The sequence below is a fragment of the Acidovorax sp. GW835-FHT14B10 genome, from assembly GCF_058793725.1.
In genome coordinates, this window is the sequence record NZ_JBXAGC010000028.1 from 1 (window position 1) to 56,379 (window position 56,379).

Annotated in this window: 53 protein-coding genes and 3 tRNA genes (1 of these 56 only partly in view); 30 read left to right on the forward strand and 26 right to left on the reverse strand. The window is 60.7% G+C overall.

Annotation, left to right across the window (positions count from 1 at the left end; all coding sequences use genetic code 11):
• The first annotated feature begins 241 nt into the window (after positions 1 to 241).
• The 3 genes from pssA (at position 242) to AC1Q5S_RS18005 (ending at position 4,006) form a co-directional block, all read left to right on the forward strand.
• On the forward strand, positions 242 to 1,075 hold the full coding sequence (pssA, locus tag AC1Q5S_RS17995) for a CDP-diacylglycerol--serine O-phosphatidyltransferase (RefSeq protein WP_303836365.1): 834 nt from the start codon (positions 242 to 244) through the stop codon (positions 1,073 to 1,075).
• A 207-nt stretch (positions 1,076 to 1,282) separates the two neighbouring features.
• Positions 1,283 to 2,821 (forward strand): 2-isopropylmalate synthase, encoded by a 1,539-nt coding sequence (locus AC1Q5S_RS18000; RefSeq protein ID WP_303836363.1) that lies wholly within the window; start codon positions 1,283 to 1,285, stop codon positions 2,819 to 2,821.
• Positions 2,822 to 2,935: 114 nt separating this feature from the next.
• Positions 2,936 to 4,006 (forward strand): serine hydrolase, encoded by a 1,071-nt coding sequence (locus AC1Q5S_RS18005; RefSeq protein ID WP_492239143.1) that lies wholly within the window; start codon positions 2,936 to 2,938, stop codon positions 4,004 to 4,006.
• A gap of 36 nt (positions 4,007 to 4,042) precedes the next feature.
• On the opposite strand, the gene AC1Q5S_RS18010 is transcribed toward AC1Q5S_RS18005, so the two are convergent.
• The 11 genes from AC1Q5S_RS18010 to AC1Q5S_RS18060 all read right to left on the reverse strand — a co-directional run bounded on the left by AC1Q5S_RS18010 (position 4,043) and on the right by AC1Q5S_RS18060 (position 12,340).
• Positions 4,043 to 4,852, reverse strand: coding sequence for an IclR family transcriptional regulator (locus AC1Q5S_RS18010; protein ID WP_303836395.1), 810 nt, complete (start codon positions 4,850 to 4,852; stop codon positions 4,043 to 4,045).
• A gap of 29 nt (positions 4,853 to 4,881) precedes the next feature.
• Positions 4,882 to 5,667, reverse strand: a complete 786-nt coding sequence (locus tag AC1Q5S_RS18015; protein ID WP_303836360.1) for an arginyltransferase — start codon at positions 5,665 to 5,667, stop codon at positions 4,882 to 4,884.
• A 17-nt stretch (positions 5,668 to 5,684) separates the two neighbouring features.
• Positions 5,685 to 6,419 (reverse strand): leucyl/phenylalanyl-tRNA--protein transferase, encoded by a 735-nt coding sequence (gene aat, locus AC1Q5S_RS18020; RefSeq protein WP_303836359.1) that lies wholly within the window; start codon positions 6,417 to 6,419, stop codon positions 5,685 to 5,687.
• A 90-nt stretch (positions 6,420 to 6,509) separates the two neighbouring features.
• Positions 6,510 to 7,898, reverse strand: coding sequence for a protein kinase (locus AC1Q5S_RS18025; protein WP_492239144.1), 1,389 nt, complete (start codon positions 7,896 to 7,898; stop codon positions 6,510 to 6,512).
• 164 nt (positions 7,899 to 8,062) lie between these two features.
• Positions 8,063 to 8,138 (reverse strand) — tRNA-Asn (locus tag AC1Q5S_RS18030).
• Positions 8,139 to 8,292: 154 nt separating this feature from the next.
• Entirely contained in the window at positions 8,293 to 9,186 is an 894-nt protein-coding gene (locus AC1Q5S_RS18035; RefSeq protein WP_492239145.1) for a lambda-exonuclease family protein, read from the reverse strand.
• A gap of 115 nt (positions 9,187 to 9,301) precedes the next feature.
• Positions 9,302 to 9,964 carry a Sak single strand annealing protein gene (locus AC1Q5S_RS18040; RefSeq protein ID WP_492239146.1) on the reverse strand — a complete coding sequence of 221 codons (663 nt, stop codon included), beginning with the start codon at positions 9,962 to 9,964 and terminating at the stop codon, positions 9,302 to 9,304.
• 103 nt (positions 9,965 to 10,067) lie between these two features.
• Positions 10,068 to 10,547 (reverse strand): RadC family protein, encoded by a 480-nt coding sequence (radC, locus tag AC1Q5S_RS18045; RefSeq protein ID WP_492239147.1) that lies wholly within the window; start codon positions 10,545 to 10,547, stop codon positions 10,068 to 10,070.
• Complete coding sequence (locus tag AC1Q5S_RS18050) at positions 10,544 to 11,506, reverse strand: ArdC family protein (protein WP_492239148.1); 963 nt, start codon at positions 11,504 to 11,506, stop codon at positions 10,544 to 10,546. Before AC1Q5S_RS18050 ends, radC begins: the two co-directional genes overlap by 4 nt.
• A gap of 82 nt (positions 11,507 to 11,588) precedes the next feature.
• Complete coding sequence (locus tag AC1Q5S_RS18055) at positions 11,589 to 12,062, reverse strand: hypothetical protein (protein ID WP_492239149.1); 474 nt, start codon at positions 12,060 to 12,062, stop codon at positions 11,589 to 11,591.
• 2 nt (positions 12,063 to 12,064) lie between these two features.
• Positions 12,065 to 12,340, reverse strand: a complete 276-nt coding sequence (locus AC1Q5S_RS18060) for a hypothetical protein (RefSeq protein ID WP_492239150.1) — start codon at positions 12,338 to 12,340, stop codon at positions 12,065 to 12,067.
• A gap of 902 nt (positions 12,341 to 13,242) precedes the next feature.
• Between AC1Q5S_RS18060 and AC1Q5S_RS18065 the strand changes: the two genes are divergently transcribed.
• From AC1Q5S_RS18065 to AC1Q5S_RS18110, 10 genes are all read left to right on the forward strand, one after another.
• Positions 13,243 to 14,268 carry a hypothetical protein gene (locus AC1Q5S_RS18065; protein ID WP_492239151.1) on the forward strand — a complete coding sequence of 342 codons (1,026 nt, stop codon included), beginning with the start codon at positions 13,243 to 13,245 and terminating at the stop codon, positions 14,266 to 14,268.
• A 183-nt stretch (positions 14,269 to 14,451) separates the two neighbouring features.
• Positions 14,452 to 14,868 (forward strand): very short patch repair endonuclease, encoded by a 417-nt coding sequence (locus AC1Q5S_RS18070; RefSeq protein WP_492239152.1) that lies wholly within the window; start codon positions 14,452 to 14,454, stop codon positions 14,866 to 14,868.
• A gap of 104 nt (positions 14,869 to 14,972) precedes the next feature.
• Positions 14,973 to 15,185, forward strand: a complete 213-nt coding sequence (locus AC1Q5S_RS18075) for a hypothetical protein (protein WP_492239153.1) — start codon at positions 14,973 to 14,975, stop codon at positions 15,183 to 15,185.
• 17 nt (positions 15,186 to 15,202) lie between these two features.
• Positions 15,203 to 16,342 (forward strand): DNA cytosine methyltransferase, encoded by a 1,140-nt coding sequence (locus AC1Q5S_RS18080; RefSeq protein WP_492239154.1) that lies wholly within the window; start codon positions 15,203 to 15,205, stop codon positions 16,340 to 16,342.
• A 49-nt stretch (positions 16,343 to 16,391) separates the two neighbouring features.
• A complete protein-coding gene (locus AC1Q5S_RS18085; protein ID WP_492239155.1) occupies positions 16,392 to 19,202 on the forward strand; it encodes a hypothetical protein in 2,811 nt (936 codons plus the stop codon).
• Positions 19,203 to 19,416: 214 nt separating this feature from the next.
• Complete coding sequence (locus AC1Q5S_RS18090; protein WP_492239156.1) at positions 19,417 to 22,089, forward strand: hypothetical protein; 2,673 nt, start codon at positions 19,417 to 19,419, stop codon at positions 22,087 to 22,089.
• Positions 22,073 to 28,063: a DEAD/DEAH box helicase gene (locus tag AC1Q5S_RS18095; RefSeq protein WP_492239157.1), complete on the forward strand. Its 5,991-nt coding sequence runs from the start codon at positions 22,073 to 22,075 to the stop codon at positions 28,061 to 28,063. The genes AC1Q5S_RS18090 and AC1Q5S_RS18095 overlap by 17 nt, the downstream gene beginning before the upstream one ends.
• 53 nt (positions 28,064 to 28,116) lie before the next feature.
• Complete coding sequence (locus AC1Q5S_RS18100; protein WP_492239158.1) at positions 28,117 to 28,527, forward strand: PD-(D/E)XK nuclease family protein; 411 nt, start codon at positions 28,117 to 28,119, stop codon at positions 28,525 to 28,527.
• Positions 28,524 to 28,730, forward strand: a complete 207-nt coding sequence (locus tag AC1Q5S_RS18105; protein ID WP_492239159.1) for a DUF4113 domain-containing protein — start codon at positions 28,524 to 28,526, stop codon at positions 28,728 to 28,730. The genes AC1Q5S_RS18100 and AC1Q5S_RS18105 overlap by 4 nt, the downstream gene beginning before the upstream one ends.
• Before the next feature lie 50 nt (positions 28,731 to 28,780).
• The gene (locus AC1Q5S_RS18110) at positions 28,781 to 29,218 is read left to right on the forward strand and encodes a terminase small subunit (RefSeq protein ID WP_492239160.1); all 438 of its coding nucleotides are present in this window, start codon (positions 28,781 to 28,783) and stop codon (positions 29,216 to 29,218) included.
• 120 nt (positions 29,219 to 29,338) lie between these two features.
• On the opposite strand, the gene AC1Q5S_RS18115 is transcribed toward AC1Q5S_RS18110, so the two are convergent.
• The 6 genes from AC1Q5S_RS18115 to AC1Q5S_RS18140 form a co-directional block, all read right to left on the reverse strand.
• The gene (locus tag AC1Q5S_RS18115) at positions 29,339 to 32,197 is read right to left on the reverse strand and encodes a hypothetical protein (RefSeq protein ID WP_492239161.1); all 2,859 of its coding nucleotides are present in this window, start codon (positions 32,195 to 32,197) and stop codon (positions 29,339 to 29,341) included.
• A 1-nt stretch (position 32,198) separates the two neighbouring features.
• Complete coding sequence (locus AC1Q5S_RS18120; RefSeq protein ID WP_492239162.1) at positions 32,199 to 32,498, reverse strand: helix-turn-helix transcriptional regulator; 300 nt, start codon at positions 32,496 to 32,498, stop codon at positions 32,199 to 32,201.
• 17 nt (positions 32,499 to 32,515) lie between these two features.
• Entirely contained in the window at positions 32,516 to 32,842 is a 327-nt protein-coding gene (locus AC1Q5S_RS18125) for a hypothetical protein (RefSeq protein ID WP_492239163.1), read from the reverse strand.
• A gap of 171 nt (positions 32,843 to 33,013) precedes the next feature.
• A complete protein-coding gene (locus AC1Q5S_RS18130) occupies positions 33,014 to 34,114 on the reverse strand; it encodes a tyrosine-type recombinase/integrase (RefSeq protein ID WP_492239164.1) in 1,101 nt (366 codons plus the stop codon).
• Positions 34,115 to 34,407: 293 nt separating this feature from the next.
• Positions 34,408 to 34,483 (reverse strand) — tRNA-Asn (locus AC1Q5S_RS18135).
• A gap of 62 nt (positions 34,484 to 34,545) precedes the next feature.
• Positions 34,546 to 34,974 (reverse strand): YbaN family protein, encoded by a 429-nt coding sequence (locus AC1Q5S_RS18140; protein ID WP_492239165.1) that lies wholly within the window; start codon positions 34,972 to 34,974, stop codon positions 34,546 to 34,548.
• 101 nt (positions 34,975 to 35,075) lie between these two features.
• Between AC1Q5S_RS18140 and AC1Q5S_RS18145 the strand changes: the two genes are divergently transcribed.
• The 15 genes from AC1Q5S_RS18145 (at position 35,076) to AC1Q5S_RS18215 (ending at position 44,454) form a co-directional block, all read left to right on the forward strand.
• Entirely contained in the window at positions 35,076 to 35,615 is a 540-nt protein-coding gene (locus AC1Q5S_RS18145; protein WP_303836353.1) for a peptide deformylase, read from the forward strand.
• Positions 35,616 to 36,033: 418 nt separating this feature from the next.
• Entirely contained in the window at positions 36,034 to 37,197 is a 1,164-nt protein-coding gene (locus tag AC1Q5S_RS18150) for a DUF4382 domain-containing protein (RefSeq protein WP_492239166.1), read from the forward strand.
• Positions 37,198 to 37,734: 537 nt separating this feature from the next.
• Positions 37,735 to 39,081, forward strand: coding sequence for a tyrosine-type recombinase/integrase (locus AC1Q5S_RS18155; RefSeq protein WP_492239167.1), 1,347 nt, complete (start codon positions 37,735 to 37,737; stop codon positions 39,079 to 39,081).
• Positions 39,082 to 39,096: 15 nt separating this feature from the next.
• Entirely contained in the window at positions 39,097 to 39,420 is a 324-nt protein-coding gene (locus tag AC1Q5S_RS18160; protein ID WP_492239168.1) for a type II toxin-antitoxin system RelE/ParE family toxin, read from the forward strand.
• On the forward strand, positions 39,417 to 39,695 hold the full coding sequence (locus tag AC1Q5S_RS18165) for a helix-turn-helix domain-containing protein (protein ID WP_492239169.1): 279 nt from the start codon (positions 39,417 to 39,419) through the stop codon (positions 39,693 to 39,695). Before AC1Q5S_RS18160 ends, AC1Q5S_RS18165 begins: the two co-directional genes overlap by 4 nt.
• A 102-nt stretch (positions 39,696 to 39,797) precedes the next feature.
• Entirely contained in the window at positions 39,798 to 40,067 is a 270-nt protein-coding gene (locus AC1Q5S_RS18170) for a hypothetical protein (protein ID WP_492239170.1), read from the forward strand.
• A 210-nt stretch (positions 40,068 to 40,277) separates the two neighbouring features.
• A complete protein-coding gene (locus tag AC1Q5S_RS18175) occupies positions 40,278 to 40,877 on the forward strand; it encodes a hypothetical protein (protein WP_492239171.1) in 600 nt (199 codons plus the stop codon).
• A gap of 108 nt (positions 40,878 to 40,985) precedes the next feature.
• Positions 40,986 to 41,240, forward strand: coding sequence for a hypothetical protein (locus AC1Q5S_RS18180; protein ID WP_492239172.1), 255 nt, complete (start codon positions 40,986 to 40,988; stop codon positions 41,238 to 41,240).
• Positions 41,241 to 41,322: 82 nt separating this feature from the next.
• On the forward strand, positions 41,323 to 41,808 hold the full coding sequence (locus AC1Q5S_RS18185) for a hypothetical protein (RefSeq protein WP_492239173.1): 486 nt from the start codon (positions 41,323 to 41,325) through the stop codon (positions 41,806 to 41,808).
• Positions 41,805 to 42,104, forward strand: a complete 300-nt coding sequence (locus AC1Q5S_RS18190) for a hypothetical protein (protein ID WP_492239174.1) — start codon at positions 41,805 to 41,807, stop codon at positions 42,102 to 42,104. Before AC1Q5S_RS18185 ends, AC1Q5S_RS18190 begins: the two co-directional genes overlap by 4 nt.
• A complete protein-coding gene (locus AC1Q5S_RS18195; RefSeq protein ID WP_492239175.1) occupies positions 42,097 to 42,897 on the forward strand; it encodes a hypothetical protein in 801 nt (266 codons plus the stop codon). The genes AC1Q5S_RS18190 and AC1Q5S_RS18195 overlap by 8 nt, the downstream gene beginning before the upstream one ends.
• An 11-nt stretch (positions 42,898 to 42,908) precedes the next feature.
• Positions 42,909 to 43,352 carry a hypothetical protein gene (locus AC1Q5S_RS18200; RefSeq protein WP_492239176.1) on the forward strand — a complete coding sequence of 148 codons (444 nt, stop codon included), beginning with the start codon at positions 42,909 to 42,911 and terminating at the stop codon, positions 43,350 to 43,352.
• Between the two features lie 24 nt (positions 43,353 to 43,376).
• The gene (locus tag AC1Q5S_RS18205; protein ID WP_492239177.1) at positions 43,377 to 43,799 is read left to right on the forward strand and encodes a DUF5681 domain-containing protein; all 423 of its coding nucleotides are present in this window, start codon (positions 43,377 to 43,379) and stop codon (positions 43,797 to 43,799) included.
• Positions 43,786 to 44,031 (forward strand): hypothetical protein, encoded by a 246-nt coding sequence (locus AC1Q5S_RS18210; protein ID WP_492239178.1) that lies wholly within the window; start codon positions 43,786 to 43,788, stop codon positions 44,029 to 44,031. The genes AC1Q5S_RS18205 and AC1Q5S_RS18210 overlap by 14 nt, the downstream gene beginning before the upstream one ends.
• A gap of 42 nt (positions 44,032 to 44,073) precedes the next feature.
• Positions 44,074 to 44,454: a hypothetical protein gene (locus tag AC1Q5S_RS18215; protein WP_492239179.1), complete on the forward strand. Its 381-nt coding sequence runs from the start codon at positions 44,074 to 44,076 to the stop codon at positions 44,452 to 44,454.
• A gap of 155 nt (positions 44,455 to 44,609) precedes the next feature.
• On the opposite strand, the gene AC1Q5S_RS18220 is transcribed toward AC1Q5S_RS18215, so the two are convergent.
• The 6 genes from AC1Q5S_RS18220 to AC1Q5S_RS18245 form a co-directional block, all read right to left on the reverse strand.
• Positions 44,610 to 44,685, reverse strand: a tRNA-Thr gene (locus AC1Q5S_RS18220).
• Positions 44,686 to 44,697: 12 nt separating this feature from the next.
• Positions 44,698 to 45,705, reverse strand: coding sequence for a class 1 fructose-bisphosphatase (locus tag AC1Q5S_RS18225; RefSeq protein ID WP_026437633.1), 1,008 nt, complete (start codon positions 45,703 to 45,705; stop codon positions 44,698 to 44,700).
• 10 nt (positions 45,706 to 45,715) lie between these two features.
• On the reverse strand, positions 45,716 to 48,451 hold the full coding sequence (gene pepN, locus AC1Q5S_RS18230) for an aminopeptidase N (RefSeq protein WP_492239180.1): 2,736 nt from the start codon (positions 48,449 to 48,451) through the stop codon (positions 45,716 to 45,718).
• 8 nt (positions 48,452 to 48,459) lie between these two features.
• Positions 48,460 to 49,564 (reverse strand): peptide chain release factor 2 gene (prfB, locus tag AC1Q5S_RS18235; protein WP_303835927.1). Its coding sequence is split into 2 segments (ribosomal slippage): positions 48,460 to 49,482 and positions 49,484 to 49,564, totalling 1,104 coding nucleotides; the frame shifts between segments, so codons are not numbered across the junction.
• 169 nt (positions 49,565 to 49,733) lie between these two features.
• Positions 49,734 to 50,657 carry an alpha/beta fold hydrolase gene (locus tag AC1Q5S_RS18240; RefSeq protein ID WP_492239181.1) on the reverse strand — a complete coding sequence of 308 codons (924 nt, stop codon included), beginning with the start codon at positions 50,655 to 50,657 and terminating at the stop codon, positions 49,734 to 49,736.
• A gap of 78 nt (positions 50,658 to 50,735) precedes the next feature.
• Positions 50,736 to 51,725: an NAD(P)H-dependent flavin oxidoreductase gene (locus tag AC1Q5S_RS18245; RefSeq protein WP_492239182.1), complete on the reverse strand. Its 990-nt coding sequence runs from the start codon at positions 51,723 to 51,725 to the stop codon at positions 50,736 to 50,738.
• Between the two features lie 205 nt (positions 51,726 to 51,930).
• Between AC1Q5S_RS18245 and AC1Q5S_RS18250 the strand changes: the two genes are divergently transcribed.
• A complete protein-coding gene (locus AC1Q5S_RS18250; protein WP_303835933.1) occupies positions 51,931 to 52,755 on the forward strand; it encodes an IclR family transcriptional regulator in 825 nt (274 codons plus the stop codon).
• 48 nt (positions 52,756 to 52,803) lie between these two features.
• Here the strand turns inward: AC1Q5S_RS18250 and AC1Q5S_RS18255 are convergent, their stop codons facing one another.
• From AC1Q5S_RS18255 to AC1Q5S_RS18265, 3 genes are read right to left on the reverse strand one after another with little or no spacing between them, the layout of a single operon-like run.
• Positions 52,804 to 53,421, reverse strand: a complete 618-nt coding sequence (locus AC1Q5S_RS18255; protein WP_492239183.1) for a 2-hydroxychromene-2-carboxylate isomerase — start codon at positions 53,419 to 53,421, stop codon at positions 52,804 to 52,806.
• Between the two features lie 52 nt (positions 53,422 to 53,473).
• Positions 53,474 to 54,202: an SDR family oxidoreductase gene (locus AC1Q5S_RS18260; RefSeq protein WP_303835937.1), complete on the reverse strand. Its 729-nt coding sequence runs from the start codon at positions 54,200 to 54,202 to the stop codon at positions 53,474 to 53,476.
• A gap of 36 nt (positions 54,203 to 54,238) precedes the next feature.
• The gene (locus AC1Q5S_RS18265; protein WP_422204338.1) at positions 54,239 to 55,777 is read right to left on the reverse strand and encodes a class I adenylate-forming enzyme family protein; all 1,539 of its coding nucleotides are present in this window, start codon (positions 55,775 to 55,777) and stop codon (positions 54,239 to 54,241) included.
• Between the two features lie 187 nt (positions 55,778 to 55,964).
• Here AC1Q5S_RS18265 and AC1Q5S_RS18270 point away from each other — a divergent pair, with 187 nt between their 5' ends.
• Positions 55,965 to 56,379, forward strand: the 5' end (the start) of a protein-coding gene (locus AC1Q5S_RS18270) for an aldo/keto reductase (RefSeq protein WP_303835941.1). 647 nt of this gene lie beyond the right edge of the window; 415 of the gene's 1,062 nt are visible here — the first part of the coding sequence; its start codon is at positions 55,965 to 55,967; its stop codon lies beyond the right edge, outside the window.

The window sequence follows — 56,379 nt, forward strand, 5'->3', positions numbered from 1 at the left end:
CGAAAAAGGGAGCATGAAGAACATGCTCCCTTTTTACCTGCCCGGGGCAAGCTGCCGTCTTAACTGACTGGCATTGCACTTCGGTGGCCTTTTTTGTGGGCGGACACGGTGTTGGCTGGCGCTACACTGCTGCCTTCGCCCGGCACCCGTGCGGCGTTCTGCCAGCGCAGCGGGTGAAAATCAAACGCTATAAATTTGAGAGCTTCTTGTGCCTGGTAGGCAAGGGCTGGAGGTCTATTTGATGCATGATGGCAATGAATCCACCGAGAATACCGGTGTGATGGTGCGCAAGCGGCGCAAGGGCATTTACATTCTGCCCAATCTGTTCACACTGGCGGCATTGTTCGGTGGTTTCTATTCCATCGTGATGGCCATGAACGGGCGTTTCGACATGGCGGCCGTGGGGGTGTTCTGCGCCATGGTGCTGGACAGCCTGGACGGCCGTGTGGCCCGCATGACCAACACCCAGAGCGCTTTCGGCGAACAGATGGATTCGCTGTCCGACATGGTGTCGTTTGGCGCGGCGCCTGCCCTGATTGCTTACGAGTGGTCGCTCCGGGAGCTGGGCCGCTGGGGCTGGATTGCCGCGTTCGTCTATTGCGCCTGCGCTGCGCTGCGCCTGGCGCGCTTCAACGTCAACACCAGCGTGGTGGACAAGCGTTATTTCCAGGGGTTGCCATCGCCCGCCGCCGCGGCGCTGGTGGCGGGCTTCATCTGGTTGCTGACCGAGCTGGGGGTGCACCGCGACCAGGATTCGTGGCTTACATGGTCACAGGTGAGCTGGGTCATGTTTGCCTTCACGCTGTATGCGGGCCTCACCATGGTGACCAATGTGCCGTTCTACAGCTTCAAGGACGTGCAGATGAAAAAGAGCGTGCCTTTCGCCGTCATCGTGCTGATTGCCCTGGGCATTGCCGTTATCAACATCCATCCGCCTATTGTCCTGTTTGGCGTGTTCGTGTTGTATGGCTTGAGTGGCTATGCCGTGTATGCGTGGCGCAAAGCCAAGGGTCAGCACAGCAGTGTGATCAGCATATCGACCGATGAGCCCGATGAGAGGGGGCTGCACAAGTGATGGCAGCGGGATGCAGAAAACTGTGCTACATTGATCCGCATGAACACGTTTGCACTGGCCCTACTGCTACCTCCCCACGGGCGGAGACGGTAGGCGCACGCGCACACTTTTTCCACAAAGGCCCGTATGCACCCGCAACGGGCCTTTTGTTTTGGGCGCCAGAATTTCGACGTTGCGGGCAACCCCACCAGTACCAGGAGAGACCAAATGGCTGACAAACTCATTATTTTTGACACCACCTTGCGCGATGGCGAGCAATCGCCCGGCGCCTCGATGACCAAGGACGAGAAGCTGCGCATTGCCCGCCAACTCGAACGCCTGAAGGTGGACGTGATCGAAGCCGGTTTCGCAGCCAGTTCCAACGGGGACTTCGAGGCGGTGCAGGCGATAGCCAACGCGATCAAGGATTCGACCATCTGCTCGCTGTCGCGCGCGAATGATCGCGACATCGCGCGCGCCGCCGAGGCCCTGCAGGGCGCGGCCAGTGCACGTATCCACACCTTTATCGCGACGTCTGCGCTGCACATGGAGAAAAAGCTGCGCATGACACCCGAGCAGGTGCTGGAGCAGGCCAAGCAGTCGGTGCGCTTTGCCCGCAACCTGGTGGGGGATATCGAGTTCAGTCCCGAGGATGGTTATCGCAGCGACCCGGATTTCCTGTGCCGCGTGATCGAAGCCGTCATTGCCGAAGGTGCCACCACGATCAATGTGCCTGACACCGTGGGCTATGCCGTGCCCGAGCTGTACGGCAACTTCATCAAGAGCCTGCGTGAACGGGTGCCCAACAGCGACAAGGCCATCTGGTCGGTGCACTGCCACAATGATTTGGGCATGGCGGTGGCCAATTCGCTGGCTGGAGTGAAGATCGGCGGCGCACGACAGGTGGAGTGCACTATCAATGGTCTGGGCGAGCGCGCAGGCAACTGCTCGCTCGAAGAAGTGGTCATGGCAGTCAAGACGCGCCGCGACTACTACGGGCTGGACGTGGGAATCGACACCAAGCACATCGTGGCGGCCAGTCGCATGGTGAGCCAGACCACGGGCTTTGTGGTGCAGCCCAACAAGGCCGTGGTGGGGGCCAATGCCTTTGCCCACGCCAGCGGTATCCACCAGGACGGTGTTCTGAAGGCCCGTGACACCTATGAAATCATGCGGGCGGAAGATGTGGGCTGGAGCGCCAACAAGATCGTTCTGGGCAAGTTGAGTGGACGCAATGCCTTCAAGCAGCGCTTGCAGGAATTGGGTGTGCAGCTCGAAAGCGAAACCGACGTCAACAACGCCTTCGCCAAGTTCAAGGAGCTGGCCGACCGCAAGAGCGAGATCTTTGACGAAGATATCCTGGCGCTGGTGAGTGATGAAAGCGTGACCAGCGAGAAGGAGCAATTTGGGTTTGTTTCGCTCGCGCAGCACAGCGAGACCGGCGAGCGGCCGCAGGCTTCGATTGTGTTCACGGTGGATGGCAAGGAGGTACGCGGGCAATCCGACGGTAACGGCCCCGTGGATGCGTCGCTGAAGGCCATCGAGTCGCATGTCCAGAGTGGTGCTGAAATGGTTCTGTATTCGGTGAATGCCATCAGCGGTTCGACCGAGAGCCAGGGGGAGGTCACGGTGCGCTTGCAAAACAGCGGTCGGGTGGTGAACGGCGTGGGGGCGGATCCCGATATCGTGGTTGCGTCAGCCAAAGCCTATCTGAGTGCGTTGAACAAATTGCAAAGTAAATCCGACCGTGTTGCGGCGCAGGGTTGAGATGTGAATCTGTAATTCACTCACTTTATTGAAAAGTCGTGCAACGTATTGATCTTGCGCGACTTTTTTCAATTCTGTACACTGCCCACACTTATTACCGTTTGGAGCATTCTGATGCACCATCGCCGCCCCACCGCAGTGAATCGTCTCTTTCAAATTTTTGGCCTGTTTGTTGTCAGCGTTGCGCTGCTTTCTCCCTCCGCCCAGGCGAGCGAACGGAAGAAACCGGTCGCCAAGAAGCACCAAGCCCAGTCCGTCAGCGCCAAGCGTGCCGCGGTGCCGCGCAAGTCTGCCAGCGCGGGCAAGGCGGTGCGTGCCACGGCGCGCACCGCAAAGGCCCCTGCGCGGGTTGTCTATGAACCGGCCAAGCCGACTTTTGGTCAGATGGCTGGACTTCACCAAGTTGCCGATCCCCTCGATCTCAAGTCCAGTGTGGCATTCGTGATTGATCAGGACACGAACGAGGTTCTGGTCAGCAAGAACGACCATGCGGTGCTCCCCATCGCATCGCTGACCAAGTTGATGACGGGTCTTATCATCACCCAGGCCGGTTTGCCCATGGACGAACCCCTGACCATTACCCAGGATGATGTGGATACGGAAAAAGGGAGTCGTTCGCGCCTGAGCGTAGGCACCACCTTGACCCGTGGCGAGATGCTGCATCTGGCGCTGATGTCCAGTGAAAACCGCGCCGCGCACGCACTGGGGCGCACCTACCCTGGCGGACTCGATGTTTTTGTGGCACTGATGAACAGCAAGGCGCGCTCGATTGGCATGACCGACACGAAATATGTCGAACCCACCGGACTGTCTAGCCGCAACCAGTCGAGTGCCCGCGATCTGGCCCGACTGGTGAACGTGGCCCACGGGGATCCGGTCATGCGGGAGTTTTCCACCTCTCCCGGTTACGAGGTCGCAGTGGGGCAAAAGACACTGCAGTACAACAATACCAATGGACTGGTGAAGAATCCGGAATGGACGATCGGGTTGCAGAAGACCGGGTATATCTCGGAAGCGGGCCGGTGCCTGGTGATGCAGACCCACATTGCAGGGCGCAAGCTCATCATGGTTTTTCTCGACTCGGCAGGCAAGTTCAGCCGGCTCGGAGATGCCCAGCGTGTGCGCCATTGGGTGGAGTCCTTGCCGGCGCTGGGTGCCAAACTGCAGGCCGCCCGTGCGGGCTGACCTGCTCCCGTATTGCGCAAACTTTCCGATCCTGGTTCAGGATTCGGGGTTCGCGCGGGTTGTGTCTTGGGTGGAGAGGTAGCCCAGAGCCAGGGAGATTTCGTGGGCGGTGGCCTGAAGCTTGGGCAGCCAGCCTTCATCAAGGCGATCGGCCGGGGCCGATATGGACAGGCCCGCCACCAGCTTGCCCTGATCGTCAAAGACGCCTGCCGCCATGCAGCGCACACCAAGCTCCAGCTCTTCATTGTCACGGGCGATGCCGTACTGGCGTGCCTTGGCCAGCTCACGTTCCAGTGCCTGAAGCTGGGTGATGCTGTTGCGTGTGTGTCCGGCCAGTCCGGTGCGCGTGGCATATGCGCGCACGCGTTGCGGATCGTCGAGTGCCAGAAACAGCTTGCCAGTGGATGTGAGGTGCAGAGGAGCCCGCCCGCCGATGGCGCGCACCACCTGCATGCCAGATCGCTCGCTATAGGCGCGCTCGACATAGACAATTTCATCGCCCTGGCGCATGCTCAGATTCACCGGCTGCTGAATGAGCTTGTGCAGATGGCGCATCGGGCCAAGTGCCGCGTCGCGCACGCTCAGGCGTGCCTTGACGAGATTGCCCAGCTCCAGCAGTCTCATGCCCAGCCGGTAACTGCCTGATTCGGGCCGGTCAACGAACCGGCCGATCGTCAGGTCGTTCAGGATGCGATGGGCCGTCGAGGGATGCAGGCCCGTTTTTTCGCTGATTTCCTTGAGCGAAATGGCTTCTTCGCGTGATGCCAGTACATCCATCAGCGTGAACATGCGTTCCAGCACCTGAACGCTGGGTTTCACGGGGATGCCTGGATCTTTTTTCTTCATGGGGTGGAATGTGGGGAGGGTTTGCGATTTTATCTTGTGAAATTTGAAGTAGACCGTGGAGCACCACCTGCATGCCGATCTGTGGGGCGGATCCACTGGTCTGCTTCCAGAATCTCGTGGGGAATGAACCGGGCTTTGTAGTTCATCTTGGCGCTCTGCTGGATCCAGTAGCCCAGGTACACATGGGGCAAACCCAGGGAGCGAGCCTGCGCAATCTGCCACATCACGTTGTAGGTGCCATAGCTGCAATGTGGGTCCGGCGCATAAAAGGTGTACACGGCCGAGAGACCGTCGTCCAGCATATCGAGGATGGACACCATCTTCAGCTGGCCCACTTCGCCCGATGCATCGACTTCGCGAAACTCCACGAGGCGGGTGTTCACCTGGCTTTGCAGCAGAAACTGCGTGTATTGGTCAATGCTGTCGTGGTCCATGCCCCCTCCGGGATGGCGGGCATTCTGATACTGCCGATACAGGTGGTAGTGCTCAGGAACGAAACACAGCCTCAGCACCCGTGCCTGCAGGTGCCCGTGGCGTGCAGCAGCTCTGCGCTGGCTGCGATCGGGCTTGAAATCGTGGACCTTGATGCGCAGGGGTACGCACGCCTGGCAGCCGTCGCAATAAGGGCGGTAAGTGAACATGCCGCTGCGCCGGAACCCCTGGGCCACCAAGTTCGAATAGACATCGCCTTGAATCAGATGGCTGGGGGTGGCGACTTGGGATCGCGCCTGCCGTTCGGGCAGATAACTGCACTGGTAGGGTGCCGTTGCGTAAAACTGCAGCGTTTGCGGCGGTAGGTCGTTGAGTTGCGTCATGCCGTGGGTACCGCTGATTACAACAGCGCGTTCCAGTATACGGGCTCAAAGTTCCATGCAATCGGGGGTTGGGTGGTCTGTTTCTGAACGTGTTGCATGAATTCAGCGCGTGGCATTTCACGTGCGCCGAGTGATGCCAGATGCGCGGTGTTTTGTTGGCAGTCAATCAGTTCAACGCCGTTGCGAAGACACATGCAAACCAGTGCAGCCAGTGCGATCTTGGAGGCATCGGTAGTGCGGGCAAACATGGATTCGCCAAAGATGGCACCGCCGATCGCCACACAATATAGACCCCCTGCCAACTTTCCATCCACCCACGTCTCGACGCTGTGGGCCGTTCCATGGGCATGCAGCGCTTCATAGGCAACCACCATCTCGGGGACGATCCAGGTGCCGTTCTGACCGTCCCGCGGGGTGCTGGAACATGCCCGGATGACCTGGCCAAAGGCCGAGTCGATGCGGATTTCACAGGCTGCGCTGGCGCGAAATCTCTGCAGGGTTTTTCGCAAGGACCGATGCAGCCGGAAATCGGCCACTTTCAGAACCATGCGGGGGTCGGGCGCCCACCAGAGAATGGGCTGGCCTATGCCGAACCAGGGAAAGGTGCCCTGAGCGTAGGCCGCGTGCAAATGGGCCACATCAAGGGCTCCTCCTGCTGCCAGCAGGCCCGGGGCGGGGCTGGTCTTTCCCCAGGCGGCGCAGGGATCGGGCAAAGGGTCCTCTGGTTCCAGCCAGGGCAGTTGAGGGGGCATGTTGCGAGGCTTCAGGACAGCGTTCGATTGTGTGGCAAAGACCAGCCATGTGTGATGGGCGCACATGCATTCTCGCCGCCAGCACCGTGCTCAATCGGGCGGCATCCAAATGGCCAAATCCGTTGCAGCTGGCGTGGGCCGCTGGTTGGTGCATGAACCCACAAGTTCACCGAGCCCTTGTTCTATCTCTTCCAGCAAGGGTCTGCATTCTGGAGTGCTTGAAAGGCAGCGGACTTTCCATTGGGTGAGTGTTGACAGTTCCTCCGATGATCCGGTTGAACCGTCGTATCGTTCAATCAACTCTTCCAGAAGACAGCCAAACGCGCGCACTTCGAGTTGTTGCAGTCCCTTGGCAAGCGGCTCGGTGGTGGGTGAATAAAAAGAAGCGGCCCCAAAATCACCCAGCAGTGCGTGGCCTTGATCGTCGTACAGAATGTTGTGGGCGTAGAGATCACCGTGCAGGATGCCCCGCTGGTGAAGATGGCGTGCCGCAGAGGCAATGTCGAATGCGATGCGAGCGATGGCTGCCATGTCGAAGCGCACTTGCGGTGCATACACGTCCCGCGTGCAGGACTCCAGGTCGGGTGGGCCCGCCAGATTGCGAAACCTGGCGCCGATCAGTGACATCACCAGACCATTGGCGCCGGTTGGATGGTGCGCAATTTGTCCCAGCACAGGGATCAGGCAAGGGTGCGTTCCCGCTGCAATGCAAGCGTTCATTTCGGATCGGGGCAGGCCGTCGCTGGTGACATCGCCTTTGAACAGCTTCACGGCGACTTGTCGCATTTGTCCACTATCAAAGTGCTCGGCCCGATGAATGACGCCCGAAGCGCCTTCTCCCAGTGGGTGCTGGATTTGCAATTGATTCCAGGGCATTGGGGGGATGTGCGTGGCAACCTGCGCAGCACCCTCCAGGGTGGCGCAAAACGGATTGCCGGCATACGCCAGCCACGACAGCCGGGGCATGGCCATCAGCCACGCGGGTAGTTCGTGCAGCTGGTTCGCAGCAATGCGCAGCAGCTCCAGGCGAGTGCAGCGCGCCAGCTCGGTGGGCAGGGTTGTCAACTGATTCCCGGAAAGCATCAACTTCTGCAGCTGGGTGCGGTGACCGAGCTCTGCAGGTAATTCCTCGATGCGGTTATCCGTCAGGATCAGCCAGCGCAGCTGGGGGGGAAACGCCTTCGCAGGCAGCGTGCGGATTTGATTGGTCTTGAAGCCCACCATGCTCAACTGGGGGCATTGACCCAATACCTCGGGCAATTCGGCGAACTGGTTGTTCGAGCAGAACAGGACGCGCAGCTTGTTCAATCGCATCAGATCGTTCGGCAAAGACGTCAAGGCATTGCCGGACAAATCCAGAATTTCCAGCGTGTCTGCCAGATCAAAGAGCTCCTGTGGAAATGCCGTCAAACCGCAGGCCAGTTGGATGTGGCGCGCACCCCGGAGGTTGTCGGAGCGCAGTTGATCCAGTGTGTTCATGGCAGGCATTGGGGTCAAGGAAGGGTAATGTGCCTCAAAAATACAAGGGGGTTCAGCTGCGCAAGAGGGGTGGAGATACCGCGCGCGGTCCGTACCGCCTTTTGCGAGTGCGGTACTCCAAAGCAAAAAGGCCACCCAGAAGGGTAGCCTTTGGCTGCCAATATTGGCTCCTCGACCTGGGCTCGAACCAGGGACCTACGGATTAACAGTCCGGCGCTCTACCGACTGAGCTATCGAGGAATATGCTGTTCAACAAGCGTTGAAGCCGGGATTGTATAGGAATTTTGCTCCTGTTTTTACCAGCCTATTTTTTGCGATTGATGGTGGATTGTGGTGGTTTTTCGCTGGTTAGTGTCCCACCAGTGTCCCACGGGACACTGGTGGAGATCGGTTTTTAGGCGACAGTTACCCGCAGCTCCTCCCTTGGCTTGCCTCGGTATGCATCAAGATCCACGCCCTTGAGTTGCGGCACCTTCTTGTAGTCCACGTTCCCAGCTTTCCAGAAGCGCGTCACGGACACGCCAGCACCTTGCTCGCGTGGATGCTGCGCCAGCGCCACGAGGGCCAGCCTGGCAGCATCCAGCGTCTCGGCCGCGCTGTCGGCCTGGCGCTTGGCCTGTGCAAACACGCTGGCAGCCCGCGCCCAGGCATCGTCGCTGCGCTGCACGGTGTCGCCATCGGATAGCGGCGGCGGAGTGTCGGCGTCCAGGTATTGCTGGAAGCCATCCCAGCCTGCGCGGATGCGCTCCATGGCGGCAGCATCGCGCTCAATCGCATGCAGGATGCCCTTGCTGCCATCAAACACCCACAAGTGGGCCAGATCGGCGCCAGACACCATGAGCTGGTGCTGCACCTGGATGCCGTAATACGCAGGCACCTGCCCGGACTGAACGTCCTGCCAGAGATCTGAGCGCGTGCCGCGCAGCGGGCACTTGATCTCCAGCACCAGATCGCCTTCGAGCGTCATGCCGTCCAGGCTCGCGCTGTAGCCCTCGGCCTCCAGCACCAGCGGCTGCATGACCAGCCCGGTCTGGTTCTCGTAGGCTGCACGCGCCAGCGGTTCCAGGTCAGTGCCGCGTTGCATGGCATGGGTGACCCTAGTCTCCGTACGCCCGGTCTTGACCATCCACAGCTGGTAGGGCGTCATCCAGGGGCTCAGCCCCAGGACTGCTGCCGACTCCGAGGCATTGCGCCGGGACTGCCGGTAGGCATGCCACTCGGGGCTGCCCTGGGCGAGATGGATGATGGTGGCCTGTGGGGCCAGGGTCTGGTGGACGGTCGTGTTCATGTGAATCTCCTTGTCGTGAAACAAAAAAAGGCCCTGCCGTTGATGCCGACAGGGCCTGGATGGGGTTGAGAAAGATTGGCGCCAGCATCGGTGCAGACGCTGTAGAGCAGGGCGCTCAAGCCGCTTGCCGGCGCTTCTCCAGGCTGCGGATGACCCGCAGAAAGTCATTGGCCGGGATGTCCCCGAGTTCGGCCACGCCGAAGTACGACAGCACCCGATCGAGTGACACGCCGACCTCGATGGCCAGCTTGTGGATCTGGGCCTGCTGGGTCTTGTTGATGCGCTCGCGGCCATCGTTGCGCCGCACCGGCGCTCGGTTGCTGGCCAGGCTGGGGCGCTCAGGCGGTTGGTGCACCGGATCGTTGGCGGCATCCGACGTCACAGGTTGCGGGAGGTCTTCACCGGCGTAGATATAGAGCCCCAGACCGTGCAATGCAATCGCCTTGACCAGGCAGCGCTGCAGGCTGGTGTTGATGTCAAAGGCCGAAGGCGCCAGCAGCGGACGGTTACGGCCATCGAGCACCGGGTGGATCTGGCTCAGCGTCACGCCATGGACCGTGACGGCCACCTCGACGAACACACCCGCCTCGGTGACCAGGTAGGGCAGGCCATCGAACCGGCGCACCTCCCAGGTGGCACTGGCATCGGCCAGGCGCAACTGGGCTACGGCATAGGGCCAACTCAGGTAACTGAACCCGCCTTTCTTCTCGACATGCTCATTGACGTTGATCGCGTTCAGGCGTGCGAAGTAGTTGTCGGAATCGTTGATGTTGGACATGGTGAAACTCCAGGGTTGAGAAACAGAAAAGCCCGGTGAGCAGAGGCTCAACCGGGCTTGGACGGGATGGGAAGGATGGATGAAAGGACGGGCCTGGCAGTCGCTAAAGCAGCCCACGATCCGCGAAGCTGACGATGCCGCCCCGCGTGACGATGAAGTGGTCCAGCACGCGCACGTCCACCAGCGCCAGCGCAGACTTCAGGGTCTGCGTCAGCGCCTGGTCGGCACGCGATGGCTCGGCTACGCCACTGGGGTGGTTGTGGCACAGGATCACGCTGGCGGCGTTGCGCGCCAGGGCCTCGACCAACACCTCACGGGGGTAGACCGAGGTCTGGGTCAGCGTGCCCCGGAACATCTCCAGAGTCACGATGACCCGGTTCTGCGCATCCAGGAACACGACGGCAAACACCTCGTGCGGCCGGTCAGCCAGCAGAAGGCGCAGATAGTCGCGCACCGCATCGGGGGACGCCAGGGCATCGGCTTCGCGGGCCTCGCACTCCAGAAGCTCCAGGGCTTGCTGAACCACCTGAGCCCGGGTGTAGAGGGCGGGCCCGGTCGTCGGCATGGTGATGGGCGTGCTCATGCTGTCACCTCCATGCCTTCGGTGGTCTGAACGTTGCCCAGCTCCGGGACCAGAAAATCCACTGCCTTCTGTGCCAGGGACGCGGCGCTGAACACCAGACGCTTGTCGTTGCGCAGCGCCTCCAGCCAGGAGGCGATGTAGCTGGCATGGTGCAGCTGCCCTTGCAGGCCGCAGTGGCTGGACAGGAAGGCGGACCCCATCTCGGCCACCAGCTCCTCGAAGGCATAGGCCTCGATGTGCTGGCGGTTCGCCAGGGTCCGGGCGCAGCGGCTCGGATGCCCGGTCCAGTGCGTCAGCTCGTGCAGGGCCGTGCCGTAATAGCGATCGAAATTCACAAAGAACTCGACCGGAGGCATCTGGATCAGGTCCAGGCTGGGGCTGTAGAAGGCCCGGCTGCCGCCATGCTGGATCACGGCACCCGAGCGTGCCAGTAGCGCCTCGGCCGTCGCGTAGGCGTCACCCTCGGGTTGAGGCGCTTGCGGCCAAGTCAGGTGGGCAGGTAAACCCTCCACCTGGGCTTCGTTGAACACCGTGAATGAGCGCAGCAGCGGAATGACCTTGCGCGACGGCTCATCGTTGGCCGCCTGAAAGCGACGACCAGCGAGGCTATCAGGGGCACCCCCCGCAACATCGTCACGCTCGAGCAGCTTGAAGAACACGATGCGCGTACCGGACTCACCCCGGCGGACATGGGCGCCCAGGCTGTGTGCTTGCTGAAACGTCAGCCAGCGGTTGGTGGGATAGCCACCTGCGATCTGGCGCAGGTTGAGCAGCAGGACATTGATGCCCCGATAGCGACGACTGGTGGTCAGGTTCGCTGGCATCAGGCTGCCATGCTCCAGGTCCCAGGGGCAGGCCCAGGGCGTTGTGCCGGCTTCGAGCGCGGCAATGATCTGGTTCGTCACCTCGGCATAGAGATCGACGGTGGTGGCAGACGTGGAACGGGTGAGCTTGGTCATGATGGACTCCAGAATTGAAAAAGCCCCGGTGGTTGACCACACGGGGCTGGGGTTGAAGGCAGAAAGCAACTGGTGCGTTACATCACGCAGTGCCCTGGCGCGGACGCAGCGCGGTGAAGGCAGAAAACAGGCAGCGTGTAAGCCCCGAAGCCACCTGATCGGTGGCACCTCGGGCCACAACCGCCAGGCCTGACAAGGCATTGACGGCGCCATCGAGCTTGCGGTCTGACAGCGCCAACTGCACAGCAGGGTGAACCAGGTACTGGCTCAGCGTCAGCGCCAGCAAAGTGCCAACCAGCCACAGCAGAAAGCTGAGGAACAGGCCGAGCGCAGCCGCCTCGATGACCCAGGCACAGGCGGTGGCCAGGGCCACGCCCACGGCGATGTCACCGCAGAGCGCGGCGACGGTACGAATGACAGTGTTGCGACGTGAAGACATGGGAAACCTCGACAAAGGGTTGAACAGGGGAAGCAGCGAGATGCGAAACCGCAGGGTGTTCCACAGGCTCGGTTGGCGATAGCGCCAGAAGTGGCGCGCACGGCGACGGCGGGCCATGGTCAGACGTCCAGGCGGACGTAGCCAGGGTGGTAGTGATGGCCTTCGATGTAGCCGAAGGCCTTCTTGGCAAGGGACGTGCCCACGCTGGTCAGCAGCCCCGCGAACGTGGCTGCCATGACGCCAGAGAAGGTGCCCCAGTGGATAGCCAGGGTCAGCAGCGTCACGGCCACATCAATGGCCATGTCGTGGCGCAGCAGCCGCAGCATGGTGCGGCGCTTGAGCTTGATGAAGATGAAGACCAGGCCGAGGAAGATGGCCAGACCGGTTTCGAACATGAGGTACTCCTTGAAGCGTTGATGAAATGCCCCGGCAGCCGACAAGCTGAAAGGACAAGTGCAGACGCACGACACAGGCCCGGATGTAGGAAGGGCCTGCAAAGTGGTCACACAGCGCTTGCCAACCCGGCGGCTTGGCCGCCGGGGGATTCAAGGGGACGGAAATGAAAAAAGGAGTCCCTCGCCGCAGGGGCAAAGAGACTCCTTATGGGGTGCGCGAAGCGAAAACCGAAGTGGGGTGGTCGATGTGTCGACCCGGGAGAGAGGGTCCACGCGGACGTTTACGAGGGTGCGATTGCAGTGTTCAAAATTTTTTCAAAAAATTTTTGTACTGAACGATCCGTCTTGAACGGAACAGCATGTTCAGATTGTGTTGACCCACGCAGCATGCTCTGACAGAGTGGGAGCAAACCCCGAGGGCATGGAACATGTCAGACAGTTCAAATTCCCGCACGCGCAAAGCCACCGACGGGGTCAAGCGCGGAGCGGAGGTCACTGCCAACGGCATCTATCAGGCCACTGACTTTGTGGTCCGCAACGATGGCCGGATCGCAGACGGAGCCCAGGCAGCCACAGTTGCGGTCGGGTCAGGCCTCGATAAGGCGGGCGGAGTTCTGGCATCAGCCAGTCAACAGGCGAGCCAGGCGCTGCTTGGCAATGCCAACCGCGCCGCTGAACGAGTGCGCGAGGCCATCACCGGATCGGGATCGGCTGGCACAGCGCGCAAGGCTGCGGGCGCTCTGGGGTGGTTCGCCACCAAGGCGCTGGCGAACGCCGCTGGCTTGGCAGCTGGTGCCGCCGCTGCGGGTAGCAAAGCTGTCGCTGCCACCGGGCGACTGGCAGAAAGGTCTGCCCCAGCGGTCGGTGGCACAGCCGGTGGGCTGGTGCGAGGCGCTGCCAGCATGGCTTCGAACACCGTGGATTCGCTTGCGCTGCCGACCTCTCGCATCGAAGCAATGCGTGAGCAATTGCGCACGCTCGGCCAGAGGGAGATGGAGCGATCAGCGCAGCGCATGCAGGCCATCGAATCGGCACAGAAGCGCCGGCGCAAAGATGAACTTCTGGACCTGCTGGTCGTGGGAGGTGTCACGTTATCGCAGGCACTTCGCGACCCCGCCAGCGTGCAAGAGCACGTGCAGCAGGCCTTCGCGCTGGCGTACCCGGATCTGGCCAAGTCTGAGACCTTCTCGGATGCTGTGGAGCGCATGTCCAGCGACGAGCTGGTGGGCCTGGTGTCTGGCGTCAAGGGAAAGCTCTTCGAGCTGGAGCTGGTGGACCACCTCAACAGTGGTGGTCTGCCCGATGGCTACCACGCGGAAATTGCAGAGTCGGCAACCCAGCCGGGCTGGGATATCCGGGTGCTTGACGAGCACGGCCAGGTCAGCGAGCTGCTGCAGGCCAAAGCCACGGAGTCGACCCACTACGTGCAGGAAGCCCTGCAGCGTTACCCCGATATTGACGTCACGACGACCACTGAGGTGCATGCCCAGCTCACGGCCCTTGGCCTGGCCGAAAACGTTCACAACAGCGGCATCAGCGAGGCAGCGCTACAGGCCAAAGTGGAAGCGACAGCGGCCCACAGCGATGCGGCCTTTGATGCGAGCGATCTGGTGCCTTCCAGCATCGGCCTGGCCGTGATTGCTTTGTCGGTCTTCATGAAGAAGGACGCATCGCTGCGCGAGAAAGGCGAACACTTTGGCCAACGTTCAGCCAAGGCGGGTGTCTCTGCGGGGGTGGGCAAGGCTGCCCTGGTCGCCACGCAGACCTGGTGGATTGCTCTTCTTGGTGGTGTGGCCACGAGTTGGCTGGCCGGCCGGGGGCAGGGGAAGCGAGAGCAGTATGAGTCGCTCAGGAAGGCCTTGGAGGTTATGCAGGAGCGGCAAAGGGAATGGCCTACGATTACGCTGCAGCTGGGGTACAACTCCTAGGCAGAGATGGCAATGCTGGGAATTGGTGACTGTACGGATAATGCTGAGCCAGGATCTGCCTGGCCTGTTTGAGGCTGTCGAAGTGAAGTGGCTCGTGCGCTCGTAGACCTCCCAGAGAGAATTTGTTTCGATTTCTTTTTCATTCAATTAAGTGAAGCGGCTTCAAAGTCCGAGGCGAATCACATGGAGGCTGCCATTGACACGCTAACGCCCGATCAGCGCTCGCGGCTCATGAGCCGTATTCGAAGCCGTGACACCACGCCGGAACTCGTGGTGAGGTCGATGCTGCACCGCATGGGCTATCGCTTCCGGCTCCACCGGAAAGACCTTCCCGGCAAGCCAGACGTGGTCCTCCCGAAGCACCGAAAGGCCATATTGGTTCATGGATGCTTCTGGCACGGACACGGCTGCAAACTTGGCCCTGTACCCAAGTCGAACCAGGGCTACTGGTCACCCAAGATCGCCGGAAACCGTGCGCGCGACACCCGGAATGCAAGCGCCCTAGCTAAGCTCGGATGGAAGGTGCTGGAGCTATGGGAATGCGAGATCCGCGACTTGGAACGGACCGAAAAACGAATCGAAGCATTCATGTTGGCATAGTAAATATTGGGCAAAAAACTTCCACTGTGTTACCTGATCGGCTGTAAGTGTTCACCACATTGGTGTAGTATGGTGAAAGTCCTCATCATCTGTGGGATATGGTTATGCGGGTTCAGTCAAAACGCAATGAAACGGGCGGACCAGAACGCACGGTCCGCGCTTCCATCAGCTTTCCGGAGCGCCAATACCAGTTTATGGAAAAAATCGCTGAAGAAAATAAGGTTTCATTGGCGTGGGTGGTACGTGATGCGATCGACAGCTACATGAAATCCAAGTGGCCGCTTCTTCCCCAGGGTGCTGATGCCAAAGACGCATAACAAGAGAAGCAGTAGCAGTGAGAAAGATTTTTGAAAAGAATGATGAGAAGATCCGCGTGCTGTCCCTGTTCTCGGGGTGTGGCGGCATGGATTTCGGAGTTGAAGAGGCCGGCGGACACGTCGTTTTTGCAAATGATTTGCTGCCAGATGCCTGCAAAACGCTGACAAAGTATTTTCCGGATGCTGATATACGTAATAAAGATATTGCCGGCATCCTGGCGTTCCCAGACGCAGATGTTGTAGTGGGCGGTTATCCGTGCCAATCATTTTCGATGGCTGGATCTCGAGATCCGAAAAAAGACGAACGCACCAACCTTTACAAGCAGTTCCTTCGAGTCGTCAATATCGTCCGCCCGAAGTACTTTGTCGCTGAAAACGTTTCTGGTCTCAAGCAGCTCAGCAACGGAGCATTCTTGAAAGAACAGCTCGACGCATTCGGCAAGGCTGGCTACACCGTCAGCTACCAAGTCCTCAATGCGAAAGACTACGGGGTGCCGCAGTCGCGCAAGCGTTTGTTCATCGTAGGTGTGCGGAAGGATTTGAACCAAAGCTTTGAATTCCCGGCGGCTACCCATGGCAAAGGCACCAAAGCTTCCGGTCCACTCAAGCCGTACGCATCTCACGGCGAGGCTATCAAGGACTTGCCGCTATGGCCAGAAGGTGAGTTTTACGAGCGCCCGCATGACCCCGATGTCGGGTTCTCTTGGTACTACATGTCAAGGAACCGGAAGGCAAAGTGGGATGACCCAGCGTTTACTGTCGTTGCGAACTGGCGCCACATCACGCTGCACCCCGCCAGTCCTGTAATGACGCTGACTTGGTCAAACTTGGCGGATGGATGGAAGCAGCGCTGGGACTTCTCCGGCCAGTATGAGCACCTGGAGGCCAATATTGAGCGCCAAAAGCTCGACAAGGCAAGGCGGTTGTCTTGGCAGGAGTGCGCGCGGATACAAACCTTCGGTGCGAAATTCTTGCCTGTAGGCGACGTCGCATCGAAATTTACCCAAATAGGAAACGCGGTGCCGCCTAAGTTGGCGAAGGCAATTTTTTCCCACCTGTTTACTGGCGCGGGACTGGTTGATGCGACGCCGATCAGTACAACAAAGCTAACAAAAAAAATGCCTGACATGGCGCATGCGTTGGAGCTCTGTAGTTAGCCGCAGCGGCCGTCATAGTACAGAGCTGTAGCGCAACAGTAGACTCCACATGCCACCCGTTTCGCTTTCCGAATGGAACACAGCTCTGGTCGCCGCATTGTTCCTCAGGCCAGACCAGGCAGGCACAACTCTCAGCCGGATTGACGCAACCGGGCGCGTACTAGAGCAGCTTTCCGGGGGGCAGGACCGCACAGCCGCAAAGCGAAACTTCCTCAGGGCTTTCGGGAGCGACGCGCAAACGATTAAGGACCAGTTCACGCTGTCGCCCCGGATAGAGGTTCTAACGAAGCGTGATGGCATTCCACCCAATTTTGCAGCGCTGTACCTATCGCTGCTTGCCGCAAGCGCAGACGACGACACGTTTCAAGTTGGCAGATTCAGGACGCGGTTTGCAGCGCTGCTCGGTATCGACGAATTGGAGAGCTTTCACTTCGCCGATCTGCCGGCACTGTGGACGCAGTTCGCTTCATGGAGCAAGAGGCGGGCTGCATCATCAGGCGACTGCGCTGTGCTGGTTCTGCCGGACCCTCAGCACGAAACGCGCATTGGTCACGCGAAGCGCTTGGCCTTTCCCTCGTACAAGGACGAGATCCATTTGCGCACCGCGCTTGCCGACTCCGCCGTTGACAGCCGCTATCCATTCCAGGCTGTTAGCCGTGCAGCGCACGAGCGGCTCGGAAAGTTTAGCCAAACTTTCAAGGACGAACTCAGCGGATTTCGATCGCTTGTTGCCGCACAGCGCATGCAGGAGGCCTATGACAGCCCGTTCTGGGGCGCGGTGAGGGACATAACCCGCGAAGAAGAGGAGAGGGAACTCTCGCAGTTCGGCCGCATATGCGTGCAGGTGGATATTACGGATATCCAGTTTCCAGCAATTTCCGTCCTCACTGATAAGCAAGCAGCGCTTGCTATTGGCAAGGGGCGAGTAGTTAGGCTACCGCGCGCTCGTGGGCCATACGTCGCCACGTGGTCGGAGTCCAACTTGAAAACTTCGATTTCCGCTTTGCAGGCGCTGATGGAAACGGACAAAGGGTTTGCAAGAACGAGGCTAGGGGGGGCACTGAAGGCTGGGTGTTTGCCGTTCTTTTTGGATTCTCTTGGCAGCATGAGTTCTGACGGCCGCTATTTCGATGGCGGGCCTTGCTGCGTACTTATGCGTACCAGCGCGGCGCAGCGCATCAAGTTACTGGCGAGCCATGCAGGGGTGCCGTGCATTCAGATCGGTACGGAGGAGACCGGAGGGCTTTGGTGCTTCCTGTCCTTCGCGGGGCTTAGCAGGGCGTTCGTGGAGCGGCTTTCGCTTGAGGTACCTGCAGGCGCGCGCAAATTGTTCGTCCAAGGCTGGGTGCCACCTGTACCGCGGATTGCCGGAGCAGCGAGATATGGTCAGGCCGTTCTTTTGACGCCAGCTAGCAACCCGTATGTCCGCTTGGAAGGCGCGGTCGCCGGAACATACACCGTACTCAGCGCTTCCGGGGAGCAGTTGGTCGCTGGGGCGCTTTGTGCAAGCGACGAAGGCTTCTACATCCCTCCATCCCAGCTCGTGGGGGTGGAGGGGCAAGCTCTGTGCCGCTTATCGCTTCAAACAGAAGGGGCGGAAGCGAGCCATTTCCTTGATGTGCCGGTTGTCGATATGGCGCCGGGCGCGCCGCTTGACTTCCCAGAAAGCCGGGCGGAATGGCTGATAGACGGGCGTTGTGGCGTGCGCGAATCAGTGACCGCATCATTCTCGCCTGCACATGGGGCCCGAGCAACCAAAGACGGCGGTCCTGCCCACTTGGGCAGGCCGCAGCAACTATTCGGTCCCGGCACCATCCATGCTTTGCCTTGCGACCGCGTAAGTGTGGACGTCATTCACCCTGCACTCGATTGGCTTTCAGAAGCGTTGTCCCTTCGATTCCAGACTCGGGGAACGCTGCAGTTTGATGAACTTAAGGCTCACCTACGCATGGCAGCGGAAGCGGCGGGGATCGACATCTGGAGGTTGCGCCGCGTCCTAATTGCGGGCGGCTGGCTGCAGCCGATCGAGAGTCCATTGTCACCTCACGGAGCGGTCGCAGCTGGTTTGCGGACGATCTCGTGGGTGCGGCGCGGACACCGGATCATTGCCAGAATTCGCGGGATGCTTAGCAAGCAGGAATGGTCAGCTTTGGCTGATGGGTCATCAGATGGTGACAGCACCCTGCGAATTGCCGATGTCGGGATGCCGCTGTCAATCGGCTGCGTCGAGCTTGATCTCGGAAGCGAAGAAAGGGCGCTTGCGATCACTTCTATGCTGCATTTGCGAAGACTCTCCCAGCGAGAGACTGCGGCAGATGTCCTTGCAGGTTTGTCGCCGTCCAGAACCGATGCAGTCGAGGCAGTGGCGCCGGTATTCGGCGATTCGGTGTCGCAGTGGGACTCTGGCGCCTTCCAATGGATTCCAGAGAAAGTTCCGCGCGAACTCTTGCCAGTGGGATCAGTGCTGCGGTCAGAGGGGCGACAGCGGCATATTTACTACGTTCGTTTGGATGCCGGATACAGGCGCACTGATAGCTTTTGTTGGGCGTTACTTATAAGTGCAGCATCGTCTGCGGCAGGCCTGGGAGTCGTTTCCACACGCGGAGACGTGGATTGGAACGGCTCTCTGCTGAGCCTGCCGAATCCAGTTAGCAGCTGGTGGATGCATTTCGGTGGCGGCGTGGTTGGAGTCGCCAGCAATGGAAGCTTCGCTTTTCGAGGCGGAGATGGCTTGCGGATTTGGCACGGTGTCCATGTTGGAGGATTTGCGCCGCCAGAGCAGCACGAGAATAGGGCGGGCGAACGGAGAGCTCTGGCTCTCAGTCTCCTGAAAGGCAAGCGAGTGCGGGAGCGGAGCTAGGCATTCCTCGCGCACTGAAAAAATAACCACGCAGAAGCAAGAACAGGGGACTGGGATGCGAAACGAAGTGGATTCGGCCAAAAGCAGGTTGAGCTTGATGTACGCGCTAGGAACTGTTCCTGGCGAAGTGGATCGGTGCCTCAACGACTGCAAGAAGCGCTTGGTCGCCGCGGGGGCGAAAGCTGACAACTTGCCGGTAGGCCTAGAGCGGCGAGTGCGGTTTTTGGCAGGGCTCAAGCCCAAGCCAGAAGCGATCGTCCGCGACTGGTTCAAGAAAAATGCAGTTTTCGAGGACCTAGCAGACTCGGCCACAGCGTTGAAGAGTATTCAGGCTGCCAGTAAAGGCGATGGTGACGCCGATAGCGCCAAAGCGGCATGGCGAACACTGCTCCGAATCTACGCGCGGGGAGAGAATGATCCCGTCGTTCAAGCGTTCCTCGCAGGTGTTGATACGCATCACGCTGAATCTGCCCCCGACTGTGTTGATCACCACGCCCCAGCTGTAGTCGAGATTACTGAGGAAGACGCGGATTCGTGCATTGCAATAGCTGAAGGAAAACCGCTGGTAGCGCCTTTGCGGCCCTTGCCTTCCCTGGTATCGGGAATGCTTGCGTCAATGCGCCGCGACGAACGCACGGCGGCCCAGCGCAGGGATGAACTTTGCGCCAGTAGCAGCCCAGTGGAACAAAAGCTAGGGCTGGTGATTGCCGCCCTGCAGTCGCGGCCAGCTCAGATTGCGGCAGGCGCAGTTCAAAAGCTCCAGCCCTATGTTCCCGGCATGGTTGACAGTGTCGACGGGATTCCATTCATTGGCATTGTGAAAAAAGTGCTCTCACAGGGGCACATTTTTGTAAGCCCCATTGCGCTTCTGGTAGCTGGTAAATGGACGGAAGTCTCGCCAATGCAGGCGAAAGGGCTGTTTCCCTCAAGCGGGGACGCAACTGCAGCGCCCCATTCGATTCCTGGAAGCTTTGCTGAAGGCGAGATAGGCATTTGGACAGCCGATCTCAAGAGCCCCGACAAACCCACGCGATATGTCATTTCACAGCACAAGGGAAGGGTGTACTCAGTCAACCGGGTACCCTATTCCTCGCAGGAGCCAGACAAAGTCCGGCGATGGCTTTTAGAGGCCTACAAGCCGCTCCACGCAATCGTCCCGGTATTCTTTCTCACCGACGGAGTTGCACTCCGTTTGCCGGGCGGCCTCAGTGATCCGGGGAAGTTCAATTTCGATATGCCGCTGGATTGCTTCAGCGAACTCCCATCCATTGAGCTCAGTTCCGCCCGTTTGGAACTGGTTCCTGATCTTCCGCCAGGAATCGGTAAATACCACTGTGAACCGTCGGGCACACTCATAAAGCGGCTTTTCAAGCATGCAAAGGATTCAGAGGGCGTCCCTGTCCTTGGGAAGGCGCAGATTCAGGCTCTTGCAAACTTTGCCAATCTCAGCAGCTCCACGTTGGATCAGCAAGCTCACGGGCGGGCGCTTGAGACTTTAAGTAACGCTGCAGATGCGAAAATTTTCTTGGATGACGCGATCCAACAAATACTCGAACTTCCGGCAATAAAGGTTCGAATCGATGCAGAGATAGCCTGCATCGCTAAGGATTATGAGGAGCAGCAAGCGAGCTTGAAGAAAGAGGTCGCTGATTTGGCTGAAAAGCGGCGCATTCTTGAAGCGGACCTGGCAGCCAGAAAAGAAGCTGTGAATGCGGAGCTCGATAGGTTGAAAAAGGCCGGCCGGCAGCAAGAAGCTGACTTGGAGCGAAGGATAAAGAATACCTTTGACAAAGCTGTTGAGGGTGGACTCGAGACACTAGCCAATGCGGCGCTGCTCAAAGCAATCTTTGGAAGCAATGTGGCTTCGCAGCAAGCGCAAAACGTTCAAGCAGGGCCGGCAATCTCTGCTGATCATTCGAGCGCCGACTTCAATGCTGCGTTTTTGGCAAGCGACAAGGTCTTGCCGAATAAGCGGGCCCTTGTCGCCGCTATCACCGCCAGAGCTGAGCAGAGCGGGCTTAGCGAAACGATGATCTTGGCCGCAGTAGCGCTTGCGTCCGTGCGGCCCGTCATAGGTTTTACTGGCCAAACCGCCCGCGAGGCTATTGCTGTGCTCGCCGCGCTGATATCTGAAGGGGTTTTGTGCGAAGTCGCCGTGAGTGGTGACATGTTTAGCATCAGCGACCTGATGAATGCCCCGGCGCTGGTTCGGTCCGGACCGCGAGGGTGGCCAGTCACGCTAGGTGCCTTTCTGGAAGTCCAAGCAAAGGCCGGCCGCGCTTCTGTTATTGAGCTGCGGGGCGCCAACCGAATACCCCCTGAATGCCTTCTGCCGGAGCTGGCTGAGCTCCCAGGTGCGAGCGATGGTAGGAGGGAAATTTGCTGGAAAGATGCGGCAGGCAACCTTCGCCACGTGTCGATCCGCTCGCCGGCGGTCTTCGCGCTTACGTTTGAAGCGGGAAAAAGTGTATTTCCGATTCAAGGCACCCTTGCCGCGTCCATGCCTCTGCTGCACACCGACGGCCCTTGGGGAGATGAATCTGAGCCAAATGCAATATTGCCTGTAGACGCGACATCTGTTTCTGCCGAGGTGTGGAGCGCGCTTTTCGGACAGGCGCAAAAAGCCGGTGGGAAGCAAAGCGCTGTCCGGACACAAGCCAGCTTAGCTGCGGAAGTTTTGGGTTTTTCTGCGCTTCGCGCTCGGGCGATCGCTGAGCTTGCTTTTTCAGTCGGTAGGCGCGCGTCTGCAGACCTGCGCAGCGAAGTGGAACAGCTTGCGCCTGATCTTTCTCCCTACGCTGCTGAGGTTGGGGATGGCGCAGCCGCCAGGGCGATCGGACGGATTTTTGGACGCGAACTAGGAGCATATGATGAACAGCCCAATTGAAACGTTCGAATCCATCCGGGACTTCTACATCGCGTATCTGGAAACAGCGTTCCGAATCGGCCCCCCTGAGATCCAAACGCGTCGGCGGAAATTGTTGGAGAACAAGGGGTCTCTTTGCGCCGACTTGTTTTTGGAGCCGATGCCAAAGTATGCGGACTATGGACTGGCGATCAGTGACTTGCGCAACGGCCCCGGAGGAGAAAAATGGCTTCCTGGCTTTAATGCCAAGGAGCGTGAAGCGTTTGTCGACCTGTGCTTAAGCGGGCTTATTCCGAGCGCTGACGACAACCCGTCGGCGGGAAAGTACAAGCTTTATAGGCACCAGCTTGAGATGTTGGAACGAGGCGTGCAGGCTGGAAAGCCAGGAGTGGTGACGTCGGGAACAGGATCCGGCAAGACTGAGTCTTTTCTCCTTCCCATATTCGCGCAGATATCGAAAGAGGCAGCCTCATGGCCGCCGAGCCCCTCGCTCGGTTCGAGCCCTTGGTGGCACGCGGGCAGCAGCGCGAAGCCTACCTACATGCGCGACGACCCTACCGAGGCGGCCTCAAGACCCAAGGCTATGCGGGCGATGGTTCTTTATCCTATGAATGCCCTGGTCGAGGATCAGCTCGTGAGAATGCGCCGTGCGCTCGACTCAGATGCTGCGCACTCCGCGATGGACAGGCATTTCCACGGAAATAGGATATTTTTCGGACGGTATACGAGTGCCACCAAAGTAACGGGATGGCAGGAGCATCCCCGGCTGCGGGATCAGCGAGAACAAGATAGATCGGCAAGGAAAGCGGCGGAACTGCGGGAATACTTGAACACGTTGGAGGCAACATACTCGGCGGCCGTTGCTCAGGGGGCGTCGCAAAAAGATGAGTCGCTGCCGTTCAACTTCCCACGGGTGCCAGGTTCCGAAGTGGTGAGCCGCTGGGACATGCAGCGCCACCCCCCTGACATTTTGATTACCAACACAAGCATGCTTTCAACCATGCTTGTGCGCGAAGTGGACGAGCCGATCTTTGAAGCAACCCGGCGATGGATTGAAACTGATCCCGACGCGTATTTCTATCTCGTCCTGGACGAGCTCCATTTGCAACGCGGTTCCGCCGGTACGGAGGTGAGCTACCTACTGAAGCATTTGCTTAGCCGCCTTGGCCTCGACTCTGCTGCGCATCACCACAAACTTCGGATACTCGCCTCCAGTGCGTCTTTGCCAGTGGATGGCGATCACCGCGCGCAAAGCATCGATTACCTGTGGAGCATGTTCGGCACTGGAGGGCTGCAAGCCGGCGCAAACAAGGAAGATTGGGCGGGGTGCGTAGTGCGAGGAAAAAGCGATGGACGCATCAAGACCGTATTCAACGGCGACGAGTCTGGCCTATGCAGCGCGGTTGGCGCGCTGAAATCATTTTCTAAAACCCCTGCTTCCTTGGATAGCAGCTTGCCGCTTTGGCGCGATGTTGCATCGGCCTTGGGCTGTCCGACCAACAGCGCAGATCCCGGTATCTTGGCGTTCGGGGCCATTGATGCAGCTGCGCAGCTCCTCGAAAGCGCGTGCGTCACAGAAGGCGATGGAATGCGCGCTACATCGCTTTCCGCCATCAGCGCTAGGCTTTTCGGCCCAGCTCCAGCGGCTGTGGAGACCGTCGAAGCTCTGATCTGGCTACGGGCCAGTGCAGACAGCTGGTCCGAATGGTTCGGAATACCTCTACCAGGAAGGGTAGACCTCCTGCCCCGCTTTCGTGCGCACACTTTTTTTCGGGCCATTGAGGGACTTTTTGTTGCGCCGCTTCCTGCATCCATGGACCTCCCGCAAGCAGAGCGAGAGCGCCGCTTGTTTTCGGACCTTACGGTTGAATCAGGAATGCGATATGGAGAGAAAAACAGCGAAGGGATCGCGACGCGGCGCGTCGATCTTCTTTATTGTGAATGCTGCGCTGCCCTCTTCTTTGGCGGCAAGCGGTCAGAGCTGCCGTTGGGTGGCCGGATCGAGCTGCTGCCCAACGATCCGGATACGGAGAGCCTTCCGGAGCGGGCCAAATCAGCAATGGTCGACAAGAGGACGGCCGAAGATTACACAGTGTTCATGCCGACTACAGACCGGTTCTGGCCGGCCGGGGACGAGGAGGTTATCGACGATGACTCATTCGGGCGCTGGCAGGAAGCCGCCTACAACCCCTTCACCGCAACCATCCACGACCTAGGAGCGGATGGCGGATTTGCTGAGAATTCCATCCCAGGATGGCATTACAAAGTAACGGCCGCAGACTTCAGAGGCAAGCCTGTGCGCGATCAGGAATCGCCGAGCTCGCCCGGCACAGCGCTGCCTTTCCAATGCCCTGCTTGCGGCACCTCGTACAAGCACGGCCGCGGCAAGCTCTCGCCGATTAGGGGGTTCAGAGTCGGCTTTGCAAAGACGACGCAGTTGCTGGCAAGCTCGCTCATGGCCGAACTGCAGCGGAAGAACCGCGGAGAGCGCTTGGTGACGTTTTCCGACAGCCGCCAGGATGCAGCAAAAGCGGCGTTCGACTTGGAAGGCGGCCACCATGATGACGCTCGTCGGCAAATAGTGGTAGAGGCATTGCAACAGCTTGATTCGCAGAGAGACACCCCAGCTGTGATAGCCGAGGCCCTGCAGCGCGTCGCAACCAGGTTGGCTGAACTTGCTGCAAAAGAGGTCCTCAGCGCAGCTGAGGAGGAAGAGTTTGACGCTTTGAGCAAGGAGCGCTTGGCGCTCCGTGCAAAAAAAGCTGCAAGTGGCACCGACAGTATCTCCCTAGGTGCTGTGCTTGAACCAGACGTCCCGGTTGCTGGGGCGCCTTTAAGGCCGCTTCTTAATGCCCTCGTCGAGGCTGGAATCCATCCTACCGACCGTACTGGGATCACTCCCGTCCCTGATCCGTCCAAGGTTTCCGGATCGTCCGTGACATTTGCATGGCAGCAGCTGTTCGCGCGCGGGATAAAGAATGAGTGGGTCTGGCGAGAGAGTGCATCGTACGAGCCTGAGCTGGATTCGGCCCGCAAAGCCATCGCGTCTGACCTCAAGAGGCACGTCGCCGAAACCGTTTTCAGCAAGACGTACTTCGCTTTGGAAGAAGCTGGCTGGGGATTCACCTGCTTGCCCGTCCATGCAGGAAAGACTCGCTCGGACTTGGCCGTTTTTGATGCAATGGTACGTGTGCTCGCAGACGCCAACCGAGTGAAGCCTTCACAGTATTTTGGGAATGACACGCCGTGGCTTTCTGCGAACGAAGTACATCCAAAAAACCGCCTCTATCGCTTCGCCGAAGCCAGGTGCAACCTATTTGGCGGAGAAGCGCGCGATCTGGTAAACGGTTTTCTTGCGGAGCTTCAAACTTCCGGACATCCGGATGGATTGATTGAAATAGCGAAGATTCACTTCAAGGTTTCCGATCCTCGTAGTTCGTACTGGCGATGCGCGCATTGCGGGCGCGTACATATGCACTTCGGTGCAGGAATTTGCACCCGCTGCTACAAAGCTTTGCCCGATGTCACTTCTGGCGAAGCTGGCGACCTTCGCCTTGCGAACTTCCTCGGGAAAAGAATCCAGTCTGCAAGCGGAATCCGCAGGATGCGGGTAGAGGAATTGACTGGGATGACCGTTAACCCTGCAGCAAGGCTGCGCAGGTTCAAGGGAATCTTGATCGCAGACGACGATGACATCTTGCCTGCGGGGTTTGGTCCGTTGCCGGCCGACCAACTTTTAGACAGGGCAGCGCGGGTGGTGGATGTGCTGTCTGTCACGACGACGATGGAGGTAGGCGTCGATATAGGAGACCTACGGGCCGTTTTTCAAGCGAATATGCCTCCGCAGCGGTTCAACTACCAGCAGCGGGTAGGCCGCGCCGGACGGCGCGGACAAGCATTCTCGTTTGTGCTGACGGTCTGCCGGAGCAAAAGCCACGACCTCCATTATTTTCGACATGCGGAAAAAATCACTGGGGATCTCCCGCCGCCACCTTTCTTGACAACAGGCTTGGAGATGATTGCCCAGCGTTTGGTCCGAAAGGGATGGCTTGTAGCCGCGTTTAGGCATCTGCGCCGTGCCGAGATCGCTGCGGGACGCAAATGGGCGGGAGATGAGCATCGCGGGAAACCAGATAACCACGGCGAGCTCTTTCAGGTCGCGTGGCTGAGCACTCGGCAGGCTGCTTGGTTTCCATTAATTCGATCGGCCCTCGCAGCAACCGTAGCGGAGCGCGACGGGTTCTCTTCAGCATGCGCGCAGGGTGACAAAGCTCGGCTTCAGGCCATCGTGTCCGAACTGACCGTCGAAAGCGTGATGGCGGATATCGCAATGGTGCTTGCCGATCCGGCAATGGGTGAGAAAGGCCTCGCTGAAGCGCTTGCTGAGCATGGCAGATTCCCGATGTATGGAATGCCTACGCGGACCCGTCAATTGCTTACACGTCCCTTCCGCGATAGTCGAAAAAAGATCAACTTCGCTGACATGGACCGCGACCTCGATGTGGCCATTCAAGAGTTTGCGCCAGGCAAGTTTTTGATTCAAGACAAGCGCCGATACTTTACGGCGGGCTTCTCGGGCTCGCTTATGCCACGGCATTTGCAGCCGAGTTCCTTCGATTCAACGCCCGCTGATTTAGGCGAGCTCAGGCTCATGTCGGAGTGTGGCGTTTGTGGATCATGGGGTCCTGCTGGTGCGGCAGGCGAAACGTGCAAGGGCTGCAAGGCCGAATTAGGGGCGGGCAAACAGTACCGGTGCTTTGTGCCGCGCGGGTTTATCACCTCGCTTGTGGCAAAGCGGGCAGATGATGATGCCGACCAATCGGCAACCAAACAGAGCCGATCCTCGCTCGCGGAAGCTCTTGCGATCTATGCAGAGCAAACGCCAGGGACTAACGCCACCATACAGCTGAATCCCCAGGCATGGGTCCACCGCATCAACCGTGGGGAGTATGCCAACAACGAATGGAGCGGCTTCAACGCAGACCGCGGCAGCTTGCGCATCCCTTTGCGTGTGGGGGGCTCGACTCAGTCGATTTTTGCTAATGGGGTGTGGCTTGACCGCGAGGCCCGGGCTGCGGATTTGGGTGAGAGTCCGTTGGACGCGCGCTTCACCCCTGATGGGACAACCGAGTCTGGGTTCTACCTTTCTTCGCCAAAGGTGACCGATTCTTTGGCGCTCATGGCTGCTCGTATTCCAACGGGGCTTCAGCTACTTCGGCCGGCAAAACTCGGTGCAGCGATGTCCCGGCTCACGCCCGGATTCCGCGCGGCTGCACTTTCGGCAGCTTTTTTGATCGTCGACTACGCGTCCCGCGAATTGTTGGACATCGATCCGGATGAAATAGAAATCCTCGAGCCGCGGGTGCAAATCCTTCCGGACGGCCGATTTATGCCCGTGATTCAAATGGCGGATCAGCTGGTCAATGGATCTGGCCTTTGCAACAGGCTGAGCCAGCTTGGCGCGAGCGGGTACCCGATCATTGTCGAAGTGATGAAAGTGCTGATCCGCACTCCCGCTGTACCCGAGGTGGCCGAGCTGCTCGAACATAGCCACCGTTCGGATTGCTTGCAGGGCTGCTATAAGTGCCTTCACCGATACGGCAATCAGGCCTACCATGGTCTACTCGATTGGAGGCTTGGGCTGGACGCAATCCGACTGCTTTTAGACGACAACTACGACGCCGGCTTGGGGGGGGATTTTTCCGCTGCCAGCTTAGAGGACTGGCGCGACAACGCCTGGAAGCTGGCCTCTGAAGGCGCATCGCTGTACGGGAGTGGAGTGCGTAGATCCGGGAACATCCCCCTGATTGAAATCGGGCCCAAAAAATGGGCCGCCATTCTTCATCCTTTCTGGGATCACGATGCTGTCGCTGAACAAAATCCCGAGATCGAAGGCCTGTGCCTTGACGGGCATCAGGTTGAATTCGCCAGCACTTTTGAGCTTTCGCGGCGTATGGGAGAAGTAATGGCTGGGCTGCGGTCCAGAGCTGCATGAATTGTGCACGTGCGGGTTTGCCGACCTGCGCGCGTTGGCTGCTAGCTTGAACCATGGATAAGCCTTTTTGGGTGGAGCGCACCAAGCCAGCCAGTCCTTCAAAGCTAGGAGTGTTCTTGGAATGCAGGCTGCGGTATTTTTTCGAGACCGACCGGCCGGTATTGAAAAAAATGGGCGACCATCCATCGGCCCTGTTGGGTACGGCGGTACACGATGCAGCAGAAGTGCTTCGGCGAAGGCTGCCGGTAGAGGCGTCGGCCAGTGTGGCTGTTTTAGAGCAATGCATTGGCCGCCTCGTCGATCACCCCAGCCCCTCAAGGCAACTGATTGCCTGGGTGCTTGATCGGTATGGAAAGAATGCTCTTTTGCCTAGGGCGCAGTTCATCTCTCAAGCCGGGTTCGCATGCCATCAGGGAACTAGACCCAAGCGTGGACATCACGCTCGAACTACTTGGCAAGGGTGAGCAGTGGATCGGCGCTCTGGAGCCGTCGACTGTCCAGGCTGCTTCCCAACTGCTGGCGGACCTGCGAACAGCGCTCCCCCGCGGCCATTCAGTGCCTGCCGCTGAGGGTCTCAAGCCAGGGGGCCTTCAAGGGGTGGCAGATGCTGCAAGAGCGCAAATCACCAAACTACACCACGTGCTGGGAAGAAATTCCAGGGGTATGAAACCATGTTTAATTTGCCTATTTTTTAGGCAATTCACCTAAAATGGAGACATGTCTGCCAACACACTCCTGACAGCAAAACAGGCCCGTTTCATCGACGAATACCTCGTGGATGCGAACGGCACACAGGCTGCCATACGGGCCGGATACGGGGCCGCTGGCGCCCGGGTGGCGGCGCACCGGCTGCTAACGAATGTAGCCATTTCCAGCGCCATAGAGGCCCGGCAAAGGGCCGACGCCACCCGCCTGTGGATCGACCGGGATAACGTCTTGGCGGGGCTCCTGGGGGCTGTGGAGATGGCTCGGGAACAAAGAAACCCCGCAGGGATGATTGCGGGGTTGAGGGAGGTTGGGAAGCTGATGGGGTTCTACACAGACCGGGTCAAGTTGGACTTAGACGTTACTGCCGTAGCGGAGAGGGGGCGGCTGGAAGCCTTGACCGATGCGGAGCTCGGGAGTTTGATCGCCGGCTTGAGCCCTGCTGAGTGAGTTCTCCCACACCCCACCATGAGCTCAGGGCGAATCGGGCTTCAAAGGGCGCTGCTGACGCTGTGGCGGAAGCGCTTTTTTCGCCGTGGTTTTGGTGAGTTTGGTGACTTGCTTGAGCCCCTATCCTTTCGCCTTTGGAGTGGCACATTTTTTGGAGTTGTCCGAAGTTGACTCACAAGACTCACTGATCTTTTCAACCCACCATTGGATCGAACCCTGGTGCTTCGCGCCCCGCCGCAGCGCGCGCCCCCGGAAGACACGGTCTTCATGCTCGGCAAAGTAGCTGCCAAGCCTCCTAGTGTTGATCTCGGTGCTGCGGGGGAGGCCAGCGATTTCATACAGAACTTCTGAGATGAATGGGGCGTCAGGGTTGTTATTGGCAATCGAGGAGCTCTTGCCGAATCCGTGCGTTTTGACCAGATTCCCTACCGTGAACATGGTCGCGGCGCTCATGCCAGTACCAATCTGGTTTTCCCATGCATCCAGGAGCCGGCCGAGTTGCAAAAGAGCAGGATCCTCTTGGACAGCCTCGTTGACTGCCTGCATTGGGTCTACCAACGTCGGCAACACCCAGTCGTTGCCGAGGTCGCCCACTGGCAAGGCGTCTTGTGTTTGCAGGTCTGCCAGCCAACAGACAGTTTGGCGGACCAGATCATCCCAAGTCTCGAAGCTGGCCATGCGTCCTTTCCCGAACTGGGCACCCTTGCCCAAGGTCAAGTAGCCGAAGAACAACGTGAGCGCCGCAGCTACCATCTGTTGGCGTTGGGTGCGCACCAGTTCGTCAGGGTTGAAATCAAACTGACGCTGGTGCGGGGTCTCTGACTTCGGATCAATGCGGCACTTGAGAATGCGGCGAGGCAAATCGCCTTTCAAGGTCATGTTGTTGCCCGAAAGCAAAATGAGGGCATTGGTGGGAACCTGCGGACTGGTTGAGGTTTGCAGGAGGCGGTCGCTGTACGTCTTGCTGGTCAGCACCGCAGCGAGTGAGGCCGAATCAACGTCGCCAATCACGTTGTCAAAAACAATGACGCGACGGCCTTCAAGCAGCTTGGCGAAGAGTGTTTTGCGCATTTCCTCGTCGCTCTGGGAGCCCGGGTGTGGCGACATCACCGGCTCTGTACCGCTGAGTTCAGCAAGGACCTTGGTGAGCAAGGACTTTCCACTGCCCTGAACGGGAGCGTCAAACGCGAAGCCCGGCGCGGTGGGCAGAAGGGGGCGTTCCACCGCAGTCAACATGGCGGTGAGCATCACAGTCTGGTCGATGGGGGCTACGAACGGAAACAGGCGTACAGGTGACCACAGCAAGCCCAAAGCTTGGAACACGTCGTCCAACGTGGGCGTTGTGACGGGTTGGCAAATGTCATCGGGCAGCATCGCGTAAGTTCCCGATTCCTCATCAAACCCCGTAGTCTCGATCAGTCGCTGCGCACCGGGGACCAGGATCGGTGCAGTGACAACCGTATTCACCAGTGAAAAGTCTCCGGCACTGGATCCCAGAATTTGCTTGGCCAGCGGCAATGGAGCATTGCCTGCGCTGTAGGTTTTTTTGGCGGCGTTCCACTGCTCAAAGCGGAAGCTGCGATCCAGCAAAGTCAGGAACATTTGCTCGTTCTGCGCTTCGAAAGTGCCATCGTGGCGAATGGCGACCATGCGCCCCGCACGGGAATACAGTTCTCCACGCTTGCGAAGCACTTCTACGATCTTGCGCATGTAGAGGTCACGCTCGCCTGGGGTCAGGTGGATCGTGACATTCCGGTCGGTGAGTTCGTACCTGACGCCACCGTGCGCGAAACTGTAGATGTTGGGGCGACCAGGGCCGAGGAGAAAGGCGCGTGCGATCCGGTGATCGTTGTGATAATCCGGCTCAAGAGGGTCTGCAAAGCGCTGGCCATGCCAGAGTTTGCGATCGTCCAAAAGGGTCTTGACCGTCACCTGCTGGCCTTCTTCGGTGGTCAGAAAAAAATGTGGACCGAGAACTTGGCCATGAATCGCCTCGGAGATGGTCTTGTTGGCCTCGGCTTCAGGAACGCCCTGGGCCACCAATTCTGCAGAGCGCTCTTGGATGTAGCGGGTCCGAATCTCTGCAGCCGTGTCTTTCATCGCAGCCTTGGCGTGTGAAACGAGCCGCTTGTATTCGATCTCTTCCACTGCTGTCAGTTCCGGCAGTGCAACCTTCGTATCCCAAAACAATCGCGCATTGCCAAGCTGTTGCGGCTTGGGCTTCTTCTGTATCAAGGGTTTTTGGCAAATAGCTGGCGCGCAGTAGTCAATGCGGTTGGTTTGGAAGACAGCGGTGTCCAGCACGCACCTCACCAGCAACTGGCCCGATTTAGAGACCTTGATGTGACCGTGCCCCTTGAGCCAAGTGCGCTTGGCCAGTACTGCAGCCGCACGGGGAATATCGGTCGCATCGGCTACGAGGATATACACACGCTGCCCGCCGATGCCCTTGATTTCCTTGCCACTCGTGTCATAAAGGCATGATGATGTCGATGCAGCCCAGACGTGCCCCGCAGTCTCGATGGCCGGGCCGCAATCATAAAGAATGGAGAGCAGTTCCTCGGGCGAATGGGCATCTCCTTCAGGGTCGTAGTCGATCAGCATAATCCCCGGGCCATCGGGCCAGCACATGGCTTCGGCTGTTCTGGGCATCATGTGGGCCGGTTTCCCGGCAGCCTCAAACTTGCGCTGAGTTGTGACCGTGGTTGCTTTCTCGTTCTTTGGAATGCCATAGCTGAGGCAGTCATTCGGTCCGATTTTGTTCAGGACGTTCGTGAACTGAGAGGGCGAGCATTCGATCAGGCTAACCTGGCCCTCGTACAACTGGGCGGCTGTCGAGACTTTTTCGACTTTACCCTCCGGGGTCAAATAAATTTTCTTGGTGATAGGCTGGTTTGCGGTCCATTTGGTGAGCTGGACCTTTGCGTTTTGTGGCAATGCAATCGTGCCGGCGACTTGTTTGGGGGACGAGCGTGTCATGTTAGACCCCCTTGCTCTTCGATGCGGAGACGCGTGCGTCAATCCAGGCATTCACGGAGGATTCGAGCCAGCCGACGCCACGTTTGCCAATCGGCACAGGCTTCGGAAACCTATCTGAGCCGGGAATGCAGGGCATGACCGTAAACTCGCCGATGGTCCGGTGCACGAGCACAACACGCAGCCCTTCCAGTTTGGAAATTGCAGTCTGCACGAGCAATTCCGGATGAAAACTCTCCGGTTGTACTTGGCTGAGATCGTCAGAAACGTGTGCGCCCATCAAGATGTCGGCATCGTTGATCAAGGGTTGGCGGGGGAGACTCATTTGGCACCCCCGTTGTTGCTGTTGACCCATGCAAAAAACGCCGCCTCGTCGATCAGGACGCGACGGCCGACGCGGCGCACGACCTTGTGAAAGCCGTTGGTGCGCTCAAAAAAAACGAGGTGTCGCAGGCCACCGATGGGCGGCCACGCGTGGTGCTGGTTCCAGTCTGTCAGCGGGATGAGCCGGGTGGGCGCTACGCTGGCGGCAGGTGCGCTGGATTGCGCGGGGGCAGGGTGGTTTTGAGGAGCTTGCTGCGCACGCGCGATACGGCGTGGTTTGGGCTGGGGCTGGTCGGAAGCAGGACCAGAAAAGAGAAAAGCCATTTGGCATTCCTTCACGTTGGTGGACTCTGGTCACTCCGGTTGTTGAACCGAAGTGGACTTAAGCTCCACCAAGTGCCGGGTGGCAAATGGCTTCGTCGCAGGTGCATAGTTAGTGCACGGGAGGCAGTGTAGCGAGCTTTGCGGTGACAGGTCAACCCCTGTCGAGTGCCGTCACTGATTGATCATCTTGACGGCGCGCGTCTCGCCTTCTGGATGTGCAAATATTTTGCGATTCATGGACGCCACCACGCTGGCCGTGTGGCTGTTGGCGAGGTGGCTGTAGCGCTTGACCATCTGCAGCGTCTTGTGCCCCAGCACCGCCGCAATTTCCACGGTGGTGGCACCGTTCATGGCGAGGTATGAGGCAGCGCTGTGGCGCAGATCATGGAAGCGGAAGTCGTCGATGCCCGCCTTGCGCAGCGCGGTTTCCCAGGGCTTTTTCAGGTCGATGGGCTGCGCCTTGTCCCTGCCGTAGAACACCAGCTCAGAGTCGATGCGGCGCACCTTCGAGAGTTGGGCCATCAGGGTCAGCGCCAGCCCCGCCAGAGGGATGGAGCGGCTGGTGTCATTCTTGGTTTCAGACAGCCGCAGGCAGCTGTTTGCCAGGTCCACCTGCTTCCAGCGCAGTCCCATGATTTCGCCGCGCCGCATGCCGGTGGATATGGCCAGCACCACCACGGGGTACAGGAACTGGCTCCTGGATGCTTTGCACGTTGACAGCAGGCGGTCCCGCTCCTCATCGGACAGGAAGCGCTCCCTGCCGCGTGCCGCGCGTGGCTTGGTGATTTTTGCCACCGGGTTTTCATCGACCCAGCCCCAGTCCTTGATGGCAATGTTGTATGCGTGCGAGATCGCTGCGAGGTAGCGTTGTACTGTGGCGTTGGCCCTGCGGGTACCTCGGTCGGTCGGGGTGGACAAAAGCTGATCGCGGAATTCGGCAATGTGCGCCGGCTGAATGTCTGCCAGCACGCGGTAGCCGAGTTGGGCTTTCCACCAGAGCAGGTGGCGGCTGGTGTTGCTGGCGTTCTTCGGACGCTGGGGCAGCACGTCCCGGAGGTAGCGGTCAATCAGGTCCGCCAGGGTTTTGCGGCGGGCCTCCTGCACCTTGAAGTGCCGGCCTTCACGCATGGCGGCTTCAGTGGACTGCGCCCAGCGTCTGGCGTCAGTCAATCGGGTGAAGGATGCTTGTTGAGGGAGTTGGCCCTTGAGGCGTACTTTGACGCGAAAGGTCTTGGTGCCGTCTTCGGCAAGGCGGGTCTCGATGGTGGCCATCAGCGTTCCTTGGAAAGGTATGAACAACCACGGTCTAGGTCGGAACCTAGCAGCTAGTGGAAGGGAGGGCTCCACGCTGGACTGGGAGTCCAGCGTTTCAACGCTGTGCATCAAGCACGGCCAAATACTATCGTGAAAAGTGGCGATCTGTCGACGTGAGTTGTCGGCCAGTGTCCCGCCAGTGTCCCATGGGCCTCTTGGAAGGGGCTTTTGGGGCAGGGCAGAAATGAAAAAAGCACTTAGACGATGAGCCTAAGTGCTTGATTCATATCGTCTTTTCAACGAAAGTTAGTTGGCTCCTCGACCTGGGCTCGAACCAGGGACCTACGGATTAACAGTCCGGCGCTCTACCGACTGAGCTATCGAGGAACAAGACTTAAATTATATACATAAAAATGCGCATTTCTGCGTGAAGGCGTGAATGGCATGCATCAGGCTGAATTCCGAGCAGGCTCAGGTCTTCGCCACAGCCATGCCAGTACGCAGGCCATGCAAATGCTGGCCAGCACCAAGGCCCAGAGGGGTGCTTGAGTGAACGACAGAATGATGCTGCTCAGTCCCATCATCAAGGTGGCACTCCACTTGGCTCGGCGGCTCACGCAGCCACCATTGGCCCAGTTGCGCAGCATGGGGCCAAACAGGCGATGATGCCAAAGCCATCGATACAGTGCCGGCGAACAGCGGGCTGCGGCCCAGGCGGCCATGAGGATGAAAACGGTGGTTGGCAGCCCGGGCACAAATACGCCCACCAGACCCAGAATCAGGCACAGGACCGCAAAGATCTTCAGTAACCAGCGCAACGGTAGCGGTAGCTCCCTGGGCATCTGGGTGTCTGGAGGATCGTTGGTGGGTGAGGCCATTGAATGCAATTGTGCATGGGGGCAATGGCGTTGCGCACGCGTTATGCTTCACTATTCAACCATGCCCGCCTTGAACTGTTGCTGTTGAGGGGCGCGTTCTCATGACCATTCACACCATCTTGAAAATGGGCGATCCGCGTTTGTTGCGCATCGCTCAGCCGGTCCTTGAATTTGATACCGATGCGCTGCATCGGTTGGTGCGCGATATGCTCGAAACAATGCGCTCCGTCAACGGTGCGGGTTTGGCCGCTCCCCAGATCGGTGTCGATCTCCAGGTCGTGATTTTTGGCTCTGCCAACCCCAATCCCCGTTACCCTGATCAGCCGCTGGTGCCGCCCACGGTGCTTGTCAATCCGGTGATCGACCCGGTGGGCGATGCGGAAGATGAAGACTGGGAGGGGTGCCTGTCGGTGCCAGGATTGCGTGGCAAGGTGCCGCGCTGGTCGCGCATTCGCTATATGGGGTTGGATCCCTATGGCGATCCGATCAACCGGACAGTGGAAGGATTTCATGCCCGCGTGGTGCAGCACGAATGCGATCATCTGATGGGCACGTTGTATCCCATGCGGGTGCGTGACTTTGCGCAGTTTGGATATACCGAGGTGCTGTTTCCGGAGATGGGCGCGGGGCAAGATGAATAAATGCCGAAAGGTGGGCGTTGTTTGCGCCTGGAGCTACTTCCGCGGCGTATTCAACCGGTCGTTGCATCAAACCGGGTTGGGAAATTCCGATGAATCGCCAGTACCTTGAGTGCATCCCGGAGATAGGAGTCCAGCCGCGAATAGCCATCATGGGCAGCAGCAGCAACCACTGCGCCAACCGCCCCGATGGAAGGAAGGCGGCAAATCCTTCAGACCATCACGACGCAGAAGCTTGTTCTCCTTGGGCGGACCATGTAGGCAATTCAGTCGCACCATTCGTTCGCATGTTGTCACGTTTGTTGCACCGCTAAAGGCTTTGTCCTACAGGTTCGGGGTTTTGGGGCATTTACTCTCTTGATGTGAAAAATTCACATCCACGTGCGCTGTTCTGGTAGCGCGCCAACCCGAGAGGTCCAACATGAAATTGCTCCAAAATCTGAAATTCGCTGCGGGTGCCGTCCTGCTTACTGGCTTGGCTGCCTGCGGGGGCGGGGGCGGTGACAACACCGCCGGCAGCGGCACGCTGCGTCTGGCGTTGACCGATGCGCCTAGCTGTGGCTATGACACCGTTAACGTGACGGTCTCGAAAATTCGTGTCCACCAGAGCAGCAGCGCCGATGACGCGGATGCCGGCTGGTCCGAGATCGTGTTGAACCCCGCCCGTCGGGTGGACCTTCTCAGTCTCACCAATGGAGTGCTGATGGAGCTGGGGCAGATTCCCCTGCCTGCGGGCAAGTACACCCAGATGCGCCTGGTGCTGGCTGACAACAGCACCACCCAACCGCTGGCCAATTCGGTGATGCCCACCGGGGAGAGTGAGGTGGCGCTCAAGACCCCCAGCGGCCAGCAGTCGGGTGTCAAGACCAACATCAATATCGATATCGCCGAGAACAAGATGGCCGATTTCGTGCTGGACTTCGATGCCTGCAAGTCGGTGGTTCGGGCCGGCGGTTCGGGCCAGTACCTGCTCAAGCCGGTGGTGACGGTCATTCCGCGCTATGTGTCGGGTGTGCAGGGGTATGTCGATCCGGCATTGGGTGCTGGCGCTACGCGGGTGTCGCTGCAACTCAACGGCACCATCGTGAAGGCGACCGTGCCTGACAGCACCGGCAAGTTCCTGCTGCAACCGGTGGCCCCGGGCAACTACACCCTGGTCATGGCGGCTTCCGGCCGTACCTCCGCCGTGGTGACGGGTGTGCCTGTGGTGGCGGAAACCGTGACTCCGGTGGCCAGTGCTGCATTGCCCATCGCCCTGGCTGCATCGGCCAGCGCCAGCGCAACCGGTACTGCACCGGCGGATACCCTGGTGCGCGCCCTGCAGTCGCTGGCGGGTAACACCGTGGAAATCGACGGGCAGTATGTGGACAGCGTCACAGGTGCCTATGCTTTCTCGCTGCCGGTCAATGCACCGCTCGTTGCCGCTTATGCTGCGGCGCCCGCGCCGTTGGTATTTGCTGCCAACACGCAGGCGGCCGCCCGGTATACCCTGCGCGCCAGCCGACTTGGCTTCGCCGACAAGGACGCCGTGCTGCCCGTACTCGCCGCCGGAAGCAGCACTACCACCAACTTCACCTTCCCGTGAAGGGGCAGGGCGCCCGGGGCATAAGGCATTTCACGCCGAAATGAAACCTGGCGCCTGCCAGTCAAGCGTTATTGGCTATTGGACTGGTAGTAAACATTGGGGCCGCCGTGTGCGGCCCCTTTTCGTGGAGGGGGGCTGCGCGGTAACCTGCGCTGGCAAGATTTCGACAGTTCCGAACGGGAGACGCGGGATGAGGCCACTGGCAGGTGAATGTTGTCGGGGGGGGCTTTCTCGATGTCCGGAGACTTTCCGTAAAAAATCGTCTTGCATCGAACGCAAAAATAAAAACCCCGCTACCTTTTCGATAGCGGGGTTTTTACTGACTTGGTGCCGGAGAGATGAATCGAACACCCGACCTTCTCATTACGAATGAGGGGAATGGTGTATTTCCCCCCGTTGATTGGTGCTGATAAAATCTATATAAATCAACAATTTACAGGCTTTTGACTGGATAGGTACACAGCTTAATCGTTGATTGAAATTCGGCAATTTCTAGCAAATTTGCCTACAGATTGCCTACAGATTCCGAGGGGCGCCATGAGCAAGCAACAAAACCGCGTGAGGCTGACCGCTGGCCGGGTTGACGCCTTCACCTGCCCGGCTGGTAAATCCCAGGCTTTCCTATGGGACACCGAAGCCCCCGCCCTTGCGCTGCGCGTGACGCCCACGGGCCGCAAAACCTACGTGTTTGAATCGCGCCTGAACGGGGCCACTATCCGAATCACTATCGGTGATGTGAAGTCTTGGCCGCTCGATGCCCCCGCAGGCGGTAGAGACGCAAAAACCGCCCGGAGAGAGGCGACTAGGCTTGCGCAGTTGGTGGACGGTGGAATTGACCCCCGAGAACTTGAGCGCCAGCAACTGGCAGACAAGGCCGCAGCAAAGGCCGCAGCGACTGCCAAAGCCCTGACCGTGGGCGATGTGTGGCCGCTGTATCTGGAGAACGGCAAGCCAAAGCGTAAGGACGCATGGAAGCCCCGCTACCGTGCCGACATTGAAGCGATGGCCGCGCCCGGTGGCGAAAAGAAAAAGCGAGGGCAGGGGCTGACAAGGCCGGGGCCGCTGTATCCGCTGCTGGTACTGCCGCTGGCCGCTGTGAACGAGGACACGCTGAAAAGCTGGTACGACCGCGAAGCTGTGGCAGGTAAGCACCAAGCCGCCCGCGCCCTGATGATGTTCCGGGGCTTTCTGCGCTGGTGCGCCGCCCGCCCGGAGTACCGAAACCTGACAGACCGCGATGCAGGCAAGGCCGCTGCCATCGTGGAGAACCTGCCCAGCAATACCCGCCGCACCGACGCCCTGGAAGCCGCCCAGGTGCCCGGCTGGTGGGCTGGCGTGGAGCAACTGAGCAACCGCACCGCAAGCGCCTACCTGCGCGCCTTGCTGCTGACCGGTGCACGCCGTGAAGAACTGGCAGCCATGACATGGGCGAACGTGGATTTTCAGTGGCGCAAGCTGACCATTGCCGACAAGGTGGACAGTACCCGCACCATCCCCCTGACGCCCTACATGGCGCAGCTGCTGGCAACGCTGCCCAGGGTGGGGCCGTTCGTGTTTGCCAGCACTGGCAAGGCCGGGCGAATCACTGACGCCCGCGCAAGCCATGCCCAGGTACTGCGACACGCTGGCATTGACCACCTGACATTTCACGGTCTGCGCCGTTCGTTTTCGCTGCTGGGAGAGGCTGCCGGGGCACCTGCCGGGGCCATCGCCCAAGTGATGGGGCACAAGCCGAGCGCAACCGCTGAGGGCTACAGGCCGCGCAGTATTGACGCCCTGCGCCCGTTTCTGGAGCAGATAGAGGCGCACATTCTGGCCCTGGCAGGGGTGCAGTTCGACGCAAAGGCCGAGCCGGGCAGGCTGCGCGTAGTTGCAGAAAAATAGCAAAAAAGCGATAATATGAATCAATGGACTGTCACGCTACACCCGCAGGCCGAGCCTGAGCTAACCGCGCTGCCATCCGACATGCAAGCCCGGTTTGTGCACATCGCCGAACTACTGGAGGAATTTGGGCCGCAGCGCGTTGGCTTGCCGCATATCCGTCCACTGGAAAGCAAGCTGTGGGAAATGAGGATGCAAGGCCGCGACGGTATTGCCCGCGCTGTGTATGCCGCAATCCAAGGCCGCCGCCTGCTGGTGCTGCATGTGTTTGTGAAAAAGACCCAGACCACGCCCCGAAAGGCCATAGAAACCGCCCTGAAACGACTGGAGGCGCACCAATGAAGAATCTCAAGACCCTGAAAACCGAGCTGCTGGCCAGTGCTGCTACTCGCGCCGCCTATGACGCCCAGGCGGATGAATTTGCCGTGGCGCGTGAACTCATTGCAGCACGCACTAAGGCCGGATTGACGCAAGCTGACGTAGCCGAGCGCATGGGCACCACGCAAAGCACCGTAGCCCGCCTGGAGGGTGGCAAGGCCGCCCCTTCCCTGCGCAGTTTGCAGCGCTATGCCCAGGCCGTGGGTTGCCGCGCCGTGGTGCATCTGGAGCACGCATGAATCCGCGAAGCCCCGGCGCGGACTGACCGGGGCAAAGGCGGGGCCGCAAGGTGCAGCAACACCAGAGCAGCCCCTAACCATCATCAAAACGGAGCTTTGAAAATGGCTACTGAGACTGTAAATCAATCACCTGCAAGGGCAGCTACCTACAACTATGTAATTGACGGGTTTGAGGAGCGCCGCGACCAATTGCACGCTTTGGCTCTATCGCTGCTTCAGCAGGTGGCGCCCGAAGACCCCAAAAATCCCGAAGAAGAATGCAACCTTGCCGCATGGAGACTGGCTCAAATCATGTACGACATGCTTTCCTGCGATTCACTGGAGAAAGTCTCGCGCAAGATGCTTTTTGAAGGCATGAACCAACCCGCGTAAATCGTAGCTAGTTTCGCCCCAGCTAGGCAGGGCCGCAATCCTGCCGAAAAGTCGGACACCTTCACCGACCTGCTGGAGCACCTTATGAGGGCTGCACTTTGAAGGGGCGTGTGGATGGAAGACAGCGATAAGAACACGGCACGGAAAAGGGTTTCCGCTGCGCCAAGACCCATATCCCCGGTGCGCGACCGCCCTATGGTTCTCCCACCCATGACGACACCGCCGCCGCCCAAATGGGAAAAATGGGGGCACATGCGCGATGTGGAGCTGTGGGAAGCGGTAGCTCTGAGCGTCAATATGGAACCTGATGACCTCCCTGCTTACTTGGGCGCTTACGACAGGTATGGGGAAGACCCATTCAAAATTTGCCCGACCTTGTTTCGCGCACGGTTGCAAGTGGCGAATAGCAATGCCGGTGTTGTGCTGCCCATTAAGCCGGTCCACCCACTCAAAGCCCGTTGCATAGTTGACCTGCCTTCATTTGGCGCATGGGCCGCCAGTGTGTGGGAAGACATGCCAGCAGAGTTGCCAAAGGCCGCACCAGAGCCCCAAGCAGCACCAGAGAGCGCATGGGATGCGCAAGCAAAGCCAATGCAGAGAAGCGCCGCACAGGATGCCGCGATTCTGGCCGCCATTCATAAAGCGGGGCACGACCCGCTGGCGCTGCCGGTGAATGAGCCTGGCAAACCGGGCGTGAAGGCAGCAGTGCGCGACAGCCTGGCAGGCAATGCGCTGTTCGTGGGGATGACCGTCTTTGAAAAGGCATGGGAGCGCCTACGCAAGCAACGCGACATAGCCGATAAAGGATGACCCTACCCATTCGGGTATCCCCAAAACTGGGGGGTGCCGGGACACTTGCGGGGGAGGATAGTCGCCCGAAAACCATCGCTGCATCCCAACTCTACGGAATGCGAAGCGATGCAAACCACATCTACCCAACACAGCGCAGACACCCGCAGCGCTGCCACTGAGCCCCAACAGTTCCCCCCGCTGGAACTGGTGAACCGCCCCACGGTGCCGACCGAACAGGCCGCGCACTACCTGAACCGCCGCCCGCAGACCCTGCGCACATGGGCGATGAATTCCGGGACTGGCCCCGTTCCCTGCATCCGCATCAATGGCCGCCTTGCGTGGCCAGTATCGGAACTGCGCCGCGTGCTGGGGGTGGCTTGATGGCCGCCGCTATCAATCGCCTGCTGCTGGCGCTGTGGTGCGCCGCCCCGTCCCGCTGGTTTCAACGTGGGAGGGCCGCAAAATGAAAACGCCCGAGACTACAAAAGCAGTATCGAGCGCTACCCGGCAAGGTGCGCAGATTCTACCGTTCAGCTTCCCGACCCGCACCAATACCGCTTGCGCTGAAATTCTGGCGCGCCTGCTGTCTGGTGAAGTTTTGACCGGCATGGATGGAGTTTTCGAGGCTAGCACTACGCGCCTTGCCGCGCATGTGCACTACCTTGCCGAAAGCTACAGTGTGCCGACCGAAGCCAAAGACCGCGCCGTGGGCTGCAACGATGGCCGCGTGGTGACTGTTAAAGCCTACAGCCTGCCGCACAGCGTTATCCAACTTGCCCGCGCTGCTGGTGCTACCCCGTGGATTGCCAGTGTTCGCGCCGACCGTGCTGCACTTCGCGCCAAGGCCGCCCAGGCCCAGCAAGAAGCCGCGCGCATGAACGCCGCACGCAAGCGGCACGCACCGCCACCCGGGCAAAGCGACCTGTTCGTGAACGGAGGTGCAGCATGAGTGCACCAATGCACCCGACCGTGCAACAACTGGCCGACAGCGCTGGCGTATCGCGCCGCCTAATGTTTCAGGCTGTCGCCGTTCACCGCTACGGCTGCGCCGAACTGGTCAAGGCCGGTCACGATGGCCTGCTGGCAATGAAGCATTGCGAGACATTGGCAAAGGCACTGCCACACGACGAACAGCGGGTGTTCCTGGCCGAACTGCCGACCATGACACCGCGCCAGCGTCACGACCTGCTGGCACTCATCAAAGGCGACCTGATGCACCGCACCCGCAAGGCACGCCATGAGTAAGAACAAGCCGTTCAAAGACCCACGGGGTCACAGCCTGCGCATTTACAGCGACGTGTTCGACAGCGCTGCATTCGCCGCCCTGAGCCCTCATGACGTGCTGGCCTATCTGGCGCTGCTGCGCGAGTTGAAGGGCTACAACAACGGCGACTTGTCCTTGCCCCTGACCCGTGCCAAGAAGTGCGGCATTGGGCATCACATGACCCTGGCGCGCAGCCTTCGGGCTTTGTGCGCTGTGGGCCTGATTGCCGTCACGCGCAAGGGCGGCTGTACCAAAGGCGGGCAGCGCCTGCCGAACCTGTACCGCCTGACCGACCGCGAGTGCTACGCCATCCCAGCGAAGCACCTGGAGGCCATGAAGGAAACCCACGAATGGAAGCGCGTCACCAGTGCGCAGCATGGACTAGACCTGATTGCAGCCGCTGAATCTGCCATCAAAGCGAGTCCCGAGAAATTGAAAAGCCTAGGACACGGCGTGACAGATACCACGTCACCGCGTGACCTAGTCGGGGTCAAAACTAGGACACCGCGTGACACCTGGATTGAAGGACTAGGTCACGGCGTGACTATGGCTGAAAAGGCCGCAAACCTAGCAACCATGCGGGTTCCGGCTGAGTTTTCACCCGATGCTCAAAAAGCAAGCCATAGGACACCGCGTGTATCACCTTTATACCTTGCCACCCCTACAGGGCAAACAGCCTGCATTCATGGGCATGGCAGCTACCGGCGACTGACAGCAAAGCCCGTTCACCTTTTCACCGGCCTGCTGAATCGCCAGCACGGCACCACCCATTGAAAGACGCCACCATGACCGCCAAACTGACACACCACCACCTGAGCGCCGAAGCTGTCAACGACGACCAAGGCCCGGCCATCATGCTGACCCAGCAAGAGGACGGCTACAACGAGCCGAACACCGTGCTGGTGCATCCGTTCCAGCTTCGCGCCGTCTGCGAACAGTTCGGAATCATCGCCAGCGACACCCAAGCAGCAAAGACCATCGCCACATTGCAGCGCCGCATGAAGGGGCTTCATGAGCGTATCGAGGCCCTTGCCGATTGGATGGCGCGGCACAGCGACCACCAGCACGCCGACCTGAGCTATGAAACGACCCAGCTACGGGCGCTGCAAGACTTGGCGGGCGAGTGGTGCGAGGACTTCGACAGCGAACAGTCCGCGCCTGCCTTGGAATCGGATTCCATCGCCGCAGAGTGCACCAGTGCACCCGCTGCCCAGGCTTCATTGCTTTGATTGAGCAGAAAAGGAACACCGCCGATGGCAACAAGAAAGCCGCCCGCCGCTGCATGGAAGCCGGGCCAGTCTGGAAACCCGAAAGGCCGCCCGCCTGGAGTGGGTGAAGTGGCAAAGCTGCGCGCCGCCATTGCGGGTAGCGTTCCCGCCATATTGGAGAGCCTGACCACTGCCGCCCTGGCCGGTGATGTGCAAGCCGCCCGCCTGCTGCTGGAGCGCGCATTACCGCCCATCAAGCCGGTGGAGGCCACGCAAGCCCTGAGCCTGCCCGATGGCACCCTAACCGAACAAGGCCGCGCCGTGCTGGCATCCGTGGCCGCTGGTGAGCTTGCACCCGGACAAGGTGCCCAGCTACTCACCGCCATTGGCACACTGGGCAAGGTGGCAGAGATTGACGAACTGGCCGCACGCATTACCGCACTGGAGGCAACCCATGCAAAGCCTTGAAAAGAGAATTGCGGCATTGGAGCGCACTGTGCAGCGACCCGATGAAATCATCCTCATCCGCAGGTTCGTAAGTCCGGGCGACCTTCACCCGGCGATTGTTGGACTACGCGCCAACGATGGCGAACGCTGGGAGCTCCAGCCGGGAGAGTCTGAGCAGGGCTTGATAGACCGGGCAACGAGCGAGGCGAAGCGCAATCCGTGGGGAGTCGTAACCCTGACGGCGGAACACTGACCCGCCGTGCCGCTAGACTCCAACAACCAACAAGGAGGGAGCATGAAGAAACTGATTTTGTGCGCTTTGGTCTGTGCCGCGTTGACAGGGTGCGGCGGTAAATTGCTGCTTCTGTCTGAGGGCAAGGCATATCAGGGCACATTCGATGCGGTTTCCAAGCGCATTGAAATTGACGTTGACGGCAAGCTGTACGCAGGAAACTACATCACTAATCAAAGCTATGCCAGCGGTGGTGGATTCATAGGTACACGCTGGGTTGGCACCACTTCAAGCATCAGCGGCAGTCAAGGCCGCGCCCTGCTGATAGGCAAGGACAATGCAACCATGCGCTGCGAGTTTTCTTATCAGGGCATGGATGCCCAAGGCACTTGCCAAGATAGCTCAGGCCGCACGTACGACATGACAACGACATCCGCGCATTAAGCCGTCCCACTGAGAATAGCGAGCCCGCCGCGTGCGGGCATTTTTACGTCTGGATGCTAGCCTAGATTTGGGCAAAGTGCCTACAGATTGCCTACAACCACACCAAAGAAAAAAGGTTCACTGCTATTTTGATAGCAATGAACCCTTATCTTTATTGGTGCCGGAGAGATGAATCGAACACCCGACCTTCTCATTACGAATGAGCTGCTCTACCGACTGAGCTACACCGGCGTAAGCCTGCGATTATAGCGTGGAATGGTAGCTTGTCACCCGTTCGACCTCATTTTTTGAGCCCAGAATCACACTGACGCGTTCGTGCAACTGGGTGGGCTGGATGTCGAGGATGCGTTGTTTGCCGTTGGTTGCGGCGCCGCCGGCCTGCTCGATGAGCCAGCCCATGGGGTTGGCCTCGTACATCAGGCGCAGCTTGCCGGGCTTGTTGGGTTCGCGCTTGTCCCAGGGGTACATGAAGATGCCGCCGCGGGTCATGATGCGGTGCACGTCGGCCACCATGCTGGCGATCCAGCGCATGTTGAAGTCCTTGCCGCGCGGGCCTTCCTTGCCCTGCAGGCATTCGTCGATGTAGCGCTTGACCGGTTCGTCCCAGTGGCGCATGTTGCTCATGTTGATGGCGAATTCCTTGGTGTCCTCGGGAATGCGCACATTCTCTTGCGTCAGCACGAACGAGCCCTGCTCGCGGTCGAGCGTGAACATGGCCACGCCGTCGCCCACGGTGAGCACCAGCGTGGTTTGGGGGCCATAGACGCAGTAGCCGGCGGCCACCTGCTGGCTGCCCTTTTGCAGGAAATCGCCTTCGTCCACGCCGCGGTCATCCTCGGGCATCTTGAGCACGCTGAAGATGGTGCCGATGCTCACGTTGACGTCAATGTTGCTGGAGCCGTCGAGGGGGTCGAACAACAGCAGGTATTCGCCCTTGGGGTAGCGGTTGGGCACCACGTAGATGCCGTCCATCTCCTCGCTGGCCATGCCGGCGAGGTGGCCGCCCCATTCGTTGGCCTCGATCAGCACCTCGTTGGCGATGATGTCGAGCTTTTTCTGCACTTCGCCCTGCACGTTCTCACTGCCGGCACTGCCGAGCACGCCCCCGAGGGCGCCCTTGTTGACGGCGTGGCTGATGCTCTTGCAGGCGCGTGCCACCACTTCGAGCAGCAGGCGCAACTGGCCGGGAATGAGGCCGTCCACGCGCTGTTGTTCGACGAGGTAGCGGGTCAGGCTGACTTTGTTTGCCATGGATATCTCCTTAATCGGCCAGTGCGCGGGTGACGACCTCGCGCACGTCGTTGCTCAGGTCGGGGCGTGCGGCCACACGGGCGATGGCCTCGCGGGCGCCACTGCGCCAGGGTTCGGCCAGTTTCTTCCAGCGGTCCAGGGCGCGGGCCAGGCGGGCGGCTACCTGCGGGTTGAGGGCGTCGAGTTCGATCACGCGATCGCTCCAGAACACGTAGCCAGCCGCATCGGCACGGTGGAATGCCCCCGGGTTGGCACTGCAGTAGCTGAAGATCACGCTGCGCGCGCGGTTGGGGTTCTTGAGGCTGAAGTCCGGGTGTTGCAGGAGCTGGCGCACGATGGGCAGCACGTTGCCACCGCGGTCGGGCGCGCCCGCCTGCAGGGCAAACCACTTGTCGATGACCAGCGGCTCGTCCTTGAACAGCGTGTGAAAGCGTGCCAGGGCGGGGGTGGCCAGCTCGCTGCCGCTGGCCACCAGTGCGGTCAGGGCGTGGAAGCGGTCGGTCATGCTGGCCGCCACCTTGAAGCGCTGATACGCCTTGCCGGGCCAGACCACATCGCCCGTGCTTTGGGCCGCGATGCACAGCATGTGCAGCGCCAGGCCGCTGAGCGCGCGGCGGCCGGACGAAACCGGGTCGGGGCGGTAGCCGCCGGTGTCCTGGTGCTGCTCCCAGGCCCAGGCCCAGTCGGCCTGCAGCGACAGGGCCAGTTGCTCGCGCATGGCTTCGCGCACGGCGTGGATGCGCTGGGGATTGACCACGTCGAGCTGCTCGGCGATGTAGGTTTCGGACGGCAGTGTCAGGACCAGTTCCTTGAAGGCCGCGTCCAGTGCCGGATTGCGCAGCACGGAGCGCATGGCCTCGACAAACTCTGGCGAGAGAATATGGTGGTCAAAACGGCCATTGGCGCTTGTCTGCTGTGCGCTATCAGCTATTGCATTGATCGCGGTGCGCAGTGCCAGGCGCTGGCCTGCCTCCCAGCGGTTGAAGGCGTCGGTGTCATGGGCCAGCAGCGTGAGCAACTGGGCATCGGTGTATTCGATGTCCAGTACCACGGGGGCACTGAAGCCGCGCAGCAGCGAAGGCACGGGCTCGGCGTCCAGGTGGCTGAAGGTCAGTGTCTGCGATGCCTCGGTGAGCACCACCACGCGCGAGGTGGGCGCGGAAGTTTCCGGCGCACCGTCAATCCCCAGTTGCAGGGGCAGGGCGGCACCCGTGGCAGCGTCGATCAGGCCCAGCTCCACCGGGATGACGAAAGGCTGCTTCTCGCTCTGGCCGGGCGTGGGTGCGCAGCTTTGCGACAGCGTGAGCGCATAGCTGCGCGTGGCGGCGTCGTAGCGGCCCGTGGCGCGCACGCGGGGCGTGCCAGCCTGGCTGTACCAGCGCTTGAACTGCGGCAGGTGCTGCGCCAGCGGGCTGAGTGGGTTGGCATCGGCGATGGCCTGCACGAAGTCGTCACAGGTCACGGCCTGGCCATCGTGGCGCTCGAAGTACAGCTTCATGCCTTTGGCAAAACCTTCGCGGCCCACCAGGTTGTGCTGCATGCGCACCACCTCGGCACCCTTTTCGTAGATGGTGACGGTGTAGAAGTTGTTGATCTCGACGTAGCTGTCGGGCCGCACGGGATGGGCCATGGGGCCAGCGTCTTCGGGGAATTGCGCCGTGCGCAGCACGCGCACGTCCTCGATGCGCTTGACGGCACGGGCGGAGGGGCTGCCCGCCATGTCCTGGCTGAATTCCTGGTCGCGGAAGACCGTGAGGCCTTCCTTGAGCGAGAGCTGGAACCAGTCGCGGCAGGTGACGCGGTTGCCCGTCCAGTTGTGGAAATACTCGTGGCCCACCACGCTTTCGATGTTCGAAAAATCGGTGTCGGTGGCGGTGGCTTCGCTGGCCAGAACATACTTGGTGTTGAAGATGTTCAGGCCCTTGTTCTCCATGGCGCCCATGTTGAAGTCGCTGGTGGCGACGATCATGAAGCGCTCCAGATCCAGCGGCAGGCCGAAGCGGGCCTCGTCCCAGGCCACGCTGTGCATCAGCGCGTTCATGGCGTGCTCGGTCTTGCCCAGGTCGCCGGGGCGCACGTACACCTGCAGCAGGTGGGAGGTGCCAGAGCGGCTCTTGATCTTCTGCTCGCGCGCCACCAGCTTGCCCGCCACCAGGGCGAACAGGTAGCAGGGCTTCTTGTGCGGATCGACCCACTTGGCGAAGTGGCGACCATCCTCCAGAGCGCCGCTGTCCACCAGGTTGCCGTTGGAGAGCAGCACCGGGTACTGGGCCTTGTCGGCGCGCAGCGTGACGGTGTAGCTGGCCATCACGTCCGGCCGGTCGAGGAAGTAGGTGATGCGGCGAAAGCCCTCGGCCTCGCACTGCGTGAAGAAGGTGCCCTGGCTCACATACAGGCCCATGAGCTGCGTGTTCTTGGCCGGGGCGCAGGTGGTGAAGATTTCCAGGTCGAAGGGCTCGGTGCCTTCGGGCAGGTTCTCCAGCACCAGCTGGTTGCCGTCCATCTTGAACGAGGTGCCGCCGCCGTTGACCATGACGCGGGCCAGGTTCAGTTCTTCGCCGTCCAGGCGCAGCGGCTGCGCCGCCACGTCGGGGTTGCGGCGCAGGCGCATCTTGTTGAGCACGCGGGTCTTGGCGGGGTCCAGGTCGAACGTCAGGTCGACGGTGTCGATCCACCAGGCCGGGGCCTGGTAGTCGGCGCGGTGGATGGCGGGCGCCTGGCCCTGGCCGTCACGCAGTTGCAACATGGTTTTCCTTAAACGCCCTGCTTGAGGGAGGCTTCGATGAATGCGTCGAGATCGCCGTCCAGCACCTTCTGGGTGGCCGAGATTTCGACGCCGGTGCGCAGGTCCTTGATGCGGCTGTTGTCCAGCACGTAGCTGCGGATCTGGTGACCCCAGCCCACGTCGGTCTTGGTGTCCTCGAGCTTTTGCTGCTCTTCCTGGCGCTTGCGCATCTCGTGGTCATACAGCCGGCTGCGCAGGCGCTGCCAGGCGATGTCGCGGTTGCCGTGCTGGCTGCGGCCGTCCTGGCACTGCACCACGATGCCCGTGGGGATGTGGGTCAGGCGCACGGCCGAGTCGGTCTTGTTGATGTGCTGGCCGCCCGCGCCCGATGCGCGGTAGGTATCGGTGCGCACGTCGGCCGGGTTGATGTCGATCTGGATCGAGTCATCGATCTCGGGGTAGACGAACAGGCTGGCAAAGCTGGTGTGACGGCCGCCCGAGCTGTCGAACGGGCTCTTGCGTACCAGCCGGTGCACGCCGGTCTCGGTGCGCAGCAGGCCATAGGCGTACTCACCCTCGATCTTGATCGTGGCGCTCTTGATGCCCGCCACGTCGCCAGCGGTTTCTTCTTCGACCGTGGTCTTGAAACCCTTGCGCTCGGCGTACTTGAGGTACTGGCGCAGCAGCATGCTGGCCCAGTCGCAGGCCTCGGTGCCGCCGGCGCCAGCCTGGATGTCGACGAAGCAGTTGAGCGGGTCGGCCTCGTGGCTGAACATGCGGCGGAATTCGAGCTGCTCGATCTCGGGCTGGAGCTTGGCGGTCTCGGCTTCGATGGTGAGCAGGCCGGCCTCGTCGCCTTCTTCCTTGCTCATTTCGTACAGCTCGGCGTTGTCGGCCAGCTCACGCGTGAGCTTGTCGAGCGTGAGCACCACGCCGTCGAGCGACTTTTTCTCTTTGCCCAGCTCCTGGGCCTTCTTGGGATCGTTCCAGACCGCGGGGTCTTCCAGCGATGCGTTTACCGTGCGCAGGCGTTCAAATTTGGCATCGAAGTCAAAGATACCTCCGTAACTCTTGCGTGCGCACGGCCAAGTCGGAGAGGGTGTTGCCGATGAGGTTGATACGTTCTGCGTCCATGGTCTTGTCCTGGGTGTCTTGTGGAATAACCCGCGATTTTCTCATGGGACGCGATCTCTGGCGCCCAATGCCCCTCGGTCGGCCCGGTGCCCCCACGGAATGCCACCCCGGAAATTTCAGAATGGACAGCTGCTTGCGGTGGATGCATCAGCGCTTGCACGCATTTTCTTTATGAATCACCCACGAATTGCTCGATCAGCGCCGCCACGGCCTGGGGCTGGTCGTGGTGCAGCATGTGGCCGGCGTCGGGCACCACGGCAATGCGGCAGTCGCGCACATGGGTCAGGCGCTGGTGGTATTCGTCCAGGCTGTATCGGCCCTTCCACCACTGGCCCAGGCTGTCGCCTGCCGCTTCCACGGCCAGCGTGGGCGCGCTGATGGCTTCGTACAGCGCCAGCACCTCGTCCAGGCGAAATAGTTGCGCGTTGATGATTTTGTGCGCGGCGTCGCCCAGAATTTCCCACTGGCCCAGGGCGTTGGGGCGGGCCCAGTGCCGCGCCAGCCAGTCGGCCTTGTCCTGCGACAGGCGCGGGTTGGTCTTCATGAGGCGCTGCGCCACGCCGGCCGCGCTGTCGTAGGTGTTCAGAGCCATCTCGCCGCGCTGCAGGGCCTTGAGTTCGTCCATCCACTGCGCATAGCGCCCGGGCGCCTTGGCGGGTTTGTTCGCGGGCATGCCGAAGCCTTCGAGGTTGACCAGGCGGCGGATGCGCGCGGGCCGGGCTCCGGCATAGAACATGACGACGTTGCCGCCCATGCTGTGGCCCACCAGATCCACCGGGGTGCCGGGCGCGTAGTGGTCGAGCAACTGGTCGAGGTCGGCCAGGTAGTCGGGGAAGAAGTAGTGGTCGGTGGGCACGGGTGGTGCCGTGAGGCCAAAGCCCCGCCAGTCGGGCGCGATGATGCGGCGGCTGCGCAGGAAGTCTTCGCCGAAGGCATCGACGACGAACTGGTAGGACGCGGCCACGTCCATCCAGCCATGCACCAGCACCAGCGGCGGCAGGGCCGAGGTCTCAGGCCCCCACAGGCGCACGTGGTAGTTCAGCTGGCGGATGGCAACGAATTCGCTGCGCGAGGTCTGGCGGGTGACATACATGGCAACGATGTTACCCAGCGGCCGCGGAGCCCATGTCAATCGCGGGACAGCGGGCCCTGCTGCCTGGCGATGAAGCCATCAATGCGCAGGGGCTGCTGCGAACATGCCGGCCAGGCGCTGGCTGACGATGTGTTTCGCCTCGCCCATGATCCGGTCCATCAGCTCCCGCACCGTGGGAATGTCGTGGATCAGGCCCGCAACCATGCCGCAGGACCACGCGCCGGCGTCCAGCTCGCCGTTCTGCATCACCTTGGGATAGACGCCGCCCACCTCGGACACGATGTCGGCAAACGTGATGGCTGCGCCCAGCTGGCGCTCCTTTTCCAGCAGCCGCTCGACCCCTTTGTTGACCAGGACCCGCTCCGTGTTGCGCAGCGGCCGCATCACCAGGCGGGTGTCCAGCTCCGTCGCGGCCAGAATGGCCTGCTTGACGTTCTCATGAACCGTGGCCTCCTGGGTGGCGATGAAGCGTGTGCCCATGTTGATGCCGTCTGCGCCAAGGGCCAACGCGGCCACCAGAGACCGCGCGTCTGCCATGCCTCCCGACGCGATGAAGGGCACCTTGAGCGCTTCGGCCGCGCGGGGCAGCAAAATGAAATTGGGCACATCGTCCTCGCCCGGATGGCCGCCGCACTCGAAACCGTCCACACTGACGGCATCGCAGCCAATGTTCTGTGCCTTCAATGCGTGTCGCACGGCGGTGCACTTGTGGATGACCTTGATGCCCGCTTCCTTCAGCAGGGGCATCCACTGCTGCGGGTTGTTCCCGGCCGTTTCGACGATTTTCACTCCGCCATCGATGATGGCGCGGATGTAGCCGGCATAGTCGGGCGGCGTGCGCACGGGCAGGAAGGTCAGGTTGACGCCGAACGGCTTGTCCGTCATCGACCGGCACCGCGCGATCTCGGCCGCGAGCGCGGCGGGCGTGGGCTGGGTCAGCGCCGTGATGATGCCCAGTCCGCCGGCATTGGACACGGCGGACGACAATTCGGCGAGGCCGACGAAATGCATGCCCCCCTGGATGATGGGGCGTTCAATACCCAAAAGCTCGGTGATACGGGTGCGCATGCGGGTCTCCTGGAGGAATGCGGTGGGAAGAGGGCCGGGTGGCGTGGCTGATCCGGAAACTCCGATTGTGGTGCCGATTGGCGCGAGGGAATGCCTTGACGGGCATTCATAAACTGCAATGCAGAACATCGAGCGATAAAAACTCCTTTCAACTTCATGTTCGTTCTGCCTGGTGGCATGATCTGAGCCAACAAGGGGACACATCGTGACATTGGTGGAAAAACCAGCAGGGGGATCGCCCCGCCGATCGGGCCCGCCCAAGGAAGACCGCCACTTCGTGACGGCGCTTGCGCGGGGCCTGGAGGTCTTGCACGCGTTCAAGTCGGGGGAGGAGCGGCTCGGAAACCATGAGCTTGCCGAGCGTTGCCGCCTGCCCAAATCCACCATCACGCGGTTGACCTACACGCTGACCAAGCTGGGCTACCTGCACCACATCGCCGAGTCGGGACGGTACCGGCTGGGCCTCATGGCGCTGACGTTGGGGGGCACGACCTTGTCGCGCCTGGACGTCAAGGAGGTGAGCAACCCCTTTTTGCAGCAGCTTGCCAACGAGACGGACACCATGGTGGCGCTGGCCACCCGCGACGACCTGTCCATGTTCTACATCGAAAACTGCCGCAGCGAGACGGCCATCCTCACGCTGATGCTGGGCATTGGCTCGCACATTCCGCTGGGCACCACGGCCGCCGGACGTGGCTACCTGGCCGGTGCGCCGGCGGGGGTGCGCCAGACGCTGGAGGCACGGCTCCAGGCCATCGACCCGGTGGGCTGGCCGAGGGTTGAAAAGGACATTCGCCAGGCGATGGCCGACCTCGCCGAGTTCGGCTGCGTGCGCTCCTTTGGCGATTGGCGGTGTGAAATCAATGGCATCGCGGTGCCCGTGCGCCTGGGCTCGGGCCTGCCCCTGATGGTGGTGAATGCCGCCGCCGCGGCCTCCTCGATTTCGGCCGAAACATTCATGGGTGAAGTCCGGCCACGACTGATCGCCACGGTGCGCGGCATCGAGGCCCAGTTCCACGCCAAAAGCTGACACCGGCATGGGACTTGGCTTGTGGTTGCAGGGGGAATCGGGCGGTGCTCAGCGGCCCGTGGTCTGCAGGATGGCTTCTTCCATGTCGTGCAGCCGGTCCTTGCCGAAGTACATCTCCGGGCCCATGAAGAACGTGGGGCTGCCAAAGGCGCCGCGCGCATGGGCCTGCTGGGTGTTCGCCAGCAGGCGTTCCTTGACGTCGGGCTCCTGGCTGGTGGCCAGAATGGCCTGGGAGTCCAGCCCGGCGGCGTCGAGTTCGGCCGCAATGACCTGCGGGTCCGCCATGTTGCATCCGCGTTCCCACATGCTGGCGTACACCGTGTCCACATAGCGGTCGAAGCAATGGAGCTTCTGCGCGGCCACGGCACCGCGCATGATGTGCAGCGTGTTGACGGGGAAGTGGGGATTGCGCTGGAAGGCCGCCAGGCCGTGCTTGTGGATGAAGCGCTGCATTTCCATGCGCTCGTAGGCGAGCTTGTGGGGGATGTGCGCGTAGGCCTCGACTGGCGAGCGGTTGTTGGCGAGCTTGAACAGTCCGCCAAGCAGGATGGGGATGTACTCGAACCGTGCGCCGGTCTTTGTGGCCATCTGCGGGATGACCTTGTGGCACAGGTAGGCGTTGGGGCTGCCGAAGTCGAACAGGAACTCGACGGTGGTGGGGGTCATGGTGTCTCCTTCCAATGATCAAAATTGCCGGGGCCGCTCCCTGCCGGGTCCGTCACCACGGCTCCATCCAGGGGCGAATCTCGGTTTCATGCGTCCAGGCGTCGCGCGGCTGCATGTGGATCTGCCAGTAGAGGTCGGCGATGTGGTCCGGGTTGACGATGCCCCCCTGGTCCTTGGTGGCGTAGCGCTCGGGGAAGTTGGAGCGGATGAACTCCGTGTCGATGGCGCCATCCACGACCGGATGGGCCACATGGATGCCCTGGGGCCACAGCTCGCGCGCCATGCTCTGCGCCAACGCCCGGAGCGCGTGCTTGGCGCCGGCGAAGGCCGCGAACCCGTCGCGGCCGCGCAGGCTGGCCGTGGCGCCGGTGAAGATGATGGTTCCCCGGCCCCGCGGCAGCATGACCTTGGCCGCTTCGCGCCCCATCAGGAAACCGCCGAAGCACGCCATCTCCCAGACCTTGAAGTAAACACGGGCCGTGGTCTCGGTGATGCCGAAGCGCACGTTGGCGCCGATGTTGAAGATGGCGGCCTCGATCGGGGCGATCTCGGCCTCGATTTTCTGCACCAGCGCCACCATGTCTTCTTCCTTGCGGGCGTCGCTGCCGAAGCCGTAGGCCTCGCCGCCCTCGCTGCGGATCTGCTCCAGCAGCGGAGCGAGCTTGTCTTCGCTGCGGCGCGTCACGCAGGCGACGTAGCCTTCGCGGGCAAATCGCCGTGCGATGGCACCGCCGGTGGCGTCGCCGGCGCCGATGATCAGAACAGCCTTTTTGCCTTCCATGGGATCTCCTGGGGTTTCGAATGGGGGGATGCGGTTTCAGGCGTGCGATGCACGTCCTTGCGCCGCCATCTGCTTGAGCACGTTCTTGAGCAGCTTGCCGGTGGGCGCTGCAGGCAATTGCGCCATGACGTGGATCTCTGCGGGCTGCTTGTAGGGTGACAGCTGCCCGCGCAGGTGGTGCCGCAGGGCCTGTTCGTCGATGGGGTGGTGGGCTGGTACCTCGACGTAGGCGATGATCTCCTCGTTGTGGCCCACCGTGCGCCCGACGACGGCAGACTGCACCACGCCGGGAAATGCGTTGATGGCCTGCTCGACCTCCAGCGGATAGACGTTGAAGCCGGAGCGGATGATCAGTTCCTTGGTGCGCCCGGCGATGTGCAGCGCACCGTCATCGCCCTGGCGTGCCATGTCGCCGGTGTTGAACCAGCCCTCGGCGTTGATCGCCTGGCGCGTGAGTTCGTCCTGGCGGTAGTAGCCTTGCATCACATTGGGCCCCCGCACCCACAGTTCGCCGACTTCGCCCGGCGGTACGCTGACGCCCTGAGCATCCACGATGCGTGCCTCCATCCCGGGAATCGGCAAGCCCACTGCACAGTCGGTGCGCGGTGCCTCGGGCCGCACCTGGGCGATGGTCGGACCGGTTTCGGTCAGGCCGTAGCCGTTGAGCAGCGGCAATTGAAGCTGCGTCTCCACTGCCGCTTTCAGCGCGGGAGTGAGGGGCGATCCGGCAACGCTGATCACGCGCAGCTTGGGCGCCTGCAGGAGGTGCCCCGGGTCACGCAACCAGTCGAGCAGGCGGGCATACATCGCGGGCACCCCGGTGAAGGACGTAATGCCCTGGCGGAGCGCGGCGGCAAGGTGTTCCGGCGAGAAACGGGGTTCGAGCACCACCGAGGCGCCGGCAGCCAGGCTGCCCAGCAACTGGGTGGACAGGCCCACGACATGCGCCATGGGCAGGACGCCATAGATCACGTCGCCCGGCCCGACGCGCCGCAGGTTCGTGCCTGCCACGAAGGCAAGATTGGCGTGCGTGAGCATCACTCCCTTGGGGGCACCCGAGGTGCCGGAGGTATAGATCAAGGCGGCCACCTGCTCGGTCGCGGCGGCATGGCAGGGTTCCGGGGCGGCGGCCTGGTTCAGCGGCCCCAGATGCAGTGGACCCAGGCCAGGCCATTGGCAGGCTTGTGCGCCGTGGCGCTGGGCGTGCTGCAGCGCGTCGGGGGATACCTGGGTGGTGTAGATGACGCGCCGGGGCATGGCGTGCGCGATGATGCCGTCGATCTCGCGCGGGCTCAGGCGGCCATTGACGATGCACACCCAGGCGTCCAGGCGGCTGAGCGCAAAGGCGATCACGCCCGCCGCGGCGCAGTTTTCGCCGACGATCAGCACCCGGTCGCCGGCCAGCACGCCCCAGTCACCCAGCTGCGCGGCAGCATCCATGCTGGCCTGCTGCAATTGGGCGAAGGTGTAGGCGTGGTGCGCATCGGCCAGCGCGGGCCGGTGGGGCTGGTGCGCCACCCATGGGTCCAGCAAGGCATGGAACCGGGCAGGCCTGGCAGGGGTGGAGGTGCGCATGAAAACCTGGATGCTGGTGAACGATGCAGGCCAGTCTATTGCGATATGCAGTCTTGCGCGTCCACAAAACACGGCCTGAGCGCAAACGAAAACTGCAGTGCAGTTCAAGCGCGCTGCGCCGTGGCCTACCGGACGCAGGGGGCACGGTCCCCGTAAACTCCTGCCTTGCTTATTTACGGGAGCCTGCATGAAAACCATCCAGCTCGGTCAGACCGACCTGCATGTCACCCCCATCTGCCTGGGCACCATGACCTTCGGCGAGCAGGTGGGCGAGAGCGATGCCCACGCCATTCTCGACCGCTCGCTGGCGCGCGGGGTCAATTTCATCGATACCGCCGAGATGTATGCCGTGCCGGCCCGGGCGCCCACGTTTGGCGCCACCGAAACCATCATCGGCCGCTGGTTTGCCAAGAACCCCGGGGCGCGCCAGAAGCTGGTGCTGGCCAGCAAGGTGGCCGGCCCCTCGCGCGGCATGCCCTGGATTCGCGCGGGCAAAGGCATGACGGCCGCCGACATCGTGGCTTCGTGCGAGGGCAGCCTGCGCCGCCTGCAGACCGATGTGATCGACCTTTACCAGATCCACTGGCCCGAGCGCCATGTGC

Bases quoted from the DNA above. Each gene is read 5' to 3' on its own strand.
- AC1Q5S_RS18150 (WP_492239166.1), top strand. From the start codon at position 36,034: ATGAAATTGCTCCAAAATCTGAAATTCGCTGCGGGTGCCGTCCTGCTT.
- AC1Q5S_RS18100 (WP_492239158.1), top strand. From the start codon at position 28,117: ATGGATAAGCCTTTTTGGGTGGAGCGCACCAAGCCAGCCAGTCCTTCA.
- AC1Q5S_RS18010 (WP_303836395.1), bottom strand. From the start codon at position 4,852: ATGAAGAAAAAAGATCCAGGCATCCCCGTGAAACCCAGCGTTCAGGTG.
- AC1Q5S_RS18145 (WP_303836353.1), top strand. From the start codon at position 35,076: ATGACCATTCACACCATCTTGAAAATGGGCGATCCGCGTTTGTTGCGC.
- AC1Q5S_RS18190 (WP_492239174.1), top strand. From the start codon at position 41,805: ATGAGTGCACCAATGCACCCGACCGTGCAACAACTGGCCGACAGCGCT.
- AC1Q5S_RS18160 (WP_492239168.1), top strand. From the start codon at position 39,097: ATGAATCAATGGACTGTCACGCTACACCCGCAGGCCGAGCCTGAGCTA.
- AC1Q5S_RS18130 (WP_492239164.1), bottom strand. From the start codon at position 34,114: ATGGCCACCATCGAGACCCGCCTTGCCGAAGACGGCACCAAGACCTTT.
- radC (WP_492239147.1), bottom strand. From the start codon at position 10,547: ATGAGCACGCCCATCACCATGCCGACGACCGGGCCCGCCCTCTACACC.
- AC1Q5S_RS18065 (WP_492239151.1), top strand. From the start codon at position 13,243: ATGGCTTCGAACACCGTGGATTCGCTTGCGCTGCCGACCTCTCGCATC.
- AC1Q5S_RS18180 (WP_492239172.1), top strand. From the start codon at position 40,986: ATGCAAACCACATCTACCCAACACAGCGCAGACACCCGCAGCGCTGCC.
- AC1Q5S_RS18225 (WP_026437633.1), bottom strand. From the start codon at position 45,705: ATGGCAAACAAAGTCAGCCTGACCCGCTACCTCGTCGAACAACAGCGC.
- pepN (WP_492239180.1), bottom strand. From the start codon at position 48,451: ATGTTGCAACTGCGTGACGGCCAGGGCCAGGCGCCCGCCATCCACCGC.
- AC1Q5S_RS18260 (WP_303835937.1), bottom strand. From the start codon at position 54,202: ATGGAAGGCAAAAAGGCTGTTCTGATCATCGGCGCCGGCGACGCCACC.
- AC1Q5S_RS18175 (WP_492239171.1), top strand. From the start codon at position 40,278: ATGACGACACCGCCGCCGCCCAAATGGGAAAAATGGGGGCACATGCGC.
- AC1Q5S_RS18075 (WP_492239153.1), top strand. From the start codon at position 14,973: ATGCGGGTTCAGTCAAAACGCAATGAAACGGGCGGACCAGAACGCACG.
- AC1Q5S_RS18255 (WP_492239183.1), bottom strand. From the start codon at position 53,421: ATGACCCCCACCACCGTCGAGTTCCTGTTCGACTTCGGCAGCCCCAAC.
- AC1Q5S_RS18200 (WP_492239176.1), top strand. From the start codon at position 42,909: ATGACCGCCAAACTGACACACCACCACCTGAGCGCCGAAGCTGTCAAC.
- AC1Q5S_RS18155 (WP_492239167.1), top strand. From the start codon at position 37,735: ATGAGCAAGCAACAAAACCGCGTGAGGCTGACCGCTGGCCGGGTTGAC.
- AC1Q5S_RS18185 (WP_492239173.1), top strand. From the start codon at position 41,323: ATGAAAACGCCCGAGACTACAAAAGCAGTATCGAGCGCTACCCGGCAA.
- AC1Q5S_RS18040 (WP_492239146.1), bottom strand. From the start codon at position 9,964: ATGTCCAACATCAACGATTCCGACAACTACTTCGCACGCCTGAACGCG.
- AC1Q5S_RS18000 (WP_303836363.1), top strand. From the start codon at position 1,283: ATGGCTGACAAACTCATTATTTTTGACACCACCTTGCGCGATGGCGAG.
- AC1Q5S_RS18195 (WP_492239175.1), top strand. From the start codon at position 42,097: ATGAGTAAGAACAAGCCGTTCAAAGACCCACGGGGTCACAGCCTGCGC.
- AC1Q5S_RS18050 (WP_492239148.1), bottom strand. From the start codon at position 11,506: ATGACCAAGCTCACCCGTTCCACGTCTGCCACCACCGTCGATCTCTAT.
- AC1Q5S_RS18055 (WP_492239149.1), bottom strand. From the start codon at position 12,062: ATGGCCCGCCGTCGCCGTGCGCGCCACTTCTGGCGCTATCGCCAACCG.
- AC1Q5S_RS18070 (WP_492239152.1), top strand. From the start codon at position 14,452: ATGGAGGCTGCCATTGACACGCTAACGCCCGATCAGCGCTCGCGGCTC.
- AC1Q5S_RS18165 (WP_492239169.1), top strand. From the start codon at position 39,417: ATGAAGAATCTCAAGACCCTGAAAACCGAGCTGCTGGCCAGTGCTGCT.
- AC1Q5S_RS18035 (WP_492239145.1), bottom strand. From the start codon at position 9,186: ATGAACACGACCGTCCACCAGACCCTGGCCCCACAGGCCACCATCATC.
- AC1Q5S_RS18245 (WP_492239182.1), bottom strand. From the start codon at position 51,725: ATGCGCACCCGTATCACCGAGCTTTTGGGTATTGAACGCCCCATCATC.
- AC1Q5S_RS18125 (WP_492239163.1), bottom strand. From the start codon at position 32,842: ATGGCTTTTCTCTTTTCTGGTCCTGCTTCCGACCAGCCCCAGCCCAAA.
- AC1Q5S_RS18015 (WP_303836360.1), bottom strand. From the start codon at position 5,667: ATGACGCAACTCAACGACCTACCGCCGCAAACGCTGCAGTTTTACGCA.
- AC1Q5S_RS18025 (WP_492239144.1), bottom strand. From the start codon at position 7,898: ATGAACACACTGGATCAACTGCGCTCCGACAACCTCCGGGGTGCGCGC.
- pssA (WP_303836365.1), top strand. From the start codon at position 242: ATGCATGATGGCAATGAATCCACCGAGAATACCGGTGTGATGGTGCGC.
- AC1Q5S_RS18095 (WP_492239157.1), top strand. From the start codon at position 22,073: ATGAACAGCCCAATTGAAACGTTCGAATCCATCCGGGACTTCTACATC.
- AC1Q5S_RS18240 (WP_492239181.1), bottom strand. From the start codon at position 50,657: ATGTATGTCACCCGCCAGACCTCGCGCAGCGAATTCGTTGCCATCCGC.
- AC1Q5S_RS18215 (WP_492239179.1), top strand. From the start codon at position 44,074: ATGAAGAAACTGATTTTGTGCGCTTTGGTCTGTGCCGCGTTGACAGGG.
- aat (WP_303836359.1), bottom strand. From the start codon at position 6,419: ATGCCCCCTCAACTGCCCTGGCTGGAACCAGAGGACCCTTTGCCCGAT.
- AC1Q5S_RS18205 (WP_492239177.1), top strand. From the start codon at position 43,377: ATGGCAACAAGAAAGCCGCCCGCCGCTGCATGGAAGCCGGGCCAGTCT.
- AC1Q5S_RS18110 (WP_492239160.1), top strand. From the start codon at position 28,781: ATGTCTGCCAACACACTCCTGACAGCAAAACAGGCCCGTTTCATCGAC.
- AC1Q5S_RS18005 (WP_492239143.1), top strand. From the start codon at position 2,936: ATGCACCATCGCCGCCCCACCGCAGTGAATCGTCTCTTTCAAATTTTT.
- AC1Q5S_RS18115 (WP_492239161.1), bottom strand. From the start codon at position 32,197: ATGACACGCTCGTCCCCCAAACAAGTCGCCGGCACGATTGCATTGCCA.
- AC1Q5S_RS18170 (WP_492239170.1), top strand. From the start codon at position 39,798: ATGGCTACTGAGACTGTAAATCAATCACCTGCAAGGGCAGCTACCTAC.
- AC1Q5S_RS18085 (WP_492239155.1), top strand. From the start codon at position 16,392: ATGCCACCCGTTTCGCTTTCCGAATGGAACACAGCTCTGGTCGCCGCA.
- AC1Q5S_RS18210 (WP_492239178.1), top strand. From the start codon at position 43,786: ATGCAAAGCCTTGAAAAGAGAATTGCGGCATTGGAGCGCACTGTGCAG.
- AC1Q5S_RS18140 (WP_492239165.1), bottom strand. From the start codon at position 34,974: ATGGCCTCACCCACCAACGATCCTCCAGACACCCAGATGCCCAGGGAG.
- AC1Q5S_RS18060 (WP_492239150.1), bottom strand. From the start codon at position 12,340: ATGTTCGAAACCGGTCTGGCCATCTTCCTCGGCCTGGTCTTCATCTTC.
- AC1Q5S_RS18265 (WP_422204338.1), bottom strand. From the start codon at position 55,777: ATGCGCACCTCCACCCCTGCCAGGCCTGCCCGGTTCCATGCCTTGCTG.